The following is a 46927-nucleotide window of genomic DNA, read 5'->3' on the forward strand; positions in this document are numbered from 1 at the left end:
CCTGAAGCAACTCGCTGTCGAAACCTACATAACTCTTTGTTTACCAAGGAGTTTTCCGTTTCGACTGCGCCGGAAGTGGGGCGAATTATAGACTTCCAGAATCTGCCGTCAACCCCTAATTTAGCTTTTCTATCAATTACTTAGGAATGGCCAAAAAACGATCAGCTCTTCTATATAGAGAGGCCATCCGCCCCTCTATATAGAAGAGCGGGATCAGATGACCCCAGCATCCCTCAATACAGCAACACCCGCAGGCGACATCCCCAGCACTTGCTCCAACACCTGGCGAGTGTGCTCACCCAACAAGGGAGGTGCGCTGCGGTACTCAACAGGTGTCTTGGAAAGACGGATAGGGCTGGCCACCTGGGGAACCATCCCCGCCAACGCATGGGGCAACTCAATAGCCAGGCCGCGAGCCTGCACCTGCGGATCAGCGAACACCTGCGCCAAATCATTGATAGGCCCACAAGGGACACCCACTCGCTCAAGTTGCGCCACCCATTCGGCCGTCGTCTTGAACACGGTAGCCTGACGAATCAATGGAATCAGCACCGACCGATTGGCAACCCTCAGCTTATTGGTGACAAACCGCGGATCATCCGCCCACTGCGGCTGCCCTGCTACCTCAGCAAACTTGCGAAATTGCCCGTCATTACCCACCGTCAGGATGAAATCGCCATCTGCCGTGGGAAAGTCCTGATAAGGAACAATATTGGGGTGCGCATTACCCAAACGCTTTGGAGAGACACCTGTGGTCAGGTAGTTCATCGCCTGATTGGCCAGGCAAGCCACCTGCACATCCAACAAGGCCATATCGATATGTTGACCACCACCGTCATGATCGCGGTGCGCCATAGCCGCCAGTATCGCAACCGTTGAGTAGAGCCCCGTCAGGATATCGGTCAACGCCACACCCACCTTAACCGGCCCAGCACCCTCATCACCCTCAGGTCGACCGGTCAGACTCATAAGCCCGCCAAGCCCCTGGATCATGAAATCGTAACCCGCCCTCGTGGCATAAGGACCCGTCTGGCCAAAACCCGTAATCGAGCAATAGATCAATTCAGGATTGATCTCCTTCAGCGACTCATAATCCAACCCATAAGCCGCCAGACCACCCACCTTGAAATTCTCGATCAGGATGTCCGACTTCGCCGCCAGGTCGCGTACCAGCTTCTGCCCCTCCGGGCGTGTGAAGTCGATAGTCACCGATTCCTTGTTGCGATTGGCCGACAGGTAGTACGCCGCCTCACTGGTATTCTCACCATAAGCATCCTTGAGGAAAGGCGGCCCCCACGCCCGTGTATCATCACCGTTACCAGGTCGCTCGACCTTGATCACCTCAGCCCCAAGGTCCGCCAGAATCTGTCCAGCCCAAGGGCCCGCCAGTACTCGCGACAAATCCAGTACCCTCAGGTGCGATAGCGCGCCCATGGTCGTCCTCCTATTAATAGAACGCCTGAATGCCGGTTTGCGCGCGCCCCAGGATCAGCGCATGCACGTCGTGAGTGCCTTCGTAAGTATTCACCACTTCAAGGTTGACCAGATGACGGGCAATCCCGAACTCATCAGAGATACCGTTCCCCCCAAGCATGTCACGCGCCATACGCGCAATATCCAGGGACTTGCCGCACGAGTTGCGCTTCATGATGGACGTGATCTCAACCGCCGCCGTCCCCTCATCCTTCATACGCCCCAACCGCAGGCAGCCTTGCAGGGCCAAGGTGATCTCGGTCTGCATATCTGCCAGCTTCTTCTGGATCAATTGGGTAGCCGCCAGCGGGCGTCCGAACTGCTGGCGATCAAGGGTGTACTGACGCGCCGTATGCCAGCAGAACTCCGCAGCCCCCAGCGCCCCCCAAGAGATCCCATAACGCGCCGAATTGAGGCAAGTGAACGGGCCTTTCAAGCCACGCACATCCGGGAAGATGTTTTCTTCCGGCACAAATACGTTATCCATAACGATTTCACCAGTGATCGACGCACGCAAACCGACCTTGCCATGAATCGCAGGAGCACTCAGACCTTTCCAGCCTTTCTCCAGTACAAAGCCACGAATGTCGCCGGCGTCATCCTTACCCCAGACCACGAATACATCGGCAATCGGGCTGTTGGTGATCCACATTTTGCTGCCAGTAAGGCTATAGCCGCCATCCACCTTGCGTGCACGGGTAATCATCGCGCCAGGGTCAGAGCCATGGTTAGGCTCGGTCAGGCCGAAACAACCAATCCACTCACCGGACGCCAGTTTCGGCAGGTACTTCTGCTTTTGTGCTTCGGTGCCGAACTCATTAATAGGCACCATGACCAGTGAAGACTGCACACTCATCATTGAACGATAGCCAGAGTCAACACGCTCCACTTCACGAGCGATCAAACCGTAGCTGACGTAGTTCAAGCCGCTGCCACCGTACTGCTCCGGAATCATTGCACCGAGCAAACCGGTCTCACCCATTTCGCGAAAGATCGCAGGATCGGTCTTCTCATGACGAAAGGCTTCCAGGACACGAGGCGCTAACTTGTCTTGGGCAAACTGCTCGGCGCTGTCGCGCACCATGCGCTCTTCTTCAGTGAGCTGTTGATCCAGCAACAGCGGATCGATCCAGTTGAAGCTTGCCTTGCCACCCATGAGAAAACCCTCGCGAAGTAAAACCAAAAGTCGTGCATGGAGCCTAGGCCCGGCAGGCGAGGAGGGCAAACGAGGTTTTTGCATAGCCTTGTGCTAATTTCTCACTCCGTAACAATTCAAAAGGGCATACACGCCCTCTATTAGTGAGGGTACGGTACATGCGCAGAAAGATCCCCAGCACCACAGCCCTGGTCAGCTTTGAAGCCGCAGCCCGCCACGAGAGCTTTACCAAGGCCGCACAGGAGCTTTCCATCACTCAAGGCGCCATCTGCCGACAGATCGCCAGCCTTGAAGAGTTTTTGAGTGTCGAGCTGTTTCGGCGCTCTCGCCGTGGGGTGAAGCTGACAGAAGCAGGGCTGTCTTATAGCCGCCGAGTCGCCATGCAACTGGACGCAGTGGAGCGGGATACCCTGTCCGTGATGGGGCAGCAGGGCACCAATGTCATCGAACTGGCAGTGGTCCCGACCTTCGGCACCCAGTGGCTGATCCCCCGCCTTAGGGATTTCCAGCACCAACACCCGGAAGTCACCGTCAACCTCACCAACCGCACCCGGCCCTTCCTGTTCGCCGATACCGAATTCGACGCCGCTATCTACTTCGGCGACGCCGATTGGTCCGGCACCGAATCCCACAGACTTATGGGAGAAAACCCACTTCCCGTGTGCAGCCCACACCTGCTGGGTGACCGCACGCAGTTCAGCCCGCAGGAAATCGCCGAGCTGCCGCTTCTGCAACAAACCACCCGACCTTACGCCTGGCGCCAGTGGTTCAACGCGCAGCAACTGAATATTCCCCGCGACATGACAGGCCCGCGCTACGAGCTATTCTCCATGCTGTCTCAGGCAGCCATGCATGACATGGGAATCGCGCTGATCCCGCCCTTCCTTATTCAGCGGGAGTTAAACGAACGCCACCTGGTAGTCGCCAGCCCTCTAGTACTGGCCAGCTCAAAGGCTTATTACCTGATGATTCCCGAGAGAAAGGTCGAATCAGCCTCTCTACATGCGTTCAGGGACTGGCTGATGGACCAATCACACCGCTACAACGCCAATGTTTAAAGGGAAACTCATTTTTATTGACCTTGTAGTCAATTAAATTTAACGCCTACAGATATACGTATATGTCGCAATTCGACAGACTGTACCTGTCTACCTAAAATCATCGAATAACCCTTTGATTACGTGGCTTATAGCGACTATTCGGGAGCAATACTCACTTATTCATAGTGACGATGAGAGAAACCTCTATTTTCACCATTAACCCTTTAAATACCTGTATTTAAAGGGGTTATTTCGATGTGTTGCGACAATCAGTCACAGGGTGACTTGTAGTTAATTTTTCGTCACACGTCATAATCCCTTGAAGGCCGTAAAGTTCGCCTGCAAAATGCCGCGCCCCGCTGCCATTTCAGCGGGATCGTGCTGATCGGCCGCCCCAGATGTGCCACTCGCGGTGCACTGGCCTTTTTACAAAATCAAAAGCAAAAAGATCATGCAGGAGATTTGACGTGCACATTGGTGTTCCTCTCGAAACCCAGACCGGTGAAACGCGGGTTGCTGCAACCCCGGAAACCATCAAGAAGCTGATCGGCCAGGGCCACAAGGTCACTGTACAAAGCGGCGCAGGCATTAACGCCAGTGTCGTCGACAGTGCCTATGAGGCGGCAGGTGCCACCATTGGCAGTGCCAGCGACGCGTTTGGCGCTGAGCTGATCCTCAAAGTGGTTGCCCCCAATGACAGCGAACTGACGCTGATCAAAAGCGGCACCGTACTGGTGGGCATGCTCAACCCGTTCAGCAACGAAACCATCGCCAAGCTGGCCGAGCGCGGCATCACCGCCTTCGCCCTTGAGGCGGCGCCACGTACTTCCCGTGCACAAAGCCTCGACGTGCTGTCCTCCCAAGCCAACATCGCAGGCTATAAGGCCGTGTTGCTGGCGGCTCATCACTATCCGCGCTTCATGCCGATGCTGATGACTGCCGCAGGCACGGTAAAAGCCGCTCGCGTGTTGATTCTTGGTGCCGGTGTAGCAGGCCTGCAGGCGATTGCTACGGCGAAACGTCTGGGCGCTGTCATCGAAGCATCCGACGTGCGTCCGGCAGTAAAGGAACAGATTGAATCCCTGGGGGCCAAGTTCGTCGACGTACCCTACGAAACCGATGAAGAACGCGAATGCGCCGTCGGTGTCGGTGGTTACGCCCGCCCCATGCCCGCCAGCTGGATGCAACGCCAGGCCCTGGCCGTGCACGAGCGCGCCAAGCAAGCTGACATTGTCATCACCACGGCCCTGATTCCGGGCCGTAAAGCCCCAACACTGTTGAGCGCCGAAACCGTCGCACAGATGAAACCCGGCTCGGTGGTCATCGACCTTGCCGCTGCCCAGGGAGGCAATTGCCCGCTGACCGTGGCCGACCAGGTTGTCGTCGAGAATGGCGTGACCATTTGCGGCCCGACCAACCTGGCAGGCGCTGTCGCGGCCGACGCCTCGGCACTGTATGCGCGCAACCTGCTGGACTTCCTGAAGCTGGTCTTCACCAAGGAAGGGCAGTTTGAAATCAACCTCGAAGACGACATCGTCGCCGCGTGCCTGATGTGCCGCGACGGCCAAGTCATCCGCAAAAACGCCTAAGCAGGGATTCAGACGATGGAAGAGCTTATCTCCCCCGGTATCTACAACCTGATCATCTTCGTGCTGGCGATTTATGTCGGTTATCACGTGGTCTGGAACGTAACACCTGCGCTGCACACTCCCTTGATGGCCGTAACCAACGCCATCTCGGCCATTGTGATCGTCGGCGCCATGCTGGCTGCCGCGCTCACCGTTACACCGCTGGGCAAGACCATGGGCACCCTGGCCGTGGCCCTCGCTGCGGTGAACGTGTTCGGTGGTTTCCTTGTTACTCGCAGGATGCTTGAAATGTTCAAGAAGAAAGCGCCCAAGGCTAAAGCAGAGGTGCAATCGTCATGAGCATGAATCTGGTCACTACGCTCTATCTGATCGCGTCGATCTGCTTTATCCAGGCCCTCAAAGGCCTGTCACACCCGACCACTTCGCGACGAGGCAACCTGTTCGGCATGCTCGGCATGGCGCTGGCGGTTCTCACCACAGTAGGCCTCATCTATAAGCTGGGCGCCGAGCTGGCAACAGCCGGCATCGGCTACGTCATCGTCGGCCTGCTGGTCGGCGGTACCGCTGGCTCGATCATGGCCAAGCGCGTGGAAATGACCAAGATGCCAGAGCTGGTGGCCTTCATGCACAGCATGATCGGCCTGGCTGCGGTGTTCATCGCTATCGCCGCAGTAGTCGAGCCGCAGTCCCTGGGCATCGTCAAACATCTAGGGGATTCGATTCCTGCCGGCAACCGCCTGGAGCTGTTCCTCGGCGCAGCCATTGGTGCGATCACCTTCTCCGGTTCGGTAATCGCCTTCGGCAAGCTGTCCGGCAAGTACAAGTTTCGCCTGTTCCAGGGCGCACCGGTACAGTTCGGCGGCCAGCACAAGCTGAACCTGGTGTTGGGCCTGGCCACACTGGGCCTGGGCCTGACGTTCATGTTCACTGGCAATCTCAGTGCCTTCGCCCTGATGCTCGCCTTGGCGTTTGTGCTGGGCGTGCTGATCATCATCCCGATCGGCGGCGCCGACATGCCGGTGGTTGTCTCGATGCTCAACAGCTATTCCGGCTGGGCCGCAGCGGGTATCGGCTTCTCGCTGAACAACTCGATGTTGATCATCGCCGGCTCCCTGGTGGGTTCAAGCGGTGCGATCCTCTCGTACATCATGTGCAGGGCAATGAACCGCTCTTTCTTTAATGTACTGCTCGGCGGTTTCGGCAACACTACGGATGCCGCAGGTCCTGCTGGCTCGAAAGAAGCCCGCCCGGTGAAATCCGGCTCGGCGGATGACGCCACCTTCCTGCTGACCAACGCCGACACCGTGATCATCGTCCCGGGCTATGGCCTGGCGGTAGCGCGAGCACAACATGCCCTCAAAGAGTTGACCGAGAAGCTGACCCACCGCGGCGTGACCGTGAAGTATGCGATCCACCCGGTCGCGGGTCGTATGCCCGGCCACATGAACGTGCTGCTGGCCGAGGCCGAAGTGCCCTACGACCAGGTGTTCGAGATGGAAGACATCAACTCCGAGTTCGGCCAGGCCGACGTGGTGCTGGTGTTGGGCGCCAACGACGTGGTCAACCCGGCCGCCAAGAACGACCCCAACTCGCCGATCGCCGGCATGCCGATTCTCGAGGCATTCAAGGCCAAGACCATCATCGTCAACAAGCGCTCGATGGCCAGCGGCTATGCCGGCCTGGACAACGAACTGTTTTACCTGGACAAAACCATGATGGTCTTCGGCGACGCCAAGAAGGTCATCGAAGACATGGTTAAAGCCGTCGAATAAACACTGCGCCAGCGCAATACCCAAAACCCTGGCCTTTAGTAGGCTGGGGGTTTTTATGACCGCTGAAAACCCGACAGAAGGCTCTAAATCGCTGCCCGGCATTCGACCATGGTAGCGGGACGAAACTTTTTGAAATCACTAGACTGCGCATCTTGCTTCCGTAGCCCGAGATAACCATCCATGCACCGTGATCGTATCCGCTTGCCTTCGCTGTTGAACAAGGTCATGAGCGCGGCTGATGCCGCTGCACTGATCGAGGACGGCATGACCGTCGGCATGAGCGGCTTCACCCGCGCCGGGGAAGCCAAAGCCGTGCCCCACGCCTTGGCCGAACGGGCCAAGACCTCGCCGCTGAAAATCACCTTGATGACTGGCGCCAGCCTGGGCAACGACCTGGACAAGCAACTGACCGAGGCCGGCGTGCTGTCGCGTCGTATGCCGTTCCAGGTTGATAGCACCTTGCGCAAGGCGATCAACGCCGGCGAAGTGATGTTTATCGATCAGCACCTGTCGGAAACCGTCGAGCAGTTGCGCAACAATCAACTCAAGCTGCCGGACATCGCCGTGATCGAGGCCGTGGCGATTACCGAACAGGGCCATATCGTTCCCACCACCTCTGTGGGCAACTCCGCCAGTTTCGCGATTTTCGCCAAGCAAGTGATCGTTGAGATCAACCTGGCGCACAATCCAAACCTGGAAGGCCTGCACGACATCTATATACCGACCTATCGTCCCACCCGCACGCCGATCCCGCTGGTCAAGGTCGACGACCGCATTGGCAGCACCGCGATCCCGATTCCACCGGAAAAAATCGTCGCCATCGTCATCACCAACAAGGCGGACTCTCCTTCCACCGTGACGCCGCCTGACCATGACACCCAGTGGATCGCCAACCACCTGATCAACTTCCTCAAGCAGGAAGTGGACGCCGGCCGCATGACCAACAAGCTCGGCCCGCTGCAAGCCGGTATCGGCAACATCGCCAACGCGGTGATGTGCGGCCTGATCGAGTCGCCGTTCGAAGACCTGACCATGTACTCCGAAGTATTGCAGGATTCGACATTCGACCTGATCGACGCCGGCAAGCTGAGTTTCGCCTCGGGGAGCTCAATCACGTTGTCGGAGCGCCGCAACGCTGACGTGTTCGGCAACCTGGAACGCTACAAAGACAAGCTGGTACTGCGCCCGCAGGAAATCTCCAACCATCCTGAAGTGGTACGCCGCCTGGGCATTATCGGCATCAATACCGCGCTGGAATTCGATATCTACGGCAACGTCAACTCCACCCATGTCTGCGGCACCCGGATGATGAACGGGATTGGCGGCTCGGGCGACTTCGCCCGCAACGCGCACCTGGCGATCTTTGTCACCAAGTCGATTGCCAAGGGTGGGGCCATTTCCAGCGTGGTGCCGATGGTCAGCCATGTCGACCACACCGAGCACGACGTCGATATCCTCGTCACCGAGATCGGTCTGGCAGACTTGCGCGGCCTGGCGCCACGTGAGCGGGCACGAGTCATCATTGATAACTGCGTGCACCCTGATTACCGGGACGCCCTGAACAACTACTTCACCGCTGCCTGTGCGATAGGCGGCCACACGCCACATATCCTGCGCGAAGCACTGAGCTGGCACATCAACCTGGAAGAAACCGGGCACATGCTGAAGGCTTGATTGGTACAGATCAGGGCTGATGCAAATACAGTTTCATCAGCCCACGATTGCCACTGAGTATTTTTCAAAAAACTGTACTGCTGTACTGGTCATTTCCTACCGAAAAATCCCACACCCCCCTCTCAAAACATCTATTTCGCACTGTTTAAGTGCGCACAGGTACAGTTGCCCCATTTCCGTACAGTACAGCCCCTATAAACAGTTAACTGGCCCCTCACAATACAAGTGAACTGTATCTAGAGAGTCTTGCGCGGGAGGAGGATCATTGGCATCAGTTAAACCACTACCTAATCCCGCCACAAGCGGAAGGATGTCATCATGGAACGTACACTCAGTTCCGATCTGTTCTTCGAAGAAAAAGCTGTAAACACCCAGGCTTCCCTGCCTCTGCGCGTTATCGCTAACCTGATGTTGTGGCAGCGCCGCATCTCCAGCCGCCATCAGCTGGCTCGTCTGGATTCGCGTCTGTTGGCTGACGCCGGTATCAGCGAAGCTCAACGTTACGAAGAGCTGAGCAAGCCGTTCTGGCGCTAATTAGCGTCCGCTGGCCCTGACCCGCCGGGTCCACCGCCAGCACCCCGAATTGTTGTAGCAGAACCCGCCCCGGGTAACCGGAGGCGGGTTTTGTTGTTTCTGGGACTTAAATTTCGGACTGCGCACAGAAGGCTTTTAAAGCGACAGGTACAGTTAAAAAAACAAAACAGTTAACCAGTACAATTTAGCCTTAGTGTATCTGTATTGATAAGCCTGACCCGCCCAACATGGTGTTCCAGAACCTCACGAAAGGCTCTAGCCATGACCTCGGACACTCTCGTCGCACAACCACGCCGGCCGTTTTTTAAACGCGCTTTACTCCAGACAGCTTCGGCCCTGGCTCAATGGATGCAGCGTGCCCATACACGGCGCCAGCTTGCCCAACTGGATCCTCGGGAATTGTCCGACGCGGGTATCAGCCACAGCGACCGCATGGCGGAACTGTCCAAACCCTTCTGGCGTGAGTAATCCGGCCAATGGACTATCCGAACGGATAAGCGGCAGCTTAATATCCTGTCATCACGTGGCGAACCCTGTAGAACGGGCGTCTGATGCCCAATGGCAACAACGTCCTGCTTTAAACAGGAGTGGCTGTTCGCCACCTTTTTTCGTTCATTATTGGAGTCACCCCCCATGTCCCGTCTTCGCCTGTTGAGTGCCGCTGCCCTGTTAACCCTGGCTGCCAATGCCAATGCAACTAGCCTGATCATGACCACGGATTCGATTGTCAGCGCGCTGAAAGCCACTTCCGACGCCAGCTCCGATGCAACCTCTTCCCTGCGTGACAACAAAGTCGTACGCGCTGCCCGTGACGACGCTGCCAGCTTTGTGGCCAGCGAAGGTGCCATTCGCGGCGTGAAACTGGAAAGCGCCTTGGCACAGATCCGCCAACAGGCTCCACAACTGAACACGGCCACTGACGCTCAGTTGGCCCAGGCCATCCTGGCCATCTGACCGCAGGTCGGAACGAAGGGGGCGCCAGCCGCTCCCTGATTCGGCGCCGCTGGCTCTCGCCCGGGCATTACGCTAGCCTTGGCGCTCGTTTTCAGTTGTCGAGTCCCATGGCTTTTTCATACCGCCTGTTGATCGTTCCCCTATTGTTTTCTGCTTGCTGGTCGGCATCGGCCCTGGCCTTTGACCTGTCCACCCAGAGCGTCGTTGTCAGTGCGTATGCCACCAGTAAAGTGACCTCTGCACCGTTCGACCATAAACTGATACTGGCCGCCCAGGATGACGCTGCCGCTTTCATTGCCACTGACGGCCAATGGCGGGGAGCCCGACTGGAATCAGCGCTGGACTATCTGCGTCGCACCCAGCCAAAACTTAACGCCAGTGACCTTGAACTGGCCCAGGCAATTCTCGTCCAATAACCATCTTCATGTTTCGGAGTCACCCCATGCGTAGATCGCTGATCGCCGCCGCCCTCGGCCTGCTGCTGTTGACCGATGTGGCCCAGGCGCAAACCCTGAAGGCCACCAGTAACATCATTGTTCGTGCCTTTGGCCGCACCATTGATTTCACCTCAGACACCACCACCTCGATCCGTGACTCCAAAGTCGTGCGCGAAGCCCACGACGACGCCGCCAGTTTCGTCGCCACCAACGGCGATATCCGCGGTGCCCAACTGGAAGCGGCCTTCGATACCCTGCGTACCCGTGTGCCCGAAGCCCGCGACGCCAGTGATCAGGTCCTCGCCGAAGCCATCCTCGCACTGTGAGGCGTCTCGCGGCCTGGCTCCTCGCCGGGACTGTGCTGCTGTGCGCCGGCGCAGCCCAGGCCAGCCTGCAACTGCGGCTCAAGACCGATGGTTTGAGCCCTGCCGAACAGCAGGCCAGCCAGGCATTGCTTGATGAAGCCATGCAATCCTTGCCACCGCGCTTCATCGAGCAGTTGGACCGGCGCATCGACGTCGGCTGGACCGACAACATGCCCGCAAACGCTTACGGCCAGGCTTCGCTGGTGTCCGAACTGGACCTGAATCGCAACCTGCTGGCCAGCCTCACCGACGGCAGTGCCGCGACTAAACAGACCAACCGCCCCCACGGCACCGTGCGCCGGGAAATGCTCGCCACCGTGCTGCATGAGCTGACCCACATCTACGACCGCGCTCGCCTGTGGTCCAGCGCCGACCGCGCGCTGATCCAGCGTTGCAGCCGACAGAACAACATCACCGGCCTGATCGGCTTGCCCGATCAATGCCGGGGCCAAAATGACCGCCGCTTCACCCTCAGCGATGACCCACGCCTGCTGGATCTCGCCGGCTGGCCGCAATATGTCGGCCGCCGTGGCGAACGCGAACAGAACAACCACCAAGTCGCGCGCAGCCCGGACATCTACGAAACTACCAGCCCTCTGGAGTTCGTTGCGGTCAATATGGAGTACTTCCTCCTTGACCCGAGCTACGCCTGTCGCCGCCCCGCGCTGTACCGCTATTACCAGGAACACTTCGGCTGGGCTCCGCCGGCCAAGGACACCTGTGCCAAGACCTTTGCCTTTCTCAATGCCGGTAACGACTTCGCCAAGACACCGCTGGGCCAGGTCGACCCGGAGCGGGTCTACGAAATCGATTACCTGCTGGCCGAAGCCAACCAGAACCTGGTGAGCCGCTGGGGCCACAGCATGTTGCGCCTGGTGATCTGCGCGCCTGGCCGGCCCCGCGGTCCGGATTGTCGGCTGGATCTGGACCAACACTTGGTGTTGTCCTACCGCGCCTTCGTCGGTGACGTACAGCTGTCGAGCTGGGATGGCCTGGTAGGCAAGTACCCCTCACGATTGTTCGTGTTGCCGCTGGCCCAAGTGATCGACGAATACACCAAGACCGAATTGCGCAGCCTGGCCTCGGTACCGCTGATCCTGACGCGCCAGGAGATCAACGACACCGTCGAACACGCCGCCGAGATGCACTGGAGCTACGACGGCAATTACTTCTTCCTCTCCAACAACTGCGCGGTGGAGGGCCTGAAACTGTTACGCAGCGGCAGCGCCAACCCGCAACTGACCGGCCTGGACAACATCACCCCCAACGGTTTACTGGAGGTGCTCAAGGGCCGGGGCCTGGCCGATACCAGCGTACTGGACGACCCGAAAAGGGCGTTGCGCCTGGGCTATCACTTCGATTCCTTCCGCGAACGCTACCAGGCGATGTTCGAGGTGCTGAAGAAGCATCTGCCAATCAAGCAATCCCAAGTTGAAGACTGGCTGGCACTAAGCGCCGAAGAGCGACGTCCATGGTTCGATCAGGCCGACCTGCGCACCAGCGCCGCCTTGTTGCTGCTGGAGCAGGCGAGCTTCCGCCGGCAACTGATGCTGGCTCAGGATGAGGTCAAGCAACGCTACCTCGGTGCCCGGGAGCTGAAGAACGGCGGGATGGACAAGGCCAATGCCACCTTGCAGCAGATTCTCGCCAACAGCGGCTTCCTCAGCCGTCCGGCAGAATTGCTCGGCAGCAGTGGTTACGGCCTGCCGCAGCCCGCCGAATCGCAACGCCTGGAATCGGAAAGCGCCTCGCGCCAGAAGCAGTTGCAGTCGCTGACCGGCGATCTGGATAAAGAGGTGAGGGCGCTGCTTGATCCGTCCCGTGCCGAGCAGATTGCCGCGAGCGAAGCCAATCTCAAGCAACTGGGTGAACACTTGCGTGCGCTGCACAAAGCGGCCGGTGGATTGGAATTGCCTTAAAAGCATCGCGGGCAAGTCGCACCGCCGCTCCCACATTTGACCATCTACAGCGCCTCGCCATCCTCCTCCGGCAACTGCTCATCCAGATGCAACCACGGCAATCGGTTTTCCACCCAGATATGCCGATCTGCCGGCGCCCACTCAGGGTGATCCAGCGTCGCGATGGTCACATCAATGCTTTCCGGGCTCAGTTGCGTCACCAATGCCAACTGCGCCCCACAGTTCCCGCAGAAATACCGTGTGCACGTCGCTGAAGATTCGTACTGCGCAGGCTGCCCCGTGATCCAGGCGAACGCTGAACGGGGCAGGGTGATCCAGGTCGTCACCAGCCCGCCACTGACGCGCCGACAAACCGAACAGTGACAATGGGCAATGTCCACCAACGGTCCATCGAACCGGTAACGCACGCCGCCACAATGGCAACCACCTACGTGTTGCTCGCTCATTTCCCACCTCCATGGGCCATCAATCCGTCAGATTACTCCCCGTCGCCTGTTTATTCAGCGAAAGCTGGCTGAAAGCTTCCAGGTCTAGGATCGCCCACCACTGCCGGCAACAGACCGGTTGTTAACAACAACAATGGTGATTCCCGATGTCCGCTCGTACCCGCCTGTTTGCCCCGACTCCACCCGTACGCCTCGCGTTTTTCGTTCTGCGCTGACCCCTACCGGTTCGCCATTCCCTAGCCGCGCTACGCCTGGAGTATTCCTATGCTGACTTTCCTTGGCTTTGCCATGGTCATCACGTTCATGTTCCTGATCATGACCAAGCGCCTGTCCGCGCTGATCGCCCTGATCATTGTTCCGATTCTGTTTGCGCTGTTCGGCGGTTTTGCACCGAAGATCGGCCCGATGATGCTCGAAGGCATCACCAAGCTCGCGCCGACCGGCGTGATGCTGATGTTTGCCATCCTCTATTTTGCCTTGATGATCGACTCCGGCCTGTTCGACCCGGCCGTGCGCAAGATCCTCAAGCTGGTCAAGGGCGACCCGCTGAAAGTCTCGGTCGGTACGGCCGTGCTGGCACTCGTCGTATCCCTGGACGGTGACGGCGCCACCACCTACATGATCTGCGTGGCCGCCATGCTGCCGCTGTACCAGCGCATCGGTATGAGCCCGCGGATCATGGCCGGTTTGATCATCCTCGCCGGCGGCGTGATGAACATGACCCCTTGGGGCGGCCCGACCGCCCGGGCTGCCAGCGCATTGCATGTGGACCCGTCGGACATTTTCGTACCGATGATTCCGGCAATGGCGGCCGGTGTAGTGGCGATCCTGGTGATTGCCTACATGTACGGCAAGCGCGAACGTGCGCGTCTCGGTGAGCTGCACCTGCAAGGCGATGAAATCGACCACAGCGAAATCAGCGTCTCGCAATACCCGGACGCCCGTCGTCCGAAGCTGATCTGGTTCAACGGTGCCCTGACCTTCGCCCTGATGTGCACCTTGATCGCCGGCCTGTTGCCGCTGCCGGTGCTGTTCATGGTGGCCTTCAGTATCGCGATGATCGTCAACTATCCGTGCCTGCAACAGCAGAAAGACCGCGTCGCCGCCCACGCCGGCAGCGTATTGGCAGTGGTCGGGCTGATCTTCGCCGCCGGTATCTTCACCGGCATCCTGTCGGGCACCGGCATGGTCGACGCCATGTCCAAGAGCCTGCTGGCGGTTATCCCTGAAGCGCTGGGCCCGTACCTGGCAGTGATTACCGCGCTGGTGAGCATGCCGTTCACCTTCTTCATGTCCAACGATGCCTTCTACTACGGCGTATTGCCGGTACTGGCCGAAGCCGCCAGCCACTATGGCATCACCGCCGTGGAAATGGCCCGTGCCTCGATCGTTGGGCAACCCGTACACTTGTTGAGCCCGCTGGTGCCTTCGACCTACCTGCTGGTGGCCCTGGCCGGTATCGAATTTGGCGATCACCAACGCTTTACCCTCAAGTGGGCAGTGCTGGTGTGCCTGTGCATAATGGTCGCCGCGTTGCTGATGGGGATTTTTCCGCTGTTCAGCACTCTATAATCGTACCGACTCACCGCGCGGCGCTTCAGCTGGCGCGGTTTAACACTTGCTCAAAGGAATACACATGGAATGGCTGACCAATCCGGAAATCTGGATTGCCTTCTTCACCCTGACGGCCCTCGAGATCGTCCTGGGCATCGATAACATCATCATGATTTCGATCCTGGTCAGCCGCATGCCCAAGCATATGCAGGCGCGTACCCGGATTTTCGGCCTGGCCCTGGCCATGATCACGCGAATCCTGTTGCTGCTGTCGATTACCTGGGTCATGCAATTGACCGCCGATCTGTTCGTGGTCTTTGGCCAGGGCATTTCCGGTCGCGACATGATTCTGTTCTTCGGTGGCCTGTTCCTGCTGTGGAAAAGCTCCCAGGAGATGTATCACGCCCTGGAAGGTGAAGACGAAACCCAAGACGAGCCGAAAGGCGCCGGTGGCAAATTCATCTACACCATCATCCAGATCGCGATCATCGACATCGTGTTCTCCCTGGACTCGGTCATCACCGCCGTCGGCATGGTGTCCCACGTTCCGGTGATGGTGGCCGCAATCGTCGTCGCCGTACTGGTGATGATGCTGGCTGCGGGCACCATCAGCGAATTCATCGACAAACACCCGTCGCTGAAGATGCTGGCGCTGTCGTTCCTGCTGGTGGTGGGTACCGTGCTGATCGCTGAAGCCTTCGACGTGCACGTGCCAAAAGGCTACGTCTACTTCGCCATGGCTTTCTCCCTGGCGGTGGAAGCGGTGAACATCAAGATGCGCACCGCCATCGCGAAAAAGAAGAAACAGCAGGACCCTGTGAAACTGCGCAAGGACATTCCGGGCCAATAAGCTTGACCCGCTGCTGAAAGGGGCTCTCGAGCCTAATGCCGTTCAGTTAAGGAATGGAGATCCAGCAACCGAAGCAGATTCAGTGTGGGAGCTGGCTTGCCTGCGATGCAGACACCTCGATACTTCAGGTATACCGAGTTGATCCAATCGCAGGCAAGCCAGCTCCCACATTTGTTCTTCTCTGCCTTGAGCATTGCGTTCACTTAACTGACCAGCATTAGGCTCTCGAGCCCCTTTTTTTCATCTGCAAAAAGCTGATTTCATGACAGTTTTGTTTCAATCCCGTCTTTAGCTATGCGATGCTGGCGCAGAGCCCATTCGCCAACTACAGCTTAAGTACAAGACGTAGAACAGCACGCGGCACTATTACTTGCCCCGATGGGGCACGACTCAATACAGGGGGCCGAGCATGCTGACCCTGCTCAATCTGCTTTCCGCCGTGACTCTGTTGATCTGGGGCACGCACATTGTCCGGACCGGCATCCTGCGGGTTTACGGCTCCAACTTGCGCCAAGTCATCGGGCAGAACATGTCCAAGCGCTGGCTGGCGTTTATCGCCGGCATCCTCGTGACGGCCATGGTGCAAAGCAGCAACGCCACGGCGATGCTGGTGACCTCCTTTGTCGGCCAGGGCCTGATGGGGCTGATGCCCGCCCTGGCAACCATGCTGGGTGCCGACGTCGGAACCGCGCTGATGGCCCGGGTGCTGACGTTAGACTTATCCTGGCTGTCGCCGCTGCTGATTTTTCTTGGGGTGATTTTCTTCCTGTCGCGCAAACAGACCCGCGCCGGGCAGATGGGGCGCGTCGGTATTGGCCTGGGCCTGATCATCCTCGCGCTGCAATTGATCGTCGAAGCCGCCGGCCCCATTACCCATGCACAGGGCGTCAAAGTCCTGTTCGCCTCACTGACCGGCGATATCTTGCTCGACGCCTTGATCGGCGCGCTGTTCGCAATGATTTCCTACTCCAGCCTGGCCGCTGTCCTGCTGACCGCCACCCTGGCCGGCGCCGGTGTGATCGGCCTGCACGTGGCCATCGGCCTGGTGATCGGTGCCAACATCGGCAGCGGTGTACTGGCCTTTCTCAGCACCAGCATGCAGAACGCCGCCGGTCGCCAGGTGGCCCTGGGCAGCTTGCTGTACAAGCTGATCGGCTTACTGCTGATCATCCCGGTCCTCGATCCGCTGGTGAAGTGGATGGACAGCCTCGACTACAGCCCCCAAGGCATGGTGATCTCCTTCCACCTGCTCTATAACGTCACCCGCTGCCTGATCCTGTTGCCCACTATCGGCCCGATGGCCCGCCTGTGCGCCTGGCTACTGCCGGAGCGTGAAGAGGTCAACGGCCTGGCCAAGCCGCGTCATCTGGATCTAACAGCACTGGCCACCCCGAGCCTGGCGCTGGCCAATGCGGCCCGCGAAACCCTGCGCCTGGGGGACCTGATCGACAACATGCTCACCGCAATGCTGGAGGTGCTACGGGGCAAACAGACCGCCATCACCCAGGAAATACGCAGCTTGAGCGACGACGTCGAGGCGCTCTACAGCGCCATCAAACTTTACCTCGCACAAATGCCTCGCGAAGACCTCAGCGAGCAAGATAGCCGCCGCTGGGCCGAGATCATCGAACTGTCGATCAACCTGAAACTGGCCGGCGACCTGATCGAACGCATGCTGCGCAAGGTCCAGCAGCAAAAGACTTCCCAACGCCGCTCTTTCTCCGAAGTCGGCCTGGAAGAACTGGCCGGCCTGCAAAGCCAACTGATCGCCAACTTGCGCCTGGGCCTCTCGGTGTTCCTCAGTGCCGACCCGGAAAGTGCCCGGCAACTGCTGCGGGAAAAACGCCGCTTCCGCGCCCAGGAGCGGCGCCTGGCCCATGCCCACGTCAGCCGTTTGCAGCGCAAGATTGTACAAAGCCTGGAGACCAGTTCCCTGCACCTGGAGCTGATTGCCGACATGAAACGTCTGAACTCGCTGTTTTGCAGCAGCGCCTATGTGGTGCTGGAAACCTCCGAAACCGGAGCGCTGGGCGCAGACAATATTGCCGACATCACACATTCGCCCTGAACGTCCGGCAGACACAGAAGTCAGTTATAGCTGACGGGAGAAACACACTCTCTGCCAGGGAACCTGCTTATGCGTCGCCTGCTACTCGCCTGCCTGCTGATGGGCTCGGCACACTCTTTTGCCTTTGATCGCCTGCAGGTCGAAGGCTATACGCTGCCCAACGGCCTGCAACTGCTACTCAAACCGGGCACCGAGCGCGGGCATGTTGCCATTCGCCTGGCGGTGGGGGTGGGCCTGGATGACTTCGGTTGCCAGGACAAGGAACTGCCGCACCTGCTGGAACACCTGTTGTTCAGCGGCATCGACGGTGGCGGCGAAGGCGCCCTGGAAGAGCGAATGCAAGCCTTGGGTGGAGAATGGAACGCCTACACCAGCAATGCCGACACCACCTTCGTCATCGAAGCCCCCGCACAGAACCAGCGCAAGGTGCTGGACCTGCTGCTGGCAATCCTGACCCGCACCGAGTTGACCGATGCGGCAGTCACCGCCGCCAAGCAAGTCGTAGAGCGCGAAGACGGCGGCCACTATTCACACTTGCAACGCCTGCTGGATCGTCAGGACCTGGGCCACAGCGCCAGCAACCAGTTGGCAGTGGAACTGGGCCTCAAATGTGCCGAGCGTGCCGACGTTGACCACCTGACCCGCACCCAACTGGAAAAGCTGCGCCAGGATTGGTACGCCCCCAACAACATGACCCTGATCATGGTTGGCGACCTCGACAAACTGCTCCCGGCCTATCTGGAGCGCACCTATGGCCAGCTTGATCCGGTTGACCCCACCGAGCATCGGCCCCTCCCGGAAATCCAACACGCGGCCGCCACACGTCGCGATCTGATTCACGGCTGGGTCGGTGACGGTGCCAAGCTGCACTGGCTGTTCCCCGAGCCGGTACTGGATGACCAGCACGATGAAACCTACGACCTGCTCAAGGACTACCTGGATTGGGCGCTGTATCGTCAGCTACGGCTCGAACACAGTTTGTCCTACGGCCCCTGGAGCGAGCGGGAGGTGCTGGGCGGTGTCGGTTTCCTGAGCCTCAATGCCGACCTTGATCGGGAAAACCTGCCCGAGGCCGAACAGGTACTGCAAACGCTCAGGGCTCAATTGCTCAAAGACGGCCTCGACCCGGCCACGTTCGCCCGCCTGCAACAGGCCGCTATCGCTCGCCAGGCTTGGGCGGTGCAAGGCAACAGTGCGCTGGCCGACTATTACTGGAGCGCCTCGGGCGACTACGTCGACGGGCACTTCAGCGATCCGGTCAAGCGCATCAAGGCCGTTAGCCTTGAGCAAACCAACCAGGCCATGCGCCAAGTCTTCAAGCAGCCCGGCTACTGGCGCATCGAGAAACCCTTGTTCACTTACGACGCCCTGAGCTGGATCGCAGGCGGCATGCTAGTGCTGATTACGCTTGTGTTACTCGGCATCCGCCGTTATCGCAAAGGGATTGCGTAATGAGGCCCCGATAAAACGGCTAAGACGTTATTCTGTCTGGGATTTTTTCCTACAAAGACTGTGAACCGCCGAATGCCGACCCTGACCCATTACATCCAGCGCATCCTGGAACTGATAAAGCGCTACCCAGGGGTGATTGCGCTCGGCGGTTTTATCTCGGGTGTGGGCAGCTTCATTCTGGTGGATCGCCAGCAGGGCATGGCCAGTTGGATTGCAATCATCATGCTGGTGAGCTGGTTATGGCTGATGCTGGAGAACAGCTTCACCCAGCTGTTCAGCAAAGTCTTCAAGCGGGAAATCCCCGAGCCGTTGCTGCGTTACGCCACGCAGATGATTCACCAGGAAAGCCTGTTTTTTGTCCTGCCGTTCTTCTTCGTCACCACCGCCTGGAACAGCGGCCAATCGGTTTTCACAGGCCTGTTGGGGGCGGCGGCGCTGGTCTCGATCACCGACCCGCTGTATTACAAATGGCTGGCGCCCAAGCGCTCACTGTTTCTGGCCCTGCACACGTTGACTCTGTTTGCGGCCCTGCTCACTGCGTTGCCGATCATCCTGCACCTGACCACCGCCCAAAGTTACAAGTTGGCGCTCGGGGTGGCGATGGCGTTGTCGATTCCGAGCCTGGCCGTGAGCTTGCCCCTGCGTAGCGTACGCGGTTGGGTGATGTTGCTGGCCGTGACCGCCGCGATCGGTTGCGCCGGCTGGTTCCTGCGCAGTTGGGTCCCGCCCGCGACCCTGTGGATGACCGAAGTGGCCATCAGCACCCAATTGCAGGACCGTACCCCTGGTGACGATCTAAAAGAAGTCAGCGCCAGCCAACTGCGCAGCAGCGGCCTGTATGCGTACACCGCGATCAATGCGCCGCGCGGCCTGGATGAGCGGATCTACCACGTCTGGAAATTCAACGGCACGGAGGTTGACCGCATTGCCTTGGATATCCACGGTGGGCGCAAGGAAGGCTATCGAGCCTGGACCCACAAGCAAAACTTCCCACCCGACGCAGTAGGGCGCTGGCAAGTACAGGTGCTGACCGAAGATGGGCAAGTGATCGGCGTGCTGCGCTTCAAGGTGACTGACGCGACGACGACAGACGCGCCAAAGTAGTCTGGATCGTGCTATTACGTAGGAACTGTGTAGTTGCCAAACAAGCTCGGAGCTTATGACTAGCAGCACAACCGCCGGTAACGCCCATTTGGACACCTCCGCCCACCCTGCGCAGCTCAGGGTTACGGGGGATTGGACCCTGGCCCACTACAGCAACCTGAAGAAACTGTCCGAAACCCTCGATGGCCAATATGACGCCAGCACTCACATCGACCTGAACGGCTTGGGTGCCTTGGACACTGCTGGCGCTTCGCTGCTGGTGGAATTGCTCGGCCCCGAGCGCCTCGAGCAATCGGCCGAACACACCGACTGCAGCCTTTCCATCGCTGATCGGGCGCTACTCAAAACCGTCTACCGCTCCTTGAACGATTTCTGCGTACCCATCAAAGAGCCTGAAGAAGCCGCCGGCATTCAAGTGCTGGCACGCATCGGCCGGGCGGTGGATACCGTCTGGCAAGACGCAATGAAACTGCTGGGTTTTATCGGCCTGATCCTGGAAACCTTCGCCCGCGGCGTATTCCGGCCCAAACGCTGGCGCCTGACGCCGATGGTTGCCCATATCGAACAAACCGGCCTCGACGCCGCGCCCATTGTTGCCTTGCTGACCTTTCTGGTGGGCGCCGTGGTGGCATTTCTCGGGGCCACGGTGCTGGCCAGTTTCGGCGCGAGCATTTTCACCGTGGACCTGGTGGCGTTCTCGTTCCTGCGGGAGTTCGGGGTATTGCTCACCGCGATCCTGATGGCCGGCCGTACCGCCAGTGCCTTCACCGCACAAATCGGCTCGATGAAGGCCAACGAAGAAATCGACGCTATCCGCACCCTGGGCCTGGACCCAATGGAACTGCTGGTGCTGCCCAGAGTACTGGCGCTGCTGGTGGCGCTGCCGATGCTGACGTTCCTGGCCATGCTCTCGGGGATTATCGGTGGTGGCGTGGTCTGCGCCGTGGCCCTGGATATTTCACCGGCGATGTTCCTCTCGCTGCTGCAATCGGACATTGGCGTTCAACACTTCCTGGTGGGCATGGTCAAGGCGCCGATCTTTGCCTTTCTGATTGCCGCCATTGGTTGCCTGGAAGGCTTCAAGGTCAGCGGCAGTGCCGAGTCGGTGGGTGCTCATACCACCTCCAGCGTGGTGCAGTCGATTTTCGTGGTGATCGTGCTCGATGCGGTCGCGGCTTTATTCTTCATGGAGATGGGCTGGTGAGTCGCGCAACCCGTGTGCCTGCCGAGGCGGTGATCGAAGTCCGTGGCCTGTGCAACCGTTTCGGTGCCCAGAGCGTCCACGAGAACCTCGACCTGGATTTATACAAGGGTGAGATCCTGGCCGTGGTCGGCGGGTCCGGCAGCGGCAAGTCGGTGCTGTTGCGCAGCATCATCGGCCTGCGCCGGCCCAGCGAAGGCGAGGTGCGGGTGTTTGGGCAAAACCTGCCCAGTCTTTCGGAGCACGAGCGGTCGTTGGTGGAACGGCGCTTCGGCGTGCTGTTCCAGAAGGGCGCATTGTTTTCCTCGCTGACAGTCACCGAAAACGTCGCCTTGCCACTGATCGAACATGCCGGCCTCAGCCGTCCCGACGCCGAGCACCTGGCGGCAGTGAAGCTGGCCTTGGCCGGCTTGCCACTCTCGGCCGCCGACAAGTACCCGGCCTCACTCTCCGGCGGGATGATCAAGCGCGCAGCACTGGCGCGAGCACTGGCGCTGGACCCGGACATCCTGTTTCTCGATGAACCGACCGCCGGGTTGGACCCGATTGGCGCAGCGCAATTTGACCAATTGATCCTGACCCTGCGCGATGCGTTGGGCCTGAGTGTGTTCCTGGTCACCCATGACCTCGACACGCTGTACACCATCACCGACCGAGTGGCGGTGCTGGCGCAGAAAAAAGTGCTGGTGGCAGGTCCCATCGATGTCGTCTCGGAAACGGACGACGCCTGGATTCACGAGTACTTCCATGGCCCACGCGGCCGCGCGGCATTGGATGCCGCTAAACAGCTCAACGAGGTATGACATGGAAACCCGAGCCCATCATGTGATGATCGGCCTGTTCAGCGTGCTGGTGGTGGTCGGCGCGATGCTGTTCGGCCTGTGGCTGGCCAAGTCCAGCGTCGACAGCGCCTTCCAGGATTACGAAGTGATCTTCAACGAGGCGGTCAGCGGCCTGTCCCAGGGCAGCTCGGTGCAGTACAGCGGGATCAAGGTCGGTGATGTCACCAGCCTGCGCCTGGACCCCAAGGACCCGCGTCGGGTACTGGCACGCATCCGCCTGACCGGGCAAACACCGATCAAGGAAGACACCCAGGCCAAGTTGGCACTGACCGGTATCACCGGTACCTCGATCATCCAGCTCAGCGGCGGCACGCCACAAAGCCCGGAACTCAAGGGCAAGGATGGCGAGCTGCCGCAAATCATCGCCTCGCCATCGCCAATTGCGCGCCTGTTGAATAACAGCAACGACCTGATGACCAGCATCAACCTGCTGTTGCACAACGCCAACCGCATGTTCTCCCGGGACAACGTCGACCGGCTCAGCAAGACCCTGGACAACCTGCAACAAACCACCGGGGCGATTGCCGATCAGCGCGGCGACATCAAGGTTGTCATGCAGCAACTGATGCAGGTCAGCAAGCAGGCCAGTGCCACGCTGGAGCAGACCACCGCCCTGATGCGTAACGCCAACGGCCTGCTCAGCGAGCAGGGCAAGCAAGTGTTCGGCAGCGCCGAACAGGCCATGCAGTCCCTGGAACAAAGCACCGCGACCATCAATGCCTTGCTGACCGACAACAAGGACTCCCTGAACAGCGGCATGCAGGGCCTCAACGAACTGGCCCCGGCCGTGCGCGAACTGCGCGATACCCTGGGTTCGCTGCGGGCCATTTCCCGGCGCCTGGAGGCTAACCCCAGCGGTTATCTGCTGGGCAGCGACAAGAACAAGGAGTTCACGCCATGAAGCGTGCTTACCGCGTCATCGCCCCTGTCGCCCTGGCCTTGGTCAGCGCCTGCTCGATCTTGCCCAAGGCCGACCCATCGGACGTCTACCGCTTGCCTTCGGCCCAGGTCACCGCCCATGGCTCGCCCGTGTCCTGGTCGTTGCGCCTGGCCAAGCCGCAGAGCAGCGAATTCCTCGACAGCCCACGCATTGCCGTGGTGCCTCAGGGCGACTTGATCAGCAGCTATGCCCATTCACGCTGGAGCGATCCGGCGCCGGTGCTGTTGCGTAATCGTCTGCTGGACGGGTTCCAGCGGGATGGGCGAGTGACGCTGCTCAGTACCGACGAGACTAACTTGCAGGCCGACTTTGAGCTGGGCGGGCAGTTGCAGGCCTTCCAGAGTGAGTACCGGGGTGGGGCGGTCGAGGTGGTGATTCGTTTCGATGCACGACTGGTGCGGGTCGGTGATCAGCGGATTATTGCCAGCCGGCGGTTTGAAGTGCGCCAGCCCGTGAGTGATACCAAAGTCCCGGCGGTGGTTGTGGGATTTGGTCAGGCTGGGGATGCACTGAACAAACAGGTGGTGGATTGGGTGGTGGGGCAGGGCAATACAGCGCCGAAACGCTGAGGGCCCTTTCGCGAGCAAGCCCGCTCCCACATTTTGATTTGTGAACACATTCAAATGTGGGAGCTGGCTTGCCTGCGATAGCAATTTAAGCCTTAACCGAAGAACCAATAGCAGACGGCAATAGCCGCCACGACACCGGCAAACTCCGCCAACAACGCACACCCAACCGCGTGCCGCGCCCGCTGAATGCCCACCGACCCAAAGTACACCGCCAACACATAGAACGTGGTCTCGGTACTGCCCTGAATCGTAGCCGCCACCAACGCCGGGAAGCTATCCACGCCCTGGGTCTGCATGGTCTCAATCAGCATCGCCCGCGCCGCACTGCCCGAGAACGGCTTGACCATTGCCGTCGGCAACGCATCGACGAAGCGAGTGTCCATGCCGGTCCAGGCCACCACATGGCGAATCCCTTCCAGGCCAAAGTCCAGCGCGCCGGAAGCCCGCAACACACCCACCGCACAGAGCATCGCCACCAGATAAGGCAGCAGGTTCTTTGCAACGTCGAAACCTTCTTTGGCACCTTCGACGAACGCTTCGTAGACCTTCACCTTGCGCAGCGCACCGATCACCAGAAACAACATGATCAGGCCAAACAGCGTCAGGTTACCGAGGATCGATGACAAGCCAGCCAGGGCCGTGGCCGACAGCGTCGCCAGCAACGCCATGAAACCACCCAGCACCAATGCACCCGGAATCAAATAGGCCAGCACCACCGGATCCCACAGCCGCAGACGCTGCATGACGGCCACCGATAACAGGCCCACCAGGGTCGAGGCGCTGGTGGCCAGCAGGATCGGCAGGAATACCAGCGTCGGATCAGCCGCGCCTTGCTGGGCGCGATACATGAAGATGGTCACCGGCAGCAAGGTCAGTGAGGACGCGTTAAGCACCAGGAACAGGATTTGTGCATTGCTGGCGGTGTTGGGAATGGGGTTGAGCTCTTGCAGCGCCTTCATGGCTTTGAGGCCGATAGGCGTGGCGGCGTTGTCCAGGCCCAGGCCGTTGGCGGCAAAGTTCAGGGTGATCAAGCCGATGGCCGGGTGGCCGGCAGGTACTTCCGGCATCAGGCGACGAAACAACGGACCCAGGGCCTTGGCCAGCCAGTCGACGATCCCGGCTTTCTCGGCGATACGCAGAAAGCCCAGCCATAAAGTCAGGGTGCCAAACAACAGCACCATCACTTCCACCGACAACTTGGCCATGGCGAAAATGCTTTCCACCATCGCCGCAAAGATCCCGGCGTTACCGCCAATCAGCCATTGCGCCAGTGCTGACACCATTGCCACGACAAAGAAGCCAAGCCACAGGCCATTGAGCATCAGTTAAATCCCCCGAAAGATGGGGCGAATGATAGCGGGGCTGGCAGAAACGACAAACCCCGGATTTCCCGGGGTTTGTTCAGGTCACGCAGGCATCGCGTTATCAGCCGCGAGTGGTCTCGCCGGCTGGCAGCACTTGCTTGGTGCGCCAGTGTGGCAGGGAGTTCCAGTAGCGCTCGCCCTTGGCATCATCGTACATGCCTTCCCAGCGCGAGATGACCAGCACCGCCAGGGCGTTGCCGATCACGTTCAGGGCGGTACGAGCCATGTCCATGATGCGGTCGACACCGGCGATGAAGGCCAGGCCTTCCAGCGGAATGCCCACGCTGCCCAAGGTCGCCAGCAGCACCACGAAGGACACACCCGGAACGCCGGCGATGCCTTTGGAGGTAACCATCAGGGTCAGCACCAGCATCAGTTGCTGGCCAATCGACAGATCGATGCCATACAACTGCGCGATAAAGATCGCAGCGATGCTCTGATACAGGGTCGAACCGTCAAGGTTGAACGAGTAGCCGGTAGGCACCACGAAGCTACAGATAGCCTTCGGCGCGCCGTAGGCTTCCATCTTCTCGATCACGCGCGGCAACACGGTTTCGGAGCTGGCAGTGGAGTAGGCCAGAACCAGCTCATCCTTGAAGATGCGCATCAGCTTGATGATCGAGAAGCCAAACAGGCGAGCGATCAAGCCCAGAACCGCAAAGGCGAAGAACAGGATGGCGACGTAAACCAGAATCACCAACTTGGCCAGCGGCAGCAAGGAGGCGAAGCCGAAGTTGGCGACGGTCACCGCGATCAGCGCGAATACACCAATCGGGGCGTACTTCATGATCATGTGGGTGACTTTGAACATGCTCTCGGACACGCCCTGGAACATTGTGACCAGAGGCTCGCGCAGTTCGGGCTTGAGGCTCGACAAGCCAAGTCCGAACAGCACGGAGAAGAAGATAATCGGCAGCATGTCGCCACGAGCGACGGCGGCAAAGATGTTCGACGGGATCAGGTTGAGGATGGTCTCGATGAACGCATGTTCATGCTGAACCTCGGCGGCGGTCGCCTGGTACTTGGAAATATCGACGGTACCCAAGGTACTCATGTCGATACCGGCACCGGGGTGGAACAGGTTGGCCAACAACAAACCGACCACGATGGCGATAGTGGTGACGACTTCGAAGTAAAGGATGGTTTTTACACCGATCCGACCGAGCTTTTTCGCATCACCGACACCCGCGATTCCGACAATCAGCGACGAAATCACGATCGGGATAACAATCATCTTGATCAGGCGGATAAAGATATCGCCGGCGGGCTGCAAGACGTTGCTGATCCACCAGGCCTTTTCAGCACTGAAATGGTTAAGCACCGCACCGATTGCAATCCCCAGCACCAGACCGATGAGGATCTGCCAGGCGAGGCTTAGCTTTGCCTTCTTCATGTCATTACCCTTACTTCAAGTGGACTCAGGCAGATGCGCCAGCTGGAACGCTCGAGAGCGAAAAAGTGTGTGCATCGGCCCCCGTAGAAGGTCACCGCAAGTCAACCGACATGGCTCACTGGCAGGCGAAAAAAGGCGCAACTATTCCGATGCAAGGGGGCGACGTCTAATGCCGTAAACGCCTACCCTATGCCGAATCGGCATGAGGTTTTTTGAAGTTTTTTGTCCGAACGGTCAGTTCAAATACGACATTTCGGCAGTCATATGTGCCGTGAACCAGCCATTTCAGGCTCGCTCAGGGTTTTTGGGAAATTTATACCGGGCGATAAAAACTCGTGAAAATTCCTATGCATACCATCAGAAAAGTCCTCTGGCGGAAGGCAAACTTTCTCGATAGATGGTCGCGCGGAAACACGAAGAAATGGTTGGAATGAAGCTAAATGGAAATTTTCAGCTACGGGCAGCATGAGAGCGAAAAGCCCGCCGCAAGTTCAACACACCGTCTGGCCTGAGAACTTGCGTCGCAGCTTTTCTCCTGACCCGGCCCTTGCGCAGGCACTCGCTGTGCCCGTAGGTCACGCCGATCGAACCTGATCAGAGCAACCCGGCCCCCTGGTCATGCACCGCCTTTATAGAGCGGTACAAACAGAAAGAAGCGGTGGGCTTCCTTCTATGTATGCCAGGCCCGTCAGACGGAACCTAATACCAATTCGGATCTTTCTTCAGCTGCTCTTTAAGCAACCCTTGCATACCTTCATTCGGCTTACCAAGGAAACGGTATTCGGCATGCCGCGTCGGGGATTTATCTGCCGGCAGGCCAGCTGGCACTTCCACTAACATCCCGTAGGCGTGCTTCTTGTCGAAACTGACCGCAACAATCAGGCGCTTGTTCAAACAGGTCTGCTCGGTTTCACAGAGCGGTCCTACCAAATACTGATTGCCGTCTTCGGTCACGGCATTCATTTGCTCGGCAGAACCCGAGAGGTTCATCACCCACTCAGGCAGACGCTCCTCCTTCTTGACCACACCTTGCCAGGTTTCGCGGTATTGCGGGTCTGCACTCAGCAGTTCGTTAGCCCTGGACTGACCGTCATTGGCCGCCACGACCAGGCCGCTGCCGCCCAATAACAGAGCGGCAGCTATCGCCTTAAAGGACGAATTGAACATATTCAGCCTCGACCACGACGACCAAAGAAGAAGGAAGCGATGAACATCACCAGGAAGACCACAAATAGAATCTTGGCGATACCCGTGGCGGTGCCCGCGATACCACCGAAGCCCAGGACTGCAGCCACAATGGCGATGATCAGAAATGTGATTGCCCAACTCAACATGGTGATTCTCCTTTCGCTTCTTTAGAGGTAACAGCGGTACAGCCTTACAGGCTGCTCAACTCGAGCAACCGCTTCGTGCCTAGAACACCCAACGCTCTTGATAAGGCAGGTCATCCAAGGGCGAGCCTTGATCAACCGCCATCAGTTGCGGGGCTGTGACGTCGGCGGCGGCGCTGCCAACAGAACGGAAATGGGTCTGAGTCGTCATCGGCCGCTCGAACTGCGGAACAGGCTGCTGACTCTGCTTCCAATGCGGTAACTGCTGACCACCGATCAAGGTCACCATCAATGCCAGGCTGGCAAACAGGCCTTGCTGAAAGTGCAGCGGCGATACATGCAATTGGCTGAGGCTTTGGCGAGTCATCCTGAATCTCTCCGCATTCTGATTATTCGTCTCGGCTCGTAGGCTGTTTCAGTGCCCAGCGACGCTTGTAGAGAGACTATTGCAGTCCGCGTGCCAGTTTTTTAATGAGATAAAAATCAACAAAATCATAGTGTTATGATCTATCCGATTTTCATCTTGCGAGCATCCTGCACGATGCCCCTTTCCATACCGTGCGAAATGCACGATGGTCAGTGGTCGGATCAAAGGATAGGAAACGGTGCCTGGAATGCCGAAAGGGCACAGGGATGCTTGAACGCTCTCAATCGGCTCCCTACAAGGAGCAATCGCAGATAGCGGAGCAGTGGGGCATTTAATCAATCAGAATAAACCATGCAACTTGCCCGATTATTCCGGGACTAAACAAGATCATTCATTTTTTAGGGGAGCGTGGGACAGATGGAATCAGCCAAGGAGCTTCAAGGCCGCATTCTTTTAGTGGATGACGAGTCTGCGATCCTTCGCACCTTCCGCTACTGCCTGGAAGATGAAGGCTACACCGTAGCGACAGCCAACAGCGCCGCCCAGGCCGATGCCTTGCTGCAACGCCAAGTGTTCGACTTGTGCTTCCTGGACCTGCGTCTGGGAGAAGACAACGGTCTGGATGTGTTGGCACAAATGCGCATCCAGGCGCCCTGGATGCGTGTGGTGATTGTTACCGCCCATTCGGCCGTCGACACAGCCGTCGACGCCATTCAAGCGGGCGCTGCCGATTATCTGGTCAAGCCTTGCAGCCCGGACCAGTTGCGCCTGGCCACCGCCAAACAGCTGGAAGTACGCCAGCTTTCGGCCCGCCTGGAAGCACTGGAAGGTGAAGTGCGCCAACCCAAGGACGGCCTCGACTCCCACAGCCCCGCAATGATGGTGGTGCTGGAGACCGCGCGCCAGGTGGCCGGTACCGACGCTAATATCCTGATCCTCGGCGAGTCCGGCACCGGTAAGGGTGAACTGGCCCGGGCCATCCATGGCTGGAGCAAACGGTCGAAGAAATCCTGCGTCACCATCAACTGCCCGTCCCTGACGGCGGAGCTGATGGAAAGCGAACTCTTCGGTCACAGCCGCGGTGCCTTTACCGGTGCCAGTGAAAGCACACTGGGCCGGGTTAACCAGGCCGATGGCGGTACGCTGTTTCTCGATGAGATCGGCGACTTTCCCCTCACGCTGCAGCCAAAACTGCTGCGGTTTATCCAGGACAAGGAGTACGAGCGAGTCGGTGACCCGGTCACTCGCCGCGCCGACGTGCGAATCCTGGCAGCCACTAACCTGAACCTGGAAGACATGGTCCGTGACGGACGTTTCCGCGAAGACTTGCTGTATCGCTTGAACGTCATCACCTTGCACTTGCCTCCTTTGCGCGAGCGCAGCGAAGACATCCTCACGCTTGCCGACCGATTCCTTGCGCGCTTCGTCAAGGAATATGCCCGGCCGGCCCGCGGCTTCAGCGATGAGGCCCGGGAAGCGCTGCTCAGCTACCGCTGGCCGGGCAATATCCGCGAGTTGCGTAACGTAGTGGAGCGAGCCAGCATCATCTGCGCTCAAGAGAGGGTTGAGCTCAGCCATCTCGGAATGGCCGAGCAGCCAACCAACAACGCACCCCGCATCGGTGCGGCATTGAGCCTGGACGAACTGGAGAAAGCCCATATCGGCGCAGTCCTGGCCACCAGCGATACCCTTGACCAAGCGGCCAGAACCCTCGGCATTGACGCGTCGACGCTGTACCGCAAACGCAAACAATACAACCTGTGAGCTACACCCTATGAAGCTTGCGATGAAACTGCGCACTCGGCTGTTTTTGAGTATTTCAGCGCTGATCACAGTTGCCCTGCTGGGATTGTTGCTGGGCTTGGTGAGCGTCATGCAAATGGCCAAGGCCCAGGAATCGCTGATCCGCAGCAACTTCATCACCCTGGACCTGGGGCTCAAACTGCGTCAGACCTTGGGCGATCAATTGATCATGATGCTAAACGAGCATCCGGATCAGGCGGCGCTGCAAGCTTCAAAACAGCAATATTTCGACCTGCTGGACCAAGGGATCGCCCACGAGCAGAGTGACGGGAAGAGCGGCGGGTTCACCCAGGCGCGCACTGATTACCTGAACTTCCTGAAGGCATTCGACGAGGCCCATCAAGCCTCACCGGCGCTGGGCAACAACGACAAGCTCACCGACACCTTCAACGTATTGCGCAACGGCCTGATCGCCGAGCACAAGGATGCTCTGGAAAACATCAACGACACCGAGCACAAGTCACGGGAACGCGCCCTGCTGATTGCCGGCCTGCTGGGGCTGGTCGGCATCGCGGTGCTGATCATTGGCTTTGTCACGGCCCACGGTATTGCCCGGCGCTTTGGCGGGCCAATCGAAGCACTGGCCAAGGCGGCCGATAAAATCGGCCAGGGCAACTTTGAGGTGACGCTGCCTATTTCCTCCGCCGCAGAGATGAACCTGCTGACCCGCCGCTTCGGCATCATGGCCGAAGCCTTGCGCCAGCATCAGGCAACCAATGTCGATGAGCTGCTCGCAGGGCAGCAACGCCTGCAGGCGGTACTCGACAGCATCGATGATGGCTTGCTGATGATCGACCGCCAGGGGCGGCTGGAACACCTTAACCCAGTAGCCCAACGCCAGTTGGGCTGGGACGAACATCGCCTGGGCCAAGGCTTGGGCGAGGCGCTGGATCGCCCTGAGCTGGATGAACAGCTGCATCTGGTTCTGCGCGGCGGCAATCTGGAGCGGGCGCCCGAGGACCTGGAAGTGGAAGTCGAAGGCGAATTGCGCCTGCTGACCTACAGCCTGACGCCAGTCAGCCATACCCAAGGGCATATCCTAGGGGCGGTGATGGTGCTGCACGACGTCACCGAACAACGCGCCTTCGAGCGGGTGCGCAGCGAATTTGTATTGCGCGCCTCCCACGAGCTACGTACACCAGTCACCGGCATGCACATGGCGTTCGGCCTGTTCCAGGAGCGGGCAAAGTTTCCTCCGGAGTCTCGCGAAGCCGACCTGTTGAGCACGGTCAATGAAGAAATGCAGCGCCTGATGCAACTGATCAACGACTTGCTCAACTTCTCGCGCTACCAGAACGGCTTGCAGAAGCTCACCCTGGCACCCTGCGATATTACCGACCTGCTTGAGCAGGCCCGAGCGCGTTTCGCCGAACAGGCGAATGCGCAAAACATCGAACTGCTGGTGGAGGTGCAATCCCAGGTGCCGAGACTGCATGCGGATCAGGCGCAGCTGGAGCGCGTCCTCGACAATCTGTTGGGCAATGCCCTGCGTCATACCGTCGACGGTGGACAAATCCATCTGCAAGCACGTCGTCACGGGGAACGGGTGATCGTCAGCGTTGAGGACAACGGCGAAGGCATCGCCTATGGCCAACAGGGACGAATCTTCGAACCCTTCGTCCAGGTGGGCCGCAAGAAAGGCGGCGCCGGACTGGGTCTGGCGCTGTGCAAAGAGATCGTGCAATTGCACGGCGGGCGCATGGGGGTCTATTCGCGGCCAGGGCAGGGAACACAGTTTTATATGGCCCTGCCGCTATAGGCTTTTTGCTAAGACTGATTCAACGCCCGCAAGATCGCTGCGCTCTCGGCATCAGGCGTCCCGTCGAACAGCGATGCCCGGAAGTGCATCTGGAACGCGGCCAGCACATGGCGCGTCGCCACGTCTAGCTGACCTGTCTGCGGCGTCGGGTAACCCAAGCGCGCCAACTCCTCCTGGAACCAGGTAATGCTGGGTAGCTGGTTCACGTATTGCGCCTTATAGCGCGCGACTGCCTGGGCGTCCGGCCAGATACCAAGCCCCTCATCAGCCAGGCGCTTCCAGGGGAACATCGGTCCCGGGTCCAGTTTGCGCAGCGGAGCGATGTCGCTGTGGCCAATGATGTTTCGCGGGTCGATCTTGTTACGCTTGCTGATGTCCTTGAGCAAAACCACCAGCGACTGAACCTGCGCTTCAGAATAGGGGTACCAGACACGACCCGTCGGCGTATCACGATATCCAGGGTTAACGATCTCGATCCCGATGGAACTGGAGTTGAGCCAGGTGCGCCCCATCCATTCACTTTCCCCGGCATGCCAGGCGCGCTGACTTTCATCCACCAGCTTATAGATGGTGGCGGACGCATTATCACCGATCAGGTAATGACTGCTGACCTGACCATGGGTCAACAATGCCAGTGATCGCTCAAGGGAAGCGGAGGTGTAGTGCACGATGACAAACTGCACGCGGTTGTCGTGGTTTACCGATGGGTGGCTGGTATCCAGGCGAGGGCCACTCGCGCAACCGGCGAGCATCAGAAACAGAAGAGCAGAACATAGAAATTTCATGGCAGAAGACAGTACGCTTAAAGACGATAATGCAACAGTGTAACGTACCGTTTGCTACCCAGCCTCCAAATGCAGGCGTTTAAACAAAATGGAACATTTTTCAGGCAGCCTGCACCTGATTGCGCCCTGCTGACTTGGCCCGATACAGCGCCTCGTCGGCGCGCTTGAGGGCCAGCTCACTGCGCTCCCCCGGCTGAAACTGCGCCATGCCCATGGACACGGTGATCGTCACCGGCTCGCCCTTGAAGTGAAACGGACAGGCTTCGATAGCCGCGCGCAGGGTCTCACCCAACGCCAACGCGTCGTCCAGGGCTGACTCCGGCATCAGCAAGACAAACTCTTCACCACCAAAACGCGCGATAAAATCCGTCGATCGCAGACGCTTGCGTAATACGTTGGCGATGATTTTCAGCACCTTGTCGCCGGCCAAATGACCGTAGCCGTCATTGATTCGCTTGAAGTGATCCAGGTCGAGCATGGCCAGCGACAGGCTATTACCACGCTGATGCCAGGCATTGACCTCATGTTCCAGACGCTCGCTCCAGGCTGCACGATTGGGCAATCCTGTGAGCGGATCAATCAAGGCTTTCTGGCGCTGCACCTCAAGATGCTCGCGGTAACCCTGGGCTTCCTGTTCCATGTTGGCGACCCTTTCCGCCAGCCCTTGCAAACGTGCGGCGGCTTCCTGTTCGCGCTGATCACGTTGCTGCTGATGCTGATCCATGGTGCCCAACAAGCCTTCAAGGTGGCTTTCCAGTACATGCTTGAGGCTTTCCAGGTCGGCAGCGTCTTGAACACTGCTTTGCAAGCCGTCTACCTGCTCGCGGATTTGCGTATCCAGCTCCCGCGCTGCCGAGCGACTGTCCGCGTGGCCATCGCTGGCCGCCTGCAAATTGCTCTGGAACGCCTCAAGTCGGCCATTGAGCTGCTTGAGGTACGCCTCGAACTCGTGTTGGCCGCTGTCGGTAATCGCCAGCATCAACACGGCCAGATCGTCGAGGATTGGCAGCAACTCGTACCAGTTCAGCCCATGGGTCAGCCGCTCGCGCATGGCCTCTGCCTGGGGCCGGTGGCGCTCGGGCAAGGACAAGTCTTCCAGCAGGCCGAGCAGGGTGTCTTCGATGTGCTTGGCCACCGAACTGTAGGAAGGCTCGGGAGAGTCCGGCAAGGCGTATTGCAATGCTTCAGGGTCAAGGTCTTCCGACTCGTCAACCAAGACCGGCGGCAAGGACAGGCTACCGATGGTCGTGAGCTCCGGTGTGTAGACCTGAACCGCAGGCGCCGAGACCATGACGGCCAGAGCACTTTCGGGTACCGGTTCATCCGTCTCGGTGATGGCTTGTTCGGGCTCTCGGGACGCGAGGGTTTCTGGCGGCGCTTCGATAACTGGCGCAGGAGGCGCGATGCTTACCGGTGGGGGAAACACGAATGCTTCATCAGCGACCTCAGCGGCCTCTATTACCGCAGGGCGCTCAACCTCAGGCGCAGGCGCTTTGGTGGGAGTGGGTGCAGGTGCAGCCTCTGACAACGGAGCAAAAGCCCGTAGCGCTTGCGTCAGTTCCACCGACTGCACGGGTGCTTCTGGCACAGTCACAGGCTTCGTCGTCTTGCTCACCGCAGCAGCAGGCGCCTCCACTGGACGACGCGACGGAGCTGCTGGCTCAGCTTCCAGCGCTTCGGTCCCATCTTTTGCGCCAAACAAGCGCTGTAACAAGCCTGGGCGACTGGGCTCCCCATCCGGCTCCAATCTATTCAATGCCTGCCCTTGAAGGCCGCTCAACTCGCTGAGCAGCAACGGGATCTCCCGCGCCTGGCCCACCCGGCTGTCCAACTGCTTGGCAAAAGTCTTCAGCGGGCGACTGACCTCACGAGGCAACGGCAACGCCTGTAACTGCGTCACCAGCGCTGTCAGCGCAGTGCTGATCTGATCAACCCGGGTTTCCCGACGCTGCTCGGAGTCCAACACGGCCTTTTCCAAGCGCGGCAACAAAGCGGCCAAGGCAGCGTCCATGTCGTCCGAGCGGACAACATCGCGCATTTCCTTCATGCATTGATCAACCGCCCGGTCGGTCCCTTCAGCCGCCAAGGTGCTGCGTACCAGCCCCCGGCGCAGCAGGTCGAGGCGGGCCGCCCAGCGACGTTCGAGCTTGTCTTGTTGCTCGACGCTTAACAGGTATTTTTCTTTCCATCGCTGGGCGTCGTCGCTCATGCAAGGGATCCGCGAGGGCCGGGGCTCAACGCGGGTAATGCATCAGCCGTGAGCGAACCCGGTAGACGAATCTCCACCGCGACCGGCAGGTGATCGGAGATGGGCTGCGCCAGTACCTGCACGCTTTCGAGCGTCAGGGTCGGGCTTAGCAGGATATGGTCGAGACAGCGTTGCGGACGCCAACTGGGAAACGTGGCCTCGACTTGCGGAGCCAGCAACCCAAGGTCGCGCAACGGGGAATTCTGCAGCAGGTCGCTGGCATGGGTGTTCATGTCACCCATCAGCACCTGGTGTTTGTAACCACCAATCAACTCTCGGATGTAGGCCAGTTGCATAGTGCGGGTTCGAGCCCCCAGCGCCAAGTGCATCATCACCACCACCAGCGCCTCGGGGCCTTCACCGAAACGTACGAGAATCGCCCCTCGGCCCTTGGGGCCCGGCAACGGGTGATCCTCGATCGCCCATGGCTTCAAGCGGCTGAGCACACCATTGCTGTGCTGCGCCAGGCGGCCGAGGTTGCGATTGAGTTGTTGATACCAGTAGGGAAAGGCGCCCAACTGGGCCAGGTGTTCGACCTGGTTGACGTAGCCGGAACGCAAGCTGCCACCATCGACTTCCTGCAAGGCTACCAGGTCGAAGTCACCCAATAGATCGCCAATTTTCTGCAGATTACCGGCACGCCCGTTGTGGGGCAGCAAATGCTGCCAGCCACGGGTCAGGTAATGCCGGTACTTCTCGGTACTGATCCCCACCTGGATATTGAAGCTCAGCAGGCGCAACCGGCTGTCTGCCGGCAGACCCGTGGATTCCAGATGGTGCTCGTTGACCTGCGGGTCATGCAGGCCAACCACACGTTCAGTACCCCAGCGGCGCATGACGGGCCCCTTACTTGGCTGCGCGCTCTTTGGCGATCAGTTGGTCGGCAACGTTCAGCGTCTGCTCTGGACCACCGGTGGTGCCCAGGTCAAAGCGGTACTTGCCGTTGACGATCATGGTTGGAACGCCTTGCACGCCGTATTTCTGGGCGAGCTCCTTGGCCTGTTTGATCTGGCCCTGAATGGCGAAGGAGTTGTACGTCGCCAGGAACTTGTCTTTATCAACACCTTGGGTGGCGACGAAATCAGCCATTTCATCCGGTTTGGTCAGGCGCTTGCCTTCTTTCTGAATGGCATTGAATACCGCGTTGTGGACCTTTTGCTCCACACCCATGGCTTCCAGGGTCAGGAACAACTGGCCATGGGCGTCCCAAGGGCCACCAAACATGGCTGGAATGCGTTTGAAATTCACGTCCGATGGCAGCTTTTCAGCCCAAGGGTTGATGGTCGGTTCAAACGCGTAGCAATGCGGGCAGCCATACCAGAACAGCTCCACGACTTCGATCTTGCCCGGCACGGAAACCGGTACAGGATTGGCCAATTCAACGTAGGTTTTACCGGCTTCAAGCGGCACGTCGGCAGCTTGTGCGGTCATGCCGAAGAGGCTGACGGTGACGAGAGCGGCGCTGAGGATCAGATTACGCATGCTTTACTCCTGGACAAATAAAGTCGCCTCGCGCGACCTTTATTCAGACAGGTCTACGCGGGCATGAGTTCGTTAGTGTAACGGCAGCGGCCACAAAAAAGGGCGGCCAAGGCCACCCTTTTTATGCTTGCATCGACAGATTAATCGAGCGTTAACGTTGCAAGCGATGTGATCCCCTGCAACGCCCGGCCTTAGTGCAGGCCCTGAATGTACTGGGACACCGCTTCGATGTCCTTGTTACTCAGTTTACCCGCGATGCTCTGCATGATTTTGGTATCGCCGTCGTTGGTGCGGTTACCTTCGCGGAAGTCGGTCAACTGCTTGCCGATGTACTGGGCATGCTGGCCACTCAAGTGCGGGAAGCCTGCTGCGGCAAGGCCAGCGCCATTAGGCGAGTGGCAGCCGATGCACGAAGGCATGCCTTTTTCCAGGTTACCGCCGCGAAACAACTCTTCGCCGTGGGCCACCAATTTTGGATCTGCTGCGCCCACACTGCCTTTCTGGCTGGCGTAATACGCCGCAATATCTGCCAGATCCTGATCGCTGAGGTTGGTCAGCAAGCCGGTCATTTCCAGGACCGTACGCTTGCCGTCCTTGATGTCGTGCATCTGCTTGGTCAGGTAACGCTCACCCTGGCCCGCCAGTTTGGGAAAGTTTGGCGCCGGGCTGTTGCCATCCGGTCCATGGCAAGCACCACATACGGCGGCTTTCGCCTGGCCAGCAGTGGCGTCGCCTGCAGCATGGGCAACACCGGTGATGCCCAAGGTCAACAGCAGACTCACGATCAGTTTGTTCATCAGCTAATCCAACTACGGCTAAGGGTTATAGAGTTATGGACCGGGTTTACTCACCATCAACTGAATGATGGCCTGGTAATCCTCGGTACTGCAGTCCATGCATAAACCACGCGGCGGCATCGCCTTGAAACCCTGGGTCACGTGTTGCACCAACGTATCCATGCCTTGGGCCAGTCTCGGTGCCCAAGCTGCCTGGTCACCCCGTTTGGGGGCGGTTGGCAGTTGTCCGGCATGGCAGGCCACGCAAACGCGGTTGTACACAGCTTCCGGATCCTGTGTAGCCTGAGCGCTGTAAAGCGGCATCAGGACACCGACAGCTAGTAGCCACTTGGTCATGCAACAACCTTTTCAGGGTTTGAGAGCGTTTTGCGTTCTAATGCGCAATAAAGGTCTATCGCTCCCGTGAACTTCATCCTTCGCTGGGACAAAGCACACACAAAATCTGCGGCATTATATACTGGCGCTACTGAAACGGAAACGACACCGCTTGCCGCACCTATTCCCGGCACCGCCCACATCGGAAATCTCATGCAACTCAAGAACCCCATCCTCGGTCTGTGCCAACAGTCCACCTTCATGCTCAGCGCCGCCAAAGTCGACCAATGCCCCGATGACGAAGGCTTTGAAGTCGCCTTCGCCGGGCGTTCCAACGCCGGCAAATCCAGCGCGCTGAACACCCTGACCCATGCCAGCCTGGCACGCACCTCGAAAACGCCGGGGCGCACACAGCTGCTCAACTTCTTCAAGCTAGACGATGATCGGCGTCTGGTCGACCTGCCGGGCTACGGTTATGCAAAAGTACCCATCCCGCTGAAGCTGCACTGGCAGCGTCACCTGGAAGCCTATCTGGGTGGCCGGGAGAGTTTGAAGGGTTTGATTCTGATGATGGACATCCGTCATCCAATGACCGACTTCGACCTGCTGATGCTCGACTGGGCCGTTGCCAGCGGCATGCCGATGCACATTCTGCTGACCAAGGCCGACAAGCTGACCTACGGCGCAGCGAAAAATACCTTGCTCAAGGTACAGGCTGAAATTCGTAAAGGCTGGGGTGACGCGATCACCATCCAATTGTTCTCGGCGCCAAAACGCATGGGCCTGGAAGAGGCCTACACCGTGCTGGCAGGCTGGATGGAGCTGGCGGACAAGGGCGGCGAAGTGGCGGAGTAAAACCTGGGGGCAAAAAAAACCCCGGACTTCGTATGGGGAGGGAAGTTCGGGGTACAAGTTCCGGACCGCTAGGGCGTGGTCCAGATATCTGCCAACACTTAACACAACATAGGAGCATTGAAGGGCTTCACCACCCATTCAGTAACTCTGAGTAACCTTTCACGGGTTAAGTTCCGGCAAGCCAAAAAAACTATTGGAAATAACGCTCGGCGATTTCCGGTCCAAAGTGCTGCCAAGCGTTTGCCGCGACATGATGTCGCGGCAAAGCGGTGCTTTTAGTGTGCCTCGTCCCAGTTGTTGCCCACCCCGACTTCCACCAACAACGGCACATCCAGCTTCGCCGCACCACTCATGTGCTCGCGAATCTTCTCGCTGACTTCGGCCACCAGATCCTCACGGACTTCAAGCACCAGTTCGTCGTGTACCTGAAGAATAACCTTGGCATCCAGGCCCGACGCGGTCAGCCAGTCGTCCACTTTGACCATTGCTTTCTTGATGATGTCCGCTGCGGTGCCCTGCATCGGCGCGTTGATCGCCGTACGCTCTGCGCCGGCGCGCTCCTGAGGCCTGTTGGAATGGATATCCGGCAGATACAACCGGCGTCCGAACAGCGTTTCGACGTAACCCTGATCAGAAGCCTGGGCACGGGTGCGTTCCATATACTCGCGAACCCCGGGATAGCGGGCGAAGTAGACATCGATGTAAGCCTTGGCCGTCTTGGTGTCGACGCCAATGTCCTTACCCAGCTTCTGCGCCCCCATACCGTAGATCAGGCCGAAGTTGATCGCCTTGGCACTGCGGCGCTGATCGGACGTGACCTCATCCAACTCAACCTTGAACACCTCGGCCGCCGTGGCCGTGTGAACATCCAGGTTGTCGCGGAACGCATTCAGCAAACCTTCGTCCTTGGACAGGTGCGCCATGATGCGCAGTTCGATCTGCGAATAGTCCGCCGCCAGCAACTTGTAACCCTTGGGGGCGACGAAGGCCTGACGGATACGCCGGCCTTCGGCGGTACGCACCGGAATGTTCTGCAGGTTCGGATCGCTGGAGGAGAGCCGCCCGGTCGCAGCCACGGCCTGATGGTACGAGGTGTGAATACGTCCGGTGCGTGGGTTGATCTGCTCGGGCAACCGATCGGTGTACGTGCTTTTCAACTTGCTCATGCTGCGGTACTGCATCAGTACCTTGGGCAACGGATAGTCATCTTCGGCCAGCTTGGCCAGCACTTCCTCAGCGGTAGAGGCCTGGCCCTTGCCAGTCTTCTTCAGTACCGGCAGCCCCAGTTTTTCGTAGAGGATCGCCCCCAACTGCTTGGGCGAGCCGAGGTTGAATTCCTCACCGGCGATCTCAAACGCCTCACGCTCCAGCGCCACCATCTTGTTGCCCAGCTCAATGCTCTGGACACCCAGCAGCTCGGCATCCACCAGGGCGCCCTGGCGCTCGATGCGGGCCAACACAGGAACCAGCGGCATCTCGATGTCCGTCAGCACACTGGCCAGACTCGGCAAAGCGGTAAGCTGTTCGTACAGTGCCTGGTGCAAGCGCAGGGTCACATCGGCGTCTTCAGCCGCATAGGGGCCGGCCTGCTCAAGGGGAATCTGGTCGAAGGTCAGTTGCTTGGCGCCCTTGCCGGCAATGTCCTGGAAGCTGACCGTGTCATGGTCCAGGTACATTTTCGCCAGGCTGTCCATGTCGTGCCGGGTTGCCGTGGAATTCAGTACGTAGGATTCGAGCATGGTGTCGAAGGCGATACCGCGCACGGTGATGCCGCACGCAGGGTCACCGCCGATGGCGCAGTTGGCCAGGATGTTCATGTCGAACTTGGCGTGCTGGCCGACTTTGAGTTTTTGCGGATCTTCCAGCAGTGGCTTCAAGGCCAGCAGGACGGTATCCCGGTCCAATTGCTCCGGCACGCCGATATAGGAATGGGTCAACGGAATGTAGGCCGCTTCATTGGCTTGCACGGCAAAGGACACGCCCACCAACTGTGCTTGCTGGGCGTCGATCCCGGTGGTTTCGGTATCGAAGGCAAACAACTTCGCTTCGTTGAGCTTCTTCAACCAGACGTCAAATCGAGCCTGGTCGAGGATGGTTTCGTACACAGGCTCAGCAGGAACCGACGCGACCGCCTCAACCGCTTCCACAACGGCAGAAGCCACCGGAGCAGCCTCGGCAACCGCCTTCAGCTCGACACGCTTGGCGTCGCGCTGAATCTCTTCGTACCAGCTCTTGAATTCAAGCAGGGTGTAAAGCTCAAGCAGCTTTTCACGATCAGGCTCGATCAGGTGCAAATCTTCCAGCCCAACGTCCAATGGCACATCAATCTTGATGGTCGCCAACTGATAGGAGAGGAAAGCCATTTCCTTGTGCTCTTCGAGCTTGGCCGGCAGGGTCTTGGCCCCCCGAATCGGCAGGGTCGGAACGATGTCGAGCTGCTCATAGAGCTCTTTCAAACCACCGTTGACGCCCACCAGCAAGCCGGAAGCGGTCTTCGGACCAATGCCTGGAACGCCTGGGATGTTGTCGGACGAATCCCCCATCAGCGCCAGATAGTCGATGATCTGCTCGGGAGCGACACCGAATTTCTCCTTCACGCCTTCAATGTCCATGGCGCTACCGGTCATGGTGTTGACCAAGGTAATGTGCCCGTCCACCAGCTGTGCCATGTCCTTGTCGCCGGTGGAGATCACCACCGGTCGGTTGGCGGCCGCGCTGCTGCGGGCCAGGGTGCCGATCACGTCATCGGCCTCGACGCCTTCGACGCACAGCAGCGGGAAGCCCAGGGCGATCACGCTTTGGTGCAGCGGCTCGATCTGCAGGCGCATGTCATCAGGCATGCTCGGGCGGTTGGCCTTGTATTCGGCGTACATCTCGTCGCGAAATGTCCCGCCCTTGGCGTCGAACACCACCGCAAACGGACTGTTCGGGTACTGCTTGCGCAGGCTTTTGAGCATGTTCAACACGCCCTTGACCGCACCGGTCGGCAGGCCTTTGGAAGTGGTCAGTGGTGGCAACGCGTGGAAGGCGCGGTACAGGTATGAAGAACCGTCCACCAGGACGAGGGGGGCTTGGCTCATGAGCAGGATCAACCTTTTCGGCGGGTCAGGCGCTAGAATAGCCGGACCAATGACGACAAAGGGACAAGGTTATCATGCGCACACTAAATCGCCTGTTGCTGACGGGCTTGATTGCATTCGTTCCACTGGCTGCCGTCGCGGCAGACACTGCGCCTTCAGCAGATCCGGAAGTGACCATCCGCACCGAAGGCGACAAAACGATCCAGGAATACCGTCAAAACGGCTTCCTGTATGCGATCAAGGTCACCGTCAAGGGCGCACCACCGTATTTTCTGGTGCGCGCGGACGGAACCGATGCGAACTTCATCCGCTCGGACCAGCCGGATATGCTGATTCCGTCATGGAAGATCTTCGAATGGAAATGATTTCTTAACTTAAACCGGCGCTGCACCCAGCAGCGCCCGTAATGGCAGTTTTAACCATGTCTGTGTTCACCCCCCTGGCTCGGCCTGAGCTGGAAACCTTTCTTGCCCCTTACGGGCTCGGCCGCCTGCTTGACTTCCAGGGGATTGCCGCCGGTAGCGAAAACACCAATTTCTTTATCAGCCTGGAACAGGGCGAGTTTGTCCTGACCCTGGTTGAGCGTGGCCCTGTGCAGGAAATGCCGTTCTTCATCGAACTGCTGGACGTGCTCCACGATGCCAACCTGCCGGTGCCGTACGCCCTGCGCACCACCGATGGCGTGGCCTTGCGCGAACTCGCCGGAAAACCGGCACTGCTGCAACCGCGCCTGGCAGGCAAGCACATCAAAGACGCCAACGCCCAGCATTGCGTGCAAGTGGGTGAGCTGCTCGGTCACCTGCACCTGGCCACTCAAGGCAAGAAGGTGCTGGAACGCAAGACCGATCGCGGGCTGGACTGGATGCTCAGCGAAGGCACGCAACTTATCTCGCACCTGGGCGAGGAGCCCCGGCGCCTGCTGCAAGACGCTCTGGACGAGATCGAGCAGCACAAGGCGCACATCCTCGCGCTGCCCCGGGCCAATATCCACGCCGACCTGTTTCGCGACAACGCGATGTTCGAAGGCACGCACCTGACCGGGCTGATCGACTTCTACAACGCCTGCTCCGGGCCGATGCTGTACGACGTGGCCATTGCCTTGAATGACTGGTGTTCGGACGCCAATGGCGTGATCGACGGGCAACGGGCGCGAGCGTTGCTGGGGGCGTATGCCGGACTGCGGCCGTTTACCGCGAAGGAAGCGCAGCTATGGCCGACGATGTTGCGGGTGGCTTGCGTACGGTTCTGGCTGTCACGGTTGATCGCGGCAGAATCCTTTGCCGGCCAGGACGTACTGATTCACGACCCGACCGAGTTCCAGCAGCGCTTGGCGCAACGCCAGCAGGTAACGACGCCGCTGCCGTTTGCCTTGTAAGTAATAGAACGAGGGTACTTGGTCAAAATGTGGGAGCGGCGGTGCAACTTGCTCGCGAAAGTTGTAGCCGCTTCGCGGGCTTGCTCGCTCCCACATTTGATCTGTGCTGTGGCTTACAACGACTCCAGGCAACCCGCCAAGTCGTTCCCCAGCTTCTCCAGCACCTGTTCATACCCTTGCGCCGTGGCCGGGGTGTAGCCGCCGAGGGCATCCAGTTCCGCCAGTTTCACCGGCAAACCGGCCACCAGCGTTTCCGCCAGCCGCGGGCGCAGCGGCGGTTCGCTGAATACGCAGGTCTTGCCCACTTCCTGCAACCGCGTACGCATCGCCGCCACATGCTGGGCACCCGGCTGCACTTCCGCCGCAACGCTGAACACACCCGTATGCTTGAGGCCATAAGCGTCTTCGAAATAATCGAACGCTTCATGGAACACGAAGTAAGGCTTGCCGACGACATCCACCATACGGGCTTTCAAGCGTGCATCCAGCGCATCCAGACGGCTATCAAAGGCTTTCACGTTGCTCTGATACCGCTCGGCATTGACTGGATCAGCGGCGCTAAGGTCCGCTGCCATACGGGCAGCGATCACCCGAGCATTAACCGACGACAACCATAAATGCGCGTCCAGGCTGCCTGGACGGTGATCGTGGTCATGTTCGTCGGCATCTTCGGCATGAGAGTGGCTATCTTCGGTGAAACGACGAAGCTTCATCCCCGGAAGATCCTGCACCGCCACCGTTGGCAAGCTGCGGCCTTTCAATACGCGCGGCAGAAAGCTTTCCATGTCCGGCCCGATCCAATACAGCAGCTCCACCGACTGCACGCGCCGTACGTCGGAAGGACGCAGCGCGTAGTTATGCGGCGACGCACCCGGCGGCAGCAACACCTCTGGAATCGCCACACCGTCCTGCACCGCAGCGGCGATCAATTGCAGGGGCTTGATGCTGGTCAGCACCCGAACCTCGGCCTGAGCAGTACCCGCAATGAATAAACTGGTGACAAATACGACAAAAATGGGAAAAAGTCTGGACACGATGACCACTCAAGGAGGCAGGAACAGGTAACATAATAACGTCTCTCACAAATATCTGTCGCCGCTCATGCCTAAAACACCGCTTGCCAGCCGTCCCCATGACCACTCTCACTGCGTGCACACCGCGCTGTCGGAGGCCGATGCCCTGTGCGCACGTCAAGGCCTGCGCCTGACCGCCTTGCGCCGTCGGGTGCTGGAACTGGTCTGGCAGAGCCACAAGCCCCTGGGGGCCTACGACATCCTCGGCGTGCTCAGCGAGCAGGACGGCCGCCGCGCTGCACCGCCGACGGTTTACCGTGCGCTGGACTTCCTGCTGGAAAACGGCTTGGTGCACCGCATCGCGTCCCTCAACGCCTTCGTCGGCTGCAATCACCCGGAGCATGCTCACCAGGGCCAGTTCCTGATCTGCCGTGAATGCCACGCCGCCATCGAGCTTGAACAAAAAAGCATCAGCGACAGCATCATCAAGAGCGCTGGCGAAGTCGGCTTCAAGGTCGAAGGGCAAACCGTCGAAGTGGTCGGCATCTGCTCGGGCTGCCAGGGGGCTTGATGAGCACTGCGCTAATCCGCCTGGAGCAGGTCGGGGTCACGTTCGCCGGGCAAAACGTGCTGGATAACATTGCGCTGAGCGTCGAGCCGGGGCAGATCGTCACCCTGATCGGCCCCAACGGTGCCGGCAAGACCACCTTGGTACGCGCTGTACTGGGTCTGCTCAAGCCCGACACCGGCAGCGTCTGGCGCAAGCCGAAGCTGCGGGTCGGCTATATGCCGCAAAAGCTGCACGTCGATCCGACCTTGCCGCTGTCGGTACTGCGCTTTCTACGCTTGGTGCCTGGTGTGGACCGCGCCCGAGCGCTGTCCGCCCTCAAGGAAGTCGGTGCCGAGCAGGTCATCGACAGCCCGGTGCAAAGCATCTCCGGTGGCGAAATGCAGCGTGTACTGCTGGCCCGAGCCCTGCTGCGCGAACCGGAACTGCTGGTGCTCGACGAGCCTGTGCAAGGCGTCGACGTCGCCGGCCAGGCCGAGCTGTACAGCCTGATCACCCGCTTGCGGGACCGCCATGGCTGCGGCGTACTGATGGTTTCCCACGATTTGCACCTGGTGATGAGCACCACCGACCAGGTGGTGTGCCTCAATCGCCACGTGTGCTGCTCCGGCCACCCTGAACAAGTCAGCGGCGACCCGGCCTTCGTCGAACTGTTCGGCAAGAACGCCCAGAGCCTGGCGATTTATCACCACCACCACGATCACGCCCATGACCTGCATGGTGCCGTGGTCGACGACACCTCCTCACCCCATAACCACGTTCATGGAGATAGCTGCAAGCATGGCTGATTTTCTGCTCTACGCCCTGCTGGCAGGCTTGGCTCTGGCATTGGTAGCGGGCCCGCTGGGCTCGTTCGTGGTCTGGCGGCGCATGGCCTATTTTGGCGACACCCTGTCCCACGCCGCACTGCTGGGCGTGGCCATGGGCTTTCTGCTGGATGTCAGCCCGACCATCGCCGTCACCGTCGGTTGCCTGCTGCTGGCGGTGCTGCTGGTGACCCTGCAACAGCGCCAGCCACTGGCCTCCGATACGTTGCTGGGGATATTGGCGCCAAGCACCCTGTCGCTGGGCCTGGTAGTGCTGAGCTTCATGCATGAAGTGCGGATCGACCTGATGGGCTACCTGTTTGGCGATCTGCTGGCGATCAGCCCGACGGACCTGGCCTGGATCCTCGGTGGCAGCGCGGCGGTGCTGATGCTGTTGGTGGCCCTGTGGCGCCCGTTACTGGCCATCACCGTCCACGAAGAACTGGCCACTGTCGAAGGCTTGCCCGTGGCGGCGCTGCGCATGACCCTGATGTTGCTGATTGCCGTGGTGATTGCTGTCGCAATGAAGATTGTCGGCGTATTGTTGATCACGTCGCTGCTGATCATTCCCGCCGCTGCCGCCCAGCGTCACGCCCGCTCTCCGGAGCAAATGGCGATTGGCGCAAGCCTGCTGGGAATGCTCGCGGTGTGTGGTGGCCTGGCACTGTCCTGGTTCAAGGACACCCCGGCCGGGCCGTCGATTGTGGTCACGGCGGCCGCCCTGTTTCTGCTGAGTTTTGTCCTGCCCCGCCGTGGGGTGTAGACTTGCTCGCTTTTTGCGCAATTAGAGAGTCGCAGGAATGAAGCTGTTCACCTCCCGTTATCTGCTCCTTGCCGCATTTTCCCTGCTGCTGGGCGCCTGCCAAAGCACCCCGCCCGTGCCCCCTGAGGCCCCGGACTCGCGGGCTTCGGCCATCGCACAGCTGGAACAAAACCTGGCCAGCAGTGAATTGGCCACCGCTGAAGACGAGCTCGCCGCACTGCAGGCCCAGTCACCCAACGACCCGACACTGGAGCCTTACCAGCGTCAATTGGCCGAAGCCTACTTGCAGCGCAGCCAGATCGTCTTGCAAAAAGGTGATGTCAACGCTGCCGCGACCGCCCTGAGCCGCGCCCGGGCGCTGATGCCCAAGGCCCCGGCGCTGACCGGAGGCGTCAACAGTGCCATCGCTCATGCCCGCAAAGCTGAGCTGGATAAGGCCGAAGCCGCCTTGAAAGCCGCCGAAGCCAAGCCACCGGCCAAAGTCATCGACCCAACCGCCGAAAGCACTACGGTTGCGCTGAACCTCACCGATATCGAGGAACTGCGCCATCAACTGGATGCGATTGCCACCGATGTGGTGAATTACCAGTGTGATGTGAGCATCCAGGCGCCCCGCACCCAGGACTACCCGTGGCTGGCCACATTACTGACCAAACGGGTGAAGCGGATCGATTCGGGGTATGACCTGAAGATTCACCGGCAGATTCTGAAAAACATCCCCGCCCAAGTGGTTTTGATTCCGCGCAAGGCTGAATAATGCCAATCGCAGGCAGGCCAGCTCCCACATTTGAATGGGTTCGCAATGCAAAATGTGGGAGCTGGCTTGCCTGCGATGAGGCTCGTACTGACAGCTCAATACTCAGCCCGCGAGCAACCACACCCCA

Annotated in this window: 45 protein-coding genes; 29 read left to right on the forward strand and 16 right to left on the reverse strand. The window is 59.3% G+C overall.

Annotated features, from left to right (window positions below):
- Positions 1-213 precede the first annotated feature (213 nt).
- Positions 214-1434, reverse strand: a complete 1221-nt coding sequence (locus GNF76_RS26275; protein ID WP_155585982.1) for a CaiB/BaiF CoA transferase family protein — start codon at positions 1432-1434, stop codon at positions 214-216.
- A gap of 13 nt (positions 1435-1447) precedes the next feature.
- Entirely contained in the window at positions 1448-2629 is a 1182-nt protein-coding gene (locus GNF76_RS26280; protein ID WP_029290432.1) for an acyl-CoA dehydrogenase, read from the reverse strand.
- A 158-nt stretch (positions 2630-2787) separates the two neighbouring features.
- Between GNF76_RS26280 and GNF76_RS26285 the strand changes: the two genes are divergently transcribed.
- The 11 genes from GNF76_RS26285 (at position 2788) to GNF76_RS26335 (ending at position 12913) form a co-directional block, all read left to right on the forward strand.
- A complete protein-coding gene (locus GNF76_RS26285; protein ID WP_155585983.1) occupies positions 2788-3687 on the forward strand; it encodes a LysR family transcriptional regulator in 900 nt (299 codons plus the stop codon).
- A gap of 449 nt (positions 3688-4136) precedes the next feature.
- A complete protein-coding gene (locus GNF76_RS26290; protein ID WP_178123596.1) occupies positions 4137-5258 on the forward strand; it encodes a Re/Si-specific NAD(P)(+) transhydrogenase subunit alpha in 1122 nt (373 codons plus the stop codon).
- Between the two features lie 15 nt (positions 5259-5273).
- A complete protein-coding gene (locus tag GNF76_RS26295; RefSeq protein WP_155585984.1) occupies positions 5274-5597 on the forward strand; it encodes an NAD(P) transhydrogenase subunit alpha part 2 in 324 nt (107 codons plus the stop codon).
- Positions 5594-7030 carry an NAD(P)(+) transhydrogenase (Re/Si-specific) subunit beta gene (locus GNF76_RS26300; RefSeq protein WP_155585985.1) on the forward strand — a complete coding sequence of 479 codons (1437 nt, stop codon included), beginning with the start codon at positions 5594-5596 and terminating at the stop codon, positions 7028-7030. The genes GNF76_RS26295 and GNF76_RS26300 overlap by 4 nt, the downstream gene beginning before the upstream one ends.
- A gap of 180 nt (positions 7031-7210) precedes the next feature.
- Positions 7211-8704 (forward strand): succinyl-CoA:acetate CoA-transferase ScpC, encoded by a 1494-nt coding sequence (scpC, locus tag GNF76_RS26305; protein ID WP_155585986.1) that lies wholly within the window; start codon positions 7211-7213, stop codon positions 8702-8704.
- A 318-nt stretch (positions 8705-9022) separates the two neighbouring features.
- The gene (locus GNF76_RS26310; RefSeq protein WP_010168694.1) at positions 9023-9238 is read left to right on the forward strand and encodes a DUF1127 domain-containing protein; all 216 of its coding nucleotides are present in this window, start codon (positions 9023-9025) and stop codon (positions 9236-9238) included.
- A 261-nt stretch (positions 9239-9499) separates the two neighbouring features.
- Complete coding sequence (locus GNF76_RS26315; protein ID WP_155585987.1) at positions 9500-9706, forward strand: DUF1127 domain-containing protein; 207 nt, start codon at positions 9500-9502, stop codon at positions 9704-9706.
- Between the two features lie 165 nt (positions 9707-9871).
- Entirely contained in the window at positions 9872-10192 is a 321-nt protein-coding gene (locus GNF76_RS26320; protein ID WP_155585988.1) for a DUF2388 domain-containing protein, read from the forward strand.
- 107 nt (positions 10193-10299) lie between these two features.
- Positions 10300-10608, forward strand: coding sequence for a DUF2388 domain-containing protein (locus GNF76_RS26325; protein ID WP_155585989.1), 309 nt, complete (start codon positions 10300-10302; stop codon positions 10606-10608).
- A 26-nt stretch (positions 10609-10634) separates the two neighbouring features.
- On the forward strand, positions 10635-10955 hold the full coding sequence (locus tag GNF76_RS26330; protein ID WP_155585990.1) for a DUF2388 domain-containing protein: 321 nt from the start codon (positions 10635-10637) through the stop codon (positions 10953-10955).
- Positions 10952-12913: a DUF7844 domain-containing protein gene (locus GNF76_RS26335; RefSeq protein WP_178123598.1), complete on the forward strand. Its 1962-nt coding sequence runs from the start codon at positions 10952-10954 to the stop codon at positions 12911-12913. Before GNF76_RS26330 ends, GNF76_RS26335 begins: the two co-directional genes overlap by 4 nt.
- Positions 12914-12957: 44 nt before the next feature.
- On the opposite strand, the gene GNF76_RS26340 is transcribed toward GNF76_RS26335, so the two are convergent.
- Positions 12958-13359, reverse strand: a complete 402-nt coding sequence (locus GNF76_RS26340) for a GFA family protein (RefSeq protein ID WP_155585991.1) — start codon at positions 13357-13359, stop codon at positions 12958-12960.
- A 264-nt stretch (positions 13360-13623) separates the two neighbouring features.
- Between GNF76_RS26340 and GNF76_RS26345 the strand changes: the two genes are divergently transcribed.
- The 9 genes from GNF76_RS26345 to GNF76_RS26385 all read left to right on the forward strand — a co-directional run bounded on the left by GNF76_RS26345 (position 13624) and on the right by GNF76_RS26385 (position 23939).
- Positions 13624-14931: a CitMHS family transporter gene (locus GNF76_RS26345; RefSeq protein ID WP_155585992.1), complete on the forward strand. Its 1308-nt coding sequence runs from the start codon at positions 13624-13626 to the stop codon at positions 14929-14931.
- Positions 14932-14995: 64 nt separating this feature from the next.
- Positions 14996-15763, forward strand: coding sequence for a TerC family protein (locus GNF76_RS26350; RefSeq protein WP_155585993.1), 768 nt, complete (start codon positions 14996-14998; stop codon positions 15761-15763).
- Positions 15764-16172: 409 nt separating this feature from the next.
- A complete protein-coding gene (locus GNF76_RS26355; RefSeq protein WP_155585994.1) occupies positions 16173-17831 on the forward strand; it encodes a Na/Pi cotransporter family protein in 1659 nt (552 codons plus the stop codon).
- A gap of 69 nt (positions 17832-17900) precedes the next feature.
- Positions 17901-19283 carry a M16 family metallopeptidase gene (locus tag GNF76_RS26360; protein ID WP_155585995.1) on the forward strand — a complete coding sequence of 461 codons (1383 nt, stop codon included), beginning with the start codon at positions 17901-17903 and terminating at the stop codon, positions 19281-19283.
- Between the two features lie 72 nt (positions 19284-19355).
- On the forward strand, positions 19356-20387 hold the full coding sequence (locus GNF76_RS26365; protein ID WP_155585996.1) for a DUF5924 family protein: 1032 nt from the start codon (positions 19356-19358) through the stop codon (positions 20385-20387).
- Between the two features lie 55 nt (positions 20388-20442).
- The gene (locus GNF76_RS26370) at positions 20443-21591 is read left to right on the forward strand and encodes an ABC transporter permease (RefSeq protein ID WP_155585997.1); all 1149 of its coding nucleotides are present in this window, start codon (positions 20443-20445) and stop codon (positions 21589-21591) included.
- Positions 21588-22391: an ABC transporter ATP-binding protein gene (locus tag GNF76_RS26375; protein WP_178123600.1), complete on the forward strand. Its 804-nt coding sequence runs from the start codon at positions 21588-21590 to the stop codon at positions 22389-22391. Before GNF76_RS26370 ends, GNF76_RS26375 begins: the two co-directional genes overlap by 4 nt.
- A gap of 1 nt (position 22392) precedes the next feature.
- Entirely contained in the window at positions 22393-23331 is a 939-nt protein-coding gene (locus GNF76_RS26380; RefSeq protein ID WP_155585998.1) for an MlaD family protein, read from the forward strand.
- Entirely contained in the window at positions 23328-23939 is a 612-nt protein-coding gene (locus GNF76_RS26385; RefSeq protein ID WP_155585999.1) for an ABC-type transport auxiliary lipoprotein family protein, read from the forward strand. Before GNF76_RS26380 ends, GNF76_RS26385 begins: the two co-directional genes overlap by 4 nt.
- Before the next feature lie 92 nt (positions 23940-24031).
- Here the strand turns inward: GNF76_RS26385 and GNF76_RS26390 are convergent, their stop codons facing one another.
- The 5 genes from GNF76_RS26390 to GNF76_RS26410 form a co-directional block, all read right to left on the reverse strand.
- Positions 24032-25261, reverse strand: a complete 1230-nt coding sequence (locus GNF76_RS26390) for a nucleoside recognition domain-containing protein (protein ID WP_155586000.1) — start codon at positions 25259-25261, stop codon at positions 24032-24034.
- Between the two features lie 103 nt (positions 25262-25364).
- Complete coding sequence (gltP, locus tag GNF76_RS26395; protein WP_155586001.1) at positions 25365-26696, reverse strand: glutamate/aspartate:proton symporter GltP; 1332 nt, start codon at positions 26694-26696, stop codon at positions 25365-25367.
- Between the two features lie 699 nt (positions 26697-27395).
- Positions 27396-27863 (reverse strand): inhibitor of vertebrate lysozyme family protein, encoded by a 468-nt coding sequence (locus GNF76_RS26400; protein ID WP_155586002.1) that lies wholly within the window; start codon positions 27861-27863, stop codon positions 27396-27398.
- Between the two features lie 2 nt (positions 27864-27865).
- On the reverse strand, positions 27866-28030 hold the full coding sequence (locus GNF76_RS26405; protein ID WP_003170804.1) for a DUF1328 domain-containing protein: 165 nt from the start codon (positions 28028-28030) through the stop codon (positions 27866-27868).
- Positions 28031-28109: 79 nt separating this feature from the next.
- Complete coding sequence (locus GNF76_RS26410; protein WP_155586003.1) at positions 28110-28394, reverse strand: hypothetical protein; 285 nt, start codon at positions 28392-28394, stop codon at positions 28110-28112.
- 417 nt (positions 28395-28811) lie between these two features.
- Between GNF76_RS26410 and algB the strand changes: the two genes are divergently transcribed.
- Both algB and GNF76_RS26420 read left to right on the forward strand, forming a co-directional pair.
- Positions 28812-30158, forward strand: coding sequence for a sigma-54-dependent response regulator transcription factor AlgB (gene algB, locus GNF76_RS26415; RefSeq protein ID WP_155586004.1), 1347 nt, complete (start codon positions 28812-28814; stop codon positions 30156-30158).
- 10 nt (positions 30159-30168) lie between these two features.
- Complete coding sequence (locus tag GNF76_RS26420) at positions 30169-31956, forward strand: KinB sensor domain-containing domain (RefSeq protein WP_155586005.1); 1788 nt, start codon at positions 30169-30171, stop codon at positions 31954-31956.
- A gap of 8 nt (positions 31957-31964) precedes the next feature.
- On the opposite strand, the gene GNF76_RS26425 is transcribed toward GNF76_RS26420, so the two are convergent.
- The 6 genes from GNF76_RS26425 to GNF76_RS26450 all read right to left on the reverse strand — a co-directional run bounded on the left by GNF76_RS26425 (position 31965) and on the right by GNF76_RS26450 (position 37604).
- Positions 31965-32741 (reverse strand): N-acetylmuramoyl-L-alanine amidase, encoded by a 777-nt coding sequence (locus GNF76_RS26425; protein ID WP_155586006.1) that lies wholly within the window; start codon positions 32739-32741, stop codon positions 31965-31967.
- 100 nt (positions 32742-32841) lie between these two features.
- The gene (locus tag GNF76_RS26430) at positions 32842-34950 is read right to left on the reverse strand and encodes a GGDEF domain-containing protein (protein WP_155586007.1); all 2109 of its coding nucleotides are present in this window, start codon (positions 34948-34950) and stop codon (positions 32842-32844) included.
- The gene (locus GNF76_RS26435) at positions 34947-35825 is read right to left on the reverse strand and encodes an endonuclease/exonuclease/phosphatase family protein (RefSeq protein ID WP_155586008.1); all 879 of its coding nucleotides are present in this window, start codon (positions 35823-35825) and stop codon (positions 34947-34949) included. Before GNF76_RS26435 ends, GNF76_RS26430 begins: the two co-directional genes overlap by 4 nt.
- A gap of 10 nt (positions 35826-35835) precedes the next feature.
- Positions 35836-36471 (reverse strand): thiol:disulfide interchange protein DsbA, encoded by a 636-nt coding sequence (gene dsbA / locus GNF76_RS26440; protein ID WP_155586009.1) that lies wholly within the window; start codon positions 36469-36471, stop codon positions 35836-35838.
- A gap of 191 nt (positions 36472-36662) precedes the next feature.
- Positions 36663-37268: a c-type cytochrome gene (locus GNF76_RS26445; protein ID WP_155586010.1), complete on the reverse strand. Its 606-nt coding sequence runs from the start codon at positions 37266-37268 to the stop codon at positions 36663-36665.
- A 33-nt stretch (positions 37269-37301) separates the two neighbouring features.
- Positions 37302-37604, reverse strand: a complete 303-nt coding sequence (locus GNF76_RS26450) for a c-type cytochrome (RefSeq protein WP_155586011.1) — start codon at positions 37602-37604, stop codon at positions 37302-37304.
- A gap of 192 nt (positions 37605-37796) precedes the next feature.
- On the opposite strand from GNF76_RS26450, the gene yihA reads away from it, so the two are divergent.
- Positions 37797-38438, forward strand: a complete 642-nt coding sequence (gene yihA / locus GNF76_RS26455) for a ribosome biogenesis GTP-binding protein YihA/YsxC (RefSeq protein WP_155586012.1) — start codon at positions 37797-37799, stop codon at positions 38436-38438.
- 275 nt (positions 38439-38713) lie between these two features.
- On the opposite strand, the gene polA is transcribed toward yihA, so the two are convergent.
- Positions 38714-41518: a DNA polymerase I gene (polA, locus tag GNF76_RS26460; protein WP_155586013.1), complete on the reverse strand. Its 2805-nt coding sequence runs from the start codon at positions 41516-41518 to the stop codon at positions 38714-38716.
- 74 nt (positions 41519-41592) lie between these two features.
- On the opposite strand from polA, the gene GNF76_RS26465 reads away from it, so the two are divergent.
- Together GNF76_RS26465 and GNF76_RS26470 are read left to right on the forward strand one after the other, a co-directional pair.
- A complete protein-coding gene (locus GNF76_RS26465; RefSeq protein WP_155586014.1) occupies positions 41593-41883 on the forward strand; it encodes a DUF2782 domain-containing protein in 291 nt (96 codons plus the stop codon).
- 56 nt (positions 41884-41939) lie between these two features.
- Positions 41940-42893, forward strand: coding sequence for a homoserine kinase (locus GNF76_RS26470; protein ID WP_155586015.1), 954 nt, complete (start codon positions 41940-41942; stop codon positions 42891-42893).
- A gap of 113 nt (positions 42894-43006) precedes the next feature.
- Here the strand turns inward: GNF76_RS26470 and GNF76_RS26475 are convergent, their stop codons facing one another.
- On the reverse strand, positions 43007-43936 hold the full coding sequence (locus GNF76_RS26475; protein ID WP_178123604.1) for a metal ABC transporter solute-binding protein, Zn/Mn family: 930 nt from the start codon (positions 43934-43936) through the stop codon (positions 43007-43009).
- A gap of 58 nt (positions 43937-43994) precedes the next feature.
- On the opposite strand from GNF76_RS26475, the gene zur reads away from it, so the two are divergent.
- The 4 genes from zur to GNF76_RS26495 are packed head-to-tail and all read left to right on the forward strand — an operon-like array spanning position 43995 to position 46800.
- Positions 43995-44477, forward strand: a complete 483-nt coding sequence (gene zur / locus GNF76_RS26480; RefSeq protein WP_155586016.1) for a zinc uptake transcriptional repressor Zur — start codon at positions 43995-43997, stop codon at positions 44475-44477.
- The gene (gene znuC, locus GNF76_RS26485; protein WP_155586017.1) at positions 44477-45262 is read left to right on the forward strand and encodes a zinc ABC transporter ATP-binding protein ZnuC; all 786 of its coding nucleotides are present in this window, start codon (positions 44477-44479) and stop codon (positions 45260-45262) included. Before zur ends, znuC begins: the two co-directional genes overlap by 1 nt.
- The gene (gene znuB / locus GNF76_RS26490) at positions 45255-46043 is read left to right on the forward strand and encodes a zinc ABC transporter permease subunit ZnuB (RefSeq protein WP_155586018.1); all 789 of its coding nucleotides are present in this window, start codon (positions 45255-45257) and stop codon (positions 46041-46043) included. The genes znuC and znuB overlap by 8 nt, the downstream gene beginning before the upstream one ends.
- A gap of 37 nt (positions 46044-46080) precedes the next feature.
- On the forward strand, positions 46081-46800 hold the full coding sequence (locus tag GNF76_RS26495) for a PA5502 family lipoprotein (protein WP_155586019.1): 720 nt from the start codon (positions 46081-46083) through the stop codon (positions 46798-46800).
- The last annotated feature ends 127 nt before the right edge of the window (positions 46801-46927 follow it).

This window comes from Pseudomonas spelaei (genome assembly GCF_009724245.1).
GTDB lineage: Bacteria > Pseudomonadota > Gammaproteobacteria > Pseudomonadales > Pseudomonadaceae > Aquipseudomonas > Aquipseudomonas spelaei.

What these genes read in the sequence shown, in the direction of transcription:
- GNF76_RS26420 (WP_155586005.1), top strand. Translation starts at nt 30,169, where the DNA reads ATGAAGCTTGCGATGAAACTGCGCACTCGGCTGTTTTTGAGTATTTCA.
- algB (WP_155586004.1), top strand. Translation starts at nt 28,812, where the DNA reads ATGGAATCAGCCAAGGAGCTTCAAGGCCGCATTCTTTTAGTGGATGAC.
- GNF76_RS26330 (WP_155585990.1), top strand. Translation starts at nt 10,635, where the DNA reads ATGCGTAGATCGCTGATCGCCGCCGCCCTCGGCCTGCTGCTGTTGACC.
- GNF76_RS26350 (WP_155585993.1), top strand. Translation starts at nt 14,996, where the DNA reads ATGGAATGGCTGACCAATCCGGAAATCTGGATTGCCTTCTTCACCCTG.
- GNF76_RS26385 (WP_155585999.1), top strand. Translation starts at nt 23,328, where the DNA reads ATGAAGCGTGCTTACCGCGTCATCGCCCCTGTCGCCCTGGCCTTGGTC.
- znuC (WP_155586017.1), top strand. Translation starts at nt 44,477, where the DNA reads ATGAGCACTGCGCTAATCCGCCTGGAGCAGGTCGGGGTCACGTTCGCC.
- scpC (WP_155585986.1), top strand. Translation starts at nt 7,211, where the DNA reads ATGCACCGTGATCGTATCCGCTTGCCTTCGCTGTTGAACAAGGTCATG.
- GNF76_RS26435 (WP_155586008.1), bottom strand. Translation starts at nt 35,825, where the DNA reads ATGCGCCGCTGGGGTACTGAACGTGTGGTTGGCCTGCATGACCCGCAG.
- GNF76_RS26340 (WP_155585991.1), bottom strand. Translation starts at nt 13,359, where the DNA reads ATGAGCGAGCAACACGTAGGTGGTTGCCATTGTGGCGGCGTGCGTTAC.
- GNF76_RS26365 (WP_155585996.1), top strand. Translation starts at nt 19,356, where the DNA reads ATGCCGACCCTGACCCATTACATCCAGCGCATCCTGGAACTGATAAAG.
- GNF76_RS26315 (WP_155585987.1), top strand. Translation starts at nt 9,500, where the DNA reads ATGACCTCGGACACTCTCGTCGCACAACCACGCCGGCCGTTTTTTAAA.
- GNF76_RS26355 (WP_155585994.1), top strand. Translation starts at nt 16,173, where the DNA reads ATGCTGACCCTGCTCAATCTGCTTTCCGCCGTGACTCTGTTGATCTGG.
- GNF76_RS26345 (WP_155585992.1), top strand. Translation starts at nt 13,624, where the DNA reads ATGCTGACTTTCCTTGGCTTTGCCATGGTCATCACGTTCATGTTCCTG.
- GNF76_RS26370 (WP_155585997.1), top strand. Translation starts at nt 20,443, where the DNA reads ATGACTAGCAGCACAACCGCCGGTAACGCCCATTTGGACACCTCCGCC.
- GNF76_RS26430 (WP_155586007.1), bottom strand. Translation starts at nt 34,950, where the DNA reads ATGAGCGACGACGCCCAGCGATGGAAAGAAAAATACCTGTTAAGCGTC.
- GNF76_RS26360 (WP_155585995.1), top strand. Translation starts at nt 17,901, where the DNA reads ATGCGTCGCCTGCTACTCGCCTGCCTGCTGATGGGCTCGGCACACTCT.
- GNF76_RS26410 (WP_155586003.1), bottom strand. Translation starts at nt 28,394, where the DNA reads ATGACTCGCCAAAGCCTCAGCCAATTGCATGTATCGCCGCTGCACTTT.
- zur (WP_155586016.1), top strand. Translation starts at nt 43,995, where the DNA reads ATGCCTAAAACACCGCTTGCCAGCCGTCCCCATGACCACTCTCACTGC.
- GNF76_RS26465 (WP_155586014.1), top strand. Translation starts at nt 41,593, where the DNA reads ATGCGCACACTAAATCGCCTGTTGCTGACGGGCTTGATTGCATTCGTT.
- yihA (WP_155586012.1), top strand. Translation starts at nt 37,797, where the DNA reads ATGCAACTCAAGAACCCCATCCTCGGTCTGTGCCAACAGTCCACCTTC.
- polA (WP_155586013.1), bottom strand. Translation starts at nt 41,518, where the DNA reads ATGAGCCAAGCCCCCCTCGTCCTGGTGGACGGTTCTTCATACCTGTAC.
- GNF76_RS26275 (WP_155585982.1), bottom strand. Translation starts at nt 1,434, where the DNA reads ATGGGCGCGCTATCGCACCTGAGGGTACTGGATTTGTCGCGAGTACTG.
- GNF76_RS26405 (WP_003170804.1), bottom strand. Translation starts at nt 28,030, where the DNA reads ATGTTGAGTTGGGCAATCACATTTCTGATCATCGCCATTGTGGCTGCA.
- GNF76_RS26495 (WP_155586019.1), top strand. Translation starts at nt 46,081, where the DNA reads ATGAAGCTGTTCACCTCCCGTTATCTGCTCCTTGCCGCATTTTCCCTG.
- GNF76_RS26425 (WP_155586006.1), bottom strand. Translation starts at nt 32,741, where the DNA reads ATGAAATTTCTATGTTCTGCTCTTCTGTTTCTGATGCTCGCCGGTTGC.
- GNF76_RS26380 (WP_155585998.1), top strand. Translation starts at nt 22,393, where the DNA reads ATGGAAACCCGAGCCCATCATGTGATGATCGGCCTGTTCAGCGTGCTG.
- dsbA (WP_155586009.1), bottom strand. Translation starts at nt 36,471, where the DNA reads ATGCGTAATCTGATCCTCAGCGCCGCTCTCGTCACCGTCAGCCTCTTC.
- GNF76_RS26310 (WP_010168694.1), top strand. Translation starts at nt 9,023, where the DNA reads ATGGAACGTACACTCAGTTCCGATCTGTTCTTCGAAGAAAAAGCTGTA.
- GNF76_RS26295 (WP_155585984.1), top strand. Translation starts at nt 5,274, where the DNA reads ATGGAAGAGCTTATCTCCCCCGGTATCTACAACCTGATCATCTTCGTG.
- GNF76_RS26280 (WP_029290432.1), bottom strand. Translation starts at nt 2,629, where the DNA reads ATGGGTGGCAAGGCAAGCTTCAACTGGATCGATCCGCTGTTGCTGGAT.
- GNF76_RS26390 (WP_155586000.1), bottom strand. Translation starts at nt 25,261, where the DNA reads ATGCTCAATGGCCTGTGGCTTGGCTTCTTTGTCGTGGCAATGGTGTCA.
- GNF76_RS26300 (WP_155585985.1), top strand. Translation starts at nt 5,594, where the DNA reads ATGAGCATGAATCTGGTCACTACGCTCTATCTGATCGCGTCGATCTGC.
- GNF76_RS26470 (WP_155586015.1), top strand. Translation starts at nt 41,940, where the DNA reads ATGTCTGTGTTCACCCCCCTGGCTCGGCCTGAGCTGGAAACCTTTCTT.
- GNF76_RS26445 (WP_155586010.1), bottom strand. Translation starts at nt 37,268, where the DNA reads ATGAACAAACTGATCGTGAGTCTGCTGTTGACCTTGGGCATCACCGGT.
- GNF76_RS26400 (WP_155586002.1), bottom strand. Translation starts at nt 27,863, where the DNA reads ATGTTCAATTCGTCCTTTAAGGCGATAGCTGCCGCTCTGTTATTGGGC.
- GNF76_RS26450 (WP_155586011.1), bottom strand. Translation starts at nt 37,604, where the DNA reads ATGACCAAGTGGCTACTAGCTGTCGGTGTCCTGATGCCGCTTTACAGC.
- GNF76_RS26320 (WP_155585988.1), top strand. Translation starts at nt 9,872, where the DNA reads ATGTCCCGTCTTCGCCTGTTGAGTGCCGCTGCCCTGTTAACCCTGGCT.
- gltP (WP_155586001.1), bottom strand. Translation starts at nt 26,696, where the DNA reads ATGAAGAAGGCAAAGCTAAGCCTCGCCTGGCAGATCCTCATCGGTCTG.
- GNF76_RS26325 (WP_155585989.1), top strand. Translation starts at nt 10,300, where the DNA reads ATGGCTTTTTCATACCGCCTGTTGATCGTTCCCCTATTGTTTTCTGCT.
- GNF76_RS26285 (WP_155585983.1), top strand. Translation starts at nt 2,788, where the DNA reads ATGCGCAGAAAGATCCCCAGCACCACAGCCCTGGTCAGCTTTGAAGCC.
- znuB (WP_155586018.1), top strand. Translation starts at nt 45,255, where the DNA reads ATGGCTGATTTTCTGCTCTACGCCCTGCTGGCAGGCTTGGCTCTGGCA.